Below are 56,798 nucleotides of genomic sequence, written 5' to 3'. Positions count from 1 at the left end.
AAAGGTTGCGCCAAACACACGTTCGAGTGAAAAATCGCGAATCGTCGTACGCCATCTCTCGTCAAGGTGTATCGGTCGCCGTGCTTCCCGCCGGGTGAACGGGCCAAGGGTTGTACTCTTCACCGCTGAGGCGATGACCTCGCGGTTGCGGGCCTCAGTCTGCCATCGGGTACTCCGTGGCGCGTGAAGCGGTCCCGCTCTCTTCGGGAGTCGCACACCCCCTCCCCGCCTCCGGCACGGCGTCCCCCCATCGTCCGGCGTGTCCTGCCCGCCCCGACGTGCGCGACACGCGTGCAGTCGTGGATGTATGAGTCAATCACCACATCTAGTGGTTGGATTACGGCAGCAGCCCAGAAGTTGTGGTCCCCCGGGTCTTCGGGCCTTTCGAGATCGCCTATGCTGGTGCTGCTTCGTGAGGCCCGAGAGGCCCCGCGAGGCCATCGAGTCTGCTGTGAGGAGGGTTGGGAGTTCATGCACTGCCCCTTCTGCAGGCACCCCGACAGCCGTGTCGTCGACAGCCGTACGACCGACGACGGCACGTCGATCCGCAGGCGCCGCCAGTGTCCGGACTGCTCCCGTCGTTTCACGACCGTGGAGACGTGTTCGCTCATGGTGGTCAAGCGGTCCGGAGTCACCGAGCCCTTCAGCCGCACCAAGGTCATCAACGGGGTGCGCAAGGCGTGCCAGGGGCGGCCCGTCACCGAGGACGCCCTCGCCCAGCTCGGGCAGCGCGTCGAGGAGGCGGTGCGGGCCACCGGAAGCGCCGAGCTGACCACCCACGACGTGGGGCTGGCCATCCTCGGCCCGCTGCAGGAACTCGACCTCGTCGCCTATCTGCGGTTCGCGTCCGTCTACCGGGCGTTCGACTCGCTGGAGGACTTCGAGGCCGCGATCGCGGAACTCAGGCGGGCGGAGCGGCCCGCCGCGGACGACAGGCACGACGGGGACGGCGAGGGAGCCGCCCCGGGGGGCCAGGAAGACGACAGCGGGTCCGGCGGGGCCGTCCAGGTCCCCGCGCCCGCTCCCGCCGCCGGCTGACCGGCGGGCCGGCCCGGCGCGCCAGACGCGGGGGCCGGCCGGGCGGCGGCGATGAGAAGACCTGTTGCGGGCGGATGAGTGGGTGCCCGCAGCACCAGACAGAACACCGTGCCACGGGAACAATCGGGGCACTTCAGGGCGTTTTCGCCCGTACAGGGAGGCGGCATGACAGAGACGGCGAGCGGTCCGGCACGGAGTTCCCGAGCCAAGAGCAACAAGGCCGGCAAGGGACTGCGTATCGAGCGCATCCACACCACTCCCGGAGTCCACCCGTACGACGAGGTGGCCTGGGAGCGCCGTGACGTCGTCATGACCAACTGGCGCGACGGCTCGGTCAACTTCGAGCAGCGCGGCGTCGAGTTCCCCGACTTCTGGTCGGTGAACGCGGTCAACATCGTCACCAGCAAGTACTTCCGGGGCGCCGTGGGCACCCCGCAGCGCGAGACCGGCCTCAAGCAGCTGATCGACCGCATCGTGAAGACGTACCGGAAGGCCGGTGAGGACCACGGGTACTTCGCCTCGCCCTCCGACGCCGAGATCTTCGAGCACGAGCTGGCGTACGCCCTCCTGCACCAGATCTTCAGCTTCAACAGCCCCGTGTGGTTCAACGTGGGCACGCCCCAGCCGCAGCAGGTCTCGGCCTGCTTCATCCTGTCCGTCGACGACTCCATGGAGTCGATCCTCGACTGGTACAAGGAAGAGGGCATGATCTTCAAGGGCGGTTCCGGCGCCGGCCTGAACCTCTCCCGGATCCGCTCCTCCAAGGAGCTGCTGTCCTCCGGCGGCAACGCCTCCGGCCCGGTCTCCTTCATGCGTGGAGCCGACGCCTCCGCCGGAACGATCAAGTCCGGCGGCGCCACCCGCCGCGCGGCCAAGATGGTCGTCCTCGACGTGGACCACCCGGACATCGAGGACTTCATCGAGACCAAGGTCAAGGAAGAGGAGAAGATCCGCGTCCTGCGCGACGCGGGCTTCGACATGGACCTGGGCGGCGACGACATCGCCTCCGTCCAGTACCAGAACGCCAACAACTCGGTTCGCGTCAACGACGAGTTCATGCGGGCGGTCGAGGAGGGCGGCAAGTTCGGCCTGCGCGCCCGGATGACCGGCGAGGTCATCGAGGAGGTCGACGCCAAGGCGCTCTTCCGCAAGCTCGCCGAGGCCGCCTGGGCCTGCGCCGACCCGGGCATCCAGTACGACGGTGTCATCAACAACTGGCACACCTGCCCCGAGTCCGGCCGGATCACCGCGTCGAACCCGTGCAGCGAGTACATGCACCTGGACAACACGTCCTGCAACCTGGCCTCGCTGAACCTGATGAAGTTCCTCAAGGACGACAGCCAGGGCAACCAGTCCTTCGAGACCGAGCGCTTCCAGAAGGTCGTCGAGCTGGTCATCACCGCGATGGACATCTCGATCTGCTTCGCGGACTTCCCGACCCAGAAGATCGGCGAGAACACCCGCGCCTTCCGCCAGCTCGGCATCGGCTACGCCAACCTCGGCGCCCTGCTGATGGCGACCGGCCACGCCTACGACTCCGACGGCGGCCGCGCCCTCGCCGGCGCCATCACCTCCCTGATGACGGGCACGGCGTACCGGCGCTCCGCCGAACTCGCCGCGATCGTCGGCCCGTACGACGGCTACGCCCGCAACGCCGACGCCCACAAGCGCGTCATGAAGCAGCACGCCGACGCCAACGGCACCGCCGTGCGCATGGACGACCTGGACACCCCGGTGTGGGCCGCCGCCACCGAGGCCTGGCAGGACGTGGTCCGCCTCGGCGAGAAGAACGGCTTCCGCAACGCCCAGGCGTCCGTGCTCGCCCCGACCGGCACCATCGGTCTGGCGATGTCCTGCGACACCACCGGTGTCGAGCCCGACCTGGCGCTGGTGAAGTTCAAGAAGCTGGTCGGCGGCGGCTCGATGCAGATCGTCAACGGCACCGTCCCGCAGGCCCTGCGCCGCCTGGGCTACCAGGAGGAGCAGATCGAGGCGATCGTCGCCCACATCGCCGACCACGGCAATGTGATCGACGCCCCCGGCCTCAAGCACGAGCACTACGAGGTGTTCGACTGCGCCATGGGCGAGCGCGCCATCTCCCCGATGGGCCACGTCCGCATGATGGCCGCGATCCAGCCCTGGATCTCCGGCGCCATCTCCAAGACGGTCAACATGCCGGAGACGGCGACCGTCGAGGAGGTCGAGGAGATCTACTTCGAGGCCTGGAAGCTGGGCGTCAAGGCGCTCGCCATCTACCGCGACAACTGCAAGGTCGGTCAGCCGCTCTCCGCGAAGACCAAGGAGAAGGAGAAGGCCGAGGTCACCGAGAAGGCCGAGGAGACGATCCGGGCCGCGGTCGAGAAGGTGGTCGAGTACCGCCCGGTCCGCAAGCGCCTCCCGAAGGGCCGCCCGGGCATCACCACCTCCTTCACGGTCGGCGGCGCCGAGGGCTACATGACCGCCAACTCCTACCCGGACGACGGTCTCGGCGAGGTCTTCCTGAAGATGTCGAAGCAGGGTTCGACGCTCGCGGGCATGATGGACGCCTTCTCCATCGCCGTCTCGGTGGGCCTCCAGTACGGCGTGCCGCTGGAGACGTACGTCTCGAAGTTCACCAACATGCGCTTCGAGCCGGCCGGTATGACGGACGACCCGGACGTGCGGATGGCGCAGTCGATCGTCGACTACATCTTCCGCCGCCTGGCGCTGGACTTCCTGCCCTTCGAGACGCGCTCCGCGCTCGGCATCCACTCCGCCGAGGAGCGCCAGCGCCACCTGGAGACCGGTTCGTACGAGCCCTCCGACGACGAGGTCGACGTCGAGGGCCTGGCCCAGTCGGCACCGCGGGCCCAGGAGCTGAAGGCGGTGTCCACGCCGAAGGCCGAGGCCGAGGCGGTCAAGCCGGCCCCGAAGCAGGCCCACACCAGCGCCGAGCTGGTCGAGATGCAGCTGGGCATCCAGGCCGACGCCCCGCTGTGCTTCTCCTGCGGTACGAAGATGCAGCGCGCCGGTTCCTGCTACATCTGCGAGGGCTGCGGCTCGACCAGCGGCTGCAGCTGACGCGGCTGACGCATCCGGGCGCTGCCCGGGTGTGAGGGAACGGCTGAGGGCGGTGGTGCCGGTGTTCCGGCGCCACCGCCCTCGGTGTTCTTCGTGGGTCAGGCCCGGCGCGACGTCCCCATCGCACGGGTGAAGGTCGCCGGGTCGCCCTCGAAGCCCTGGACACCGGGGCGGAACTCCCAGGGCCCCGACCCGTCCCGGACGAACTCCGCGACCGTCGCCGCCGTGGCCCCGAGGACACCGCCGAAGTCGTCCTCGGCCAGCACGGTGTACCCCTCGCGGATGCGCAGACCGGGGTTGCCCACCCCGGAGAACGTCCGCCGCCCCTGGTGCTGCTGTATGACGACGCCGACCACCACGCGCGCGTACCGCTGGTCGAGCCGGTCCAGTTCCAGCGTCATGACCTCGTCGTAGCCGAAGCCCTGGCCGTCCTTGCTGTCCCGGTTGAGCGTGATGGTGCCGTCGGGAGAGCGACTGTCGAAGTGCACCACGTAGGCGGGATCGCCGTGCGGGGCGTCCGCCGGATAGGGCGCGGCGACGAGATCCAGGTCGGTGGAGGGCTGCCCCGACGGACTCGGGTCCCACCTCAGCGAGATCTCGACCTTGCGGATGCCCTTGTTGAGGCCGTTCACCAGTCTTCCCCTTCCCCGTGGCCGTCCTACCGCTCACCCCAACTGCCGGGCGTTCCCGACAGGTTGCCCATCCTGCCACGCGCGTGGTGGCGGATGCCGGTAAGCAGTCACCCCGAGGGTGACCGGCGCCACGCTCCCTGGCCTTACGATGGCGCGGTGCTGGTCAAGTGGATTCGCTGCACCGTGGTGGACCGCCGCGGGTTCGAGCGGGGGCAGCGGAAGTGGGCGGGGCTTCTGGGGGAGCCGGGGTTTCGCGGGCAGGGCGGAGGCTGGAGCCGGGGGCGGCCGGACGTGGCGCACATCTTCTCCTTCTGGGAGAGCCGCGCCTTCTACGACTCGTTCATGGCCCGCTCCCACGACCGGCTCGCCTCGGCCCAGTCGGGCACGTTCAAGGACGCCCAGGTCAGGCTCTTCGACCACCGCTTCGACGTGAAGACCGGCTTCGAACCGCGTTTCACGGACGCCGACCTGCTCAGGGTGGCGCTGTGCCGCGTGCACGAGGAGCGGTCGGAACACTTCGTGCTGATGCAGGAGAAGGTCTGGAACCCGGCCATGGCCGGATCGCCCGGCATGGTCCGGGGACTGTTCGGAGAGGCGCCCGGGCACGAGTTCCTGGTGCTGTCGATGTGGCGGTCGGCCGCCGAGCACGGCAAGTACCGCACCGAGCGGGTGGAGCGCCTCGCGCTGAGGGCGCAGACGGAGGCCGACGTCGCGGCCCTGGCGGGGGACATCGTGGAGATGGAATCGGCCTGGACGGTGTGATGTCCGGGCACGCAACGGTGCACGCCGGCGTGACGCGGGGTGCGGGATGTGTGTGACCTACGCCGTATGGGGCCCGCACGAGTGCTCGTCCGGCCGTCACTCGATCTAGGGTCTTGGCATGGCACGACCACGGCGCATCGTCCTTGTCCGACACGGCGAATCAACGGGCAATGTTGATGACTCCGTCTACGAGCGCGAACCCGATCACGCCCTGGCCCTGACCGGGCGGGGCAGACGGCAGGCGGAGGAGACGGGTGAGCGGTTGCGGGAACTCTTCGGCCATGAGCGCGTCAGCGTCTACGTCTCCCCCTACCGCCGCACGCACCAGACGCTGAGCGCCTTCCGGCTCGACCCGGGGCGGATACGCGTGCGCGAGGAACCGAGGCTGCGCGAGCAGGACTGGGGCAACTGGCAGGACCGTGAGGACGTGCGTCTGCAGAAGGCCTACCGGGACGCCTACGGGCACTTCTTCTACCGGTTCGCCCAGGGGGAGTCCGGAGCCGACGTCTACGACCGGGTCGGCGGCTTCCTGGAGAGCCTGTTCCGCAGCTTCGAGGCCCCCGACCACCCCCCGAACGTCCTGATCGTCACCCACGGTCTGGCCATGCGGCTGTTCTGCATGCGGTGGTTCCACTGGACCGTGGCGGAGTTCGAGTCGCTCTCGAACCCGGGGAACGCCGAGATGCGGATGCTCGTTCTGGGGGAGGACGGCAAGTACACCCTCGACCGGCCCTTCAAACGGTGGAAGTAGGGCACCCCTTGAGTTTTCGGTGCTTCTTCCCGCCTGACCTGCGCGAACGGGCCTACCCGAAGAACCAGGTCCTGGAGTCGCGGCTCCTCACCGGGCAGAACTGTCAGTAGGACCACGCGAAGAGCCCCGACTACCCGGGCGGGGCTCTTCCTTGCTTTCACGGGACCGCTGGAGCCGCCGGCCGCGCCGGTCACCCCCGCGCACCCGTCGCCTCCCGCACCGGAGAGCCCGAACGACGCCAGCATGGCCATGCTTGTCCGGACCGGAGACCTGCGCCTGCTGCTGCTCGGAGAACTGGAACCCCCGACCTTACGGGTCCTGGCGCGATCCCCGCCGCCCGGCGACTGTCTGGTGCGGGCGTCCTCAAGGTCGCCCACCACGGGTTCACTCGAACGTATCCACTTGAGGGTTCTCGGCATCGACTTCCGAGACCACCAGCGGCCTGCCGGTGCTGCGGATCAGACTGGTCATCCAACGACGATGGAGGGGCGCGTGGGCTTCAAGAAGATCCTCACGGTGAAGCTGGAGATCGAGGTCAACAATAAGGTGACCCGAGAAAGCCGCTTGAGGGACACGTACGAAGACGTGGTGACAGCGGCCATGGAGGCGGCTCGCGCCAACATGCCAGAGGACAGCATCAAGCAGATCACCACCCACGCGCGGTGGGAGTACCGCCAGTGGGACCCGACGCCGACCATCTATCCCGAAGGTAAGCGGGAGGAGATCGAATTTCTCGATGAGGATGAGATCGAGGACTTCACGGACGAGGACTTTGTCCTTGAGGAAGAGAGCTGACCACGCGAAGAGCCCCGACCGCACGGACGGCCGGGGCTCTTCTGCCCGCACAGGGAACGGGGGAGCCGCTAGGGCGTGACCCCGTGAGGGAGCGTGGGGGTGGGGGAGTGCTGGTCCACGAGGTCGTCCAGCGCGTGGAGGAAGGCGGTGTGGGTCCCGGCGTCCTGAGCCGCCTGAACCACCTGGTCCAGGAACTCGTACGCCTGCTCGTCCGTGAGGTCGCTCAGCCAGGGGAACGCACTGCTGTGCGGACGTCCGGGCTCCGTCAGTAGGTCGTCCCAGGCGAAGTTCGGAGATTTCCACAGCAGGGTCACGCCGCGCTCCGGGCAGTAGGCGCCCTCTTCGTCCTCGATCGGGAAGCCGTGCTCGCCGCTGACGCAGAGTGTCATCGCGCTCCCTCACGGCCCGGCGCGGAGCGGCTCCCCCGGCACAGTTCTCTGGGCAGTCCCGGCACTCCAGCGCGTGGCCGTAGAGGGCCTTGTACGCCTTCTCGTACTCCTCAGTCATCAGGCCGGCTCGCTCATCAGCTCAGCCCATACCTGCGTGCCCCAGCGGTAGAGGTCGGTGCCCCAGCGCTCGGCCAGGGCATCGACCAGGAGGAGGCCCCGGCCGCCGGTGAGGAGGTCGTCACCGGGCTTGGCCAGTTTCGGCAGCACGCGGGCCCTGTCGACGACCCCGATCCGTACGAACCGCTCACTGGGTTGATGACGACCCGGATCACGCGGCTGTTGGTGTGCTTGACCGCGTTGGTCACCAGCTCCGAGACGAGCAGTGTCGCGGTGTCCGTCAGGTCCTCCAGGTACCAGGCGGCTAGGCCGTTTCTGATGGCTCTTGGACGGTGTCGCGGAGCCAGATGACGATCGCTGTGACGGCCAGGACCGTTTCGGCAACAACGGGTCGACGGCCGCGCCGAGCCGTTCGAGCAGGGCCGGCGGTGCGTCGGCCACCCATTCACCCACCGCGATCAGGGATCACGCTCCGGCGAGGACCGCGCAGGCCGTCAGCGCCAGGAGCGTCACGAGAGGGTGCCGTACTCCCCGCGGATCACGCGGGTCCGGGGCCTGCGCGAGGCGTTCCAGCAGATCCGGAAGATCGCTCCCGGACACTTCCGGATGCGGTCTGAGCTGGTCAAAGGCAGGGGAGATCAGAGAGGATGCGCCGGCAGACACGGCCAGTCCAAGGTCACAGAGCGTAGAGAACTTCATGATCGCGGACGTCCGTGCCTGCTGTGTACCGAACCCCGCCCGACATGACGAGGCGTCAGCAACCGGGCGTCAGCCGACCATGCCGAAGTCCTGACCGAAGAGGGCGCGGCAGTACGCGACTTCCTGTTGGCTTCCGCTGCGCTCTTCGAGATGCACGACGAATGGATCGCCTTACCGCGCCGTCACCTCCCCGAAGGTGATATGGGTGATATCTGCCGTAAACTAACTCTTAGTTCCTCCGTGCTACCCAACGCACCGAAATGCAACCGCCAGTTGATCCCCAACGCCATGACGAGGGACACTACCTGGCGGATGCGTGTTCCCGACCGAGTAGCACTCGCTTCGGTATCCTCCCGTACGGGTCATCGGAGGCCATTTACCCAGAGATTATTGGGCAGTTGACCTCAGGGTTTCGTGATAGCGTCCTTGTTCGGAGGGACAGTGCAACCTGAAAGGGAAATCGTGAACACGGAGAAGATCGCCGCTCGCCGCCTCTCGCTGGAAGAGGTGACGAAGCTCGGCGTGAAGGACAGGATCTTCGTTTCCGCCGACACGGCAGAACTCAAGCTTCCCGACTGCTATGTCCCTGCTTTTCTGACCAAGTCCGGTGAGGATTTCGAGGGCGGCTCGATCACGGCGAGAACCGTATTCCAGGAAGAGGTCTCCTGCCTTCCCGACGACGAGAATGAAGCCGGAATCTACTTGGCCGACGAGAACGGCTCGGTGACCATCGAGGTCCTCCAGTCCGCCGGTGTCGTGCTGGACCTGGCACTTTTCGTCCCTGGTGGGGACAAGGGGGCCCTCACGGCTCTTTACGCTGCGGCCCGGCAGGCGTTCGGCGCCGACGTCGTGCAGATCTGGCGCCAGGGCCTCAAGGAGGTTCCCGACGTGAAGGTCGACATCTTCGAGGAGCAGATTCCCCGGGGGCGCAAGGGGAGCGACAGCCCCAAGCGTGACCGTCGCGCGATCGACACCTACCCCACCCGTGCGGACTTCATCGAGTTCTCCGCGGGGTGGAAGCCGGTCGTTGAGATTCACAGGCCGATTGTCGACGACACCCCGACCATCTGAGGCGGCGTCACCTCTCGTCTCGGCCTGAGAGAACGCCGAGAACACATGCGCCGGACCCGGTCGACCCCTGAGAACCGTTCGCGAATCCGGAGAGCGACAAGAGCGCTTGGACTGATGCGCGAGTTGTCGCCGGAGAGGTGAAGGCCGGGACAGAACGACGGGGCCCGGTTCTAGCGTGTGGACTGTCCAGCCTCGAAGTTTCGTGACGGTCCGCCGACGGAGTCGGTGGACCGTTTTCGTGCCGCGGGCTGAGGCTGTGCAGGCCGAGGGCCCGAGTGTCGTCTCGGGATGGCGCCGGATTCCGCTGCTCCGGGTGTTGGGGTGCTGTCGAAGGGACGGGGAATTCGCTGGTCAGCCAGGGTCGGGCAGTTGGGTGAGCCGGTCGAGGGCTGCGGTGCTGTGACCGGTCCAGGGCCAGGGCTTCGGCGTGGTCGCCGGGCGTCCGGTTCATAACGATCTGCCAGGTTGACCCGCCGTAGAGAGCGGAACAGGCACGGCCTCCAAGATCATGGAGTTCTCGACGCCCCGTGACCTGCCTGGAAGACCGTGCCTGCCGAAGCGTCATCGCTGATCCCGCCTCCCCTTGACCAACTCCGCGAGCATCCCGAGGCCGCGCCGGAAGAAGTGCCCGGGTTGCTGGACCGCCTCGCCCAGATGCCCGATCCGCGTGATCCGCGTGGAGTTCGCCACGCGCTGGTCGGCGTTCTTGCCCTGGCCGCCTGCGCGGTGCCGGCGGGGGCGACGTCGCTGCTCGCGGTCGGCTGATGGATCGCCGACGCCCCGCCCCACGTGCTGGAACACATCGGTGTGCGGCTCGACCCTCTGTTCCCCGGGCGGTCCCTGCCTGCGGAAACGACGGTCCGACGACTGCTGGCCCGGGTCGACGGCGACACGCTGGACCTGGCGATCGGCCGCTGGCTCGCCGACCGCCGCAACCGAGCCGAGGGCCGGCGGCGCGGCCCGGCGGTCGACGGCAAGAGCCTTCGCGGAGCGGCCAGGGCCAACGGCCGCAAGATCCACCCGCTCACAGCTCCGGACCACACCACCGGCCTGGTCCTGGCCCAGCTGGACGTGCAGGAAAAGACGAACGAGATCACGTGCTTCCAGCCGCTGCTGGAGTCCGTGGCCGATCTGGCCGGGGTGGCCGTCACCAGCGACGCCCTGCACACCCAGCGCGAGCACGTCGACTACCTTCTCGGTCGCGAAGCCCACTGCATCGTGATCGTCGTCAAGGGCAACCAGAAGAAGCTTCGCAAGCAGCTCAAGTCTCTACCGTGGACCAAGATCCCGTTGCAGGGCCGAGTGAGGGGCAATGGCCACCTGGCGCAACCTCGCCATCGGCGCTCTGCGGCTGGCCGGCGTGACCGACATCGCCGCCGCCCTGCGACACAACGCCCGCGACACGGACCGCCCGCTCGCCCTGCCTGGGCTCAAGTGATCACGAAACGGACGTCCGCCGATTACGCCGAAGCCCTGGGGGTCAAGGGGGACCTCCTTGCGTGGGTGAGCGCAGGGAGACCCGTGCGCGGGTATGGACATGCGAAAGTCCCGGCCAGGGAGCCGGGACTCAGACTTGATGGCTCAGATTCCGTGCGCCTCGGCCGCAGGTGTGATTCGGACGCGCTGGTTCCAGTACAGCTCGTACAGATCGGTGACGGTCAGTGTTCCCACGTGTGCCTTCGACGCCGTGATCTCCTCAATGCCGTTCAGATCAAGTCTGCAAAAGGGGCAGGAGAGGTTGTCTGGTATCAGGGTCGATTCTTTGATGTCGCTGAGAGGAAATCTCACCTGCGCTCGCCCGTTGCAGGCCGGGCAGATGGTTTGTATGAGCACGGTGATCAGTTCGTCCCCGCCATGCCATAGTGCCAAAATAAGGAGGGCGGTATCTGTGTCTGCGTTGAGTAGCGGGTTCTGGAGGATCTGCTCCTTTGTGCCTTCAGGTAGATCTTTGAAGCGGTCGTCGAAGAGGTGGCGCGCCTGCTTGATCCGGATCTCTACGTCCCGCTGAATGGCGTTACGCTGCTTGTCGACTGCCGCGCCTATGGTGCTCGTCCAGCGCCCCCAGAACTGCTCGGTCGACATACCGATGTCCGTCAGCAGGACCGCGATGGTCTCGGCGAGCGGGGGCAGGAGCGATTTGGCCTCGTCGCCCACGGTCGTGTGGGCGGTGCCGTTGCGGAGTTCGATCAGCTTGTCGAGCTGAGGACTCGGGGGAAGAACGTCCAGGCTGCGTAGCCGCCTGATGGCGTCCTTGGCGCCCACGGTTCGGATTTTGTCCGCATCCATGTCCAGGTGGCCGCCGAAGTACAGCAACAGGTCTGGGTTCCCCTTGTTCATGTCCAAGAGGTACACGGGGTTCCTCTTGACCAGAGCGGCCTTGGCGAGCCTCTCGACGGCGACTCCGCCGTGGAGGGCGAACTCGTCGTACTCGCCGTGCCCGTGGTCGTCCATAGCCCGGTGTGAGGCCTTCCTGGCGCCCTTGAGGAAGCTCTCGAACGAGAGGGAATCGTCCATGAAGGGACGGTAACCGCCTCTGTACTACAGGGCGATCGATTTCGGAGGCCGACCGGCGGCAGGTGCACTACTCGGGTACAGGTCGCTTCACCCGGCTGAGGGGGTCAGCAAAGATGTTGAACTCCTTGATCGTCTTCAGGGCGCGAGGAGGCCACGAGAACGTCTCCCGCACGGGCCGCAACGGCTCCACGTAAGGATGGTCACCACGGTGGCCCATAGGTCGTACTCTCGTCCGTCTGGCGTTCGGCGTCGAGTCTCGCTTGGTATGGACCGGTTTTCCAATGGGCTCGGGCCGTTGAAGTACTGCGGCGGCATCATGTAGCCGCAGAACACCTTCATCTCCTCGGCCGGCTGGCGGTCCCGGTACAGATCCGTGAAGAGTTCAGCCGGTAGGTTCGGTCGTTCCTGTGGAAGCATGACCTGGCACATCAGGGCAGTCTTGAGCGTCCAGACGGCCAAGCTCTCCTGTGCTTCGGGCGGAATCTCTACGATCTCGCCCTTGATCATCGGCAACAGGTAGGGCTTAACTCTTCCTTCGAGGGCGCTCATCCAACCGCTGTTGCAGGGCTCGCATACAGCCTTGACCCGTGCTGTGAACATGCGCCCGGAATGACGTCGATGGCTTCCTTGGTCAGAGTGGCGGTAGTAGGGAGTCAGGGCCTGCCGGAAGCAGTCCAGCCTGCGCCGGCGGGAGTTCAGCTCACACCTTCGGGAGTGGATGAGCCAGGAAACGTGCTCAACGGCCTCGTGAGGGATGTCGAGCATGGCTCGATACGGGACCAACAGGGCTCCTGTGTCGAGACGTTGGCGAGTGAGATCACCAGCCGAAACGACCAGGAGCCCTGCCGCGTCACGACCCCCGACCACCAGCCGTCATCACCCGCGAACCACAGGATGAGAAGCGTTCAGTGGCACTCCACGCGATGACGGGCTTCGTGAGGTTCCATCCAGCGTCGGCAGCCTGGCCTGTGGGCCAAGGAGCGCGACGCGGGCAGGTGAGGAGCATCCATTGCAGGACGGCAGCGCGATACGGGCTGAGGAAGCCGGCGAGTGGCTCCGAAGGGTGATGAAGGACGCGCCGGAGCGGCGCAGTGAGCTGATCATCCGCAGTGACGAGGCCATGGACGTCCGCTCGCGCGAGCGGCTGCGGGAGATCCTGTTCGGGCCGCTCTCGTAGAACTTCCGAGCGGTCAGGGGCCATGAGTACGACCGAGGACCGTGGGAGGCGCGAGGCACTCTTCCGCGCTCTGGACGCTGTGGCGCAGGTGGCCGAGCCCGGACAGCTTCGAGCCGCTGCGTACCTCCGGGTGAGCACCGAGGATCAGCGGAAGGGGTACGGCATCGCCTACACCGGCAGGCGGGTCGTCATGCACATCGCTGACAAGGGCTGGGCCTTCTGGCCCTGGGTCTGGGAGCTGCAAGACCTGGGAGTCTTCACGGCCGTCGTGGTCGGCGGCCACGACAACACCACCGAAGAGGGCGAATCCCGGATGCGCAAGACCGCAGACCGGGCGGAAGACGAGCTGATCGTCATTCGGAACCGCACCCAGGGCGGCATCCAGGAGAAGGCCGAATGCATGGGCCACGAGGGCGCCTGTCTGGGCGGCAGCGTGCCGTACGGCTACCGAGTGCGGGGCAAGGGCGTGAAGGGCGAAAGCCGCCTGGAGCCCGACGAGTGCGACTGCGGCGACGAATGTACCGGCCTTCACGAGACCGACGGCCTTCACCTGGCAGTGTCCCGGTTCGTGACCACGCGGTCATACGACACGACCGGCGGCGACCTGAACAGTGCCGGATACCGCCGCAAGAACGGTGCCCTGTGGGACTGAGGACCCGGTGGAGCTGGAGCGTCTGGCGACGGAGGCCCTGGCGAAGAAGGCCGAGACCGGCGCCGACTTCGACAGCAGGCTGAAGGACCTGGGCAAGCGCATCGCCGAGCTGGAGGAGTCCATCGATCTCATGCTCATGGCCGCTACGCAGCAGGCGGCCTCCCGACGCCTGTCCCGGGCGGAGGCCGAGAAGTACGTCGCCAGGATGACCGCTCAGCCGAATGCCGACCTGGCGGACCTCCACAAACAGCGCATGGAGATCGAGAGCTGGAAAGAGACCAGCGTCGATGCCGAGGACACCACGAAGCAGCTCAGCGCCCTGGCTGAGAAGGCGCGGGTCCGCCTTGCGGACAAGACGCTGGAGGAACAGGCGGAGCTGTTCGATCTCCTGCGCGCCGAGATCGTGATCCTGGGCGAGGTGCCGTCGCGCCCGTCGGGACGCCCCTGCCGGGCGATGGCGTTCTTCGTCGAGCGCGGTCTGGACGTTCCGCTTCTCACGGATGAAGCGTGGGCGAAGGTGGAGGACATCGTGCCCGGGTTCTCGCCGCGTCACTCGTCGCGGGATGGACTGGCGGCCTTCCTGGAGAAGGCCCGCACCGGCGTGTCCTGCGCGAGCTGGGGACCCCAGTGCCCTACACGACCCTGATGAACCACTGGGTCAAGTGGGGGGCGACTGGTGGCCTGGAGGCCGTGATGGAGCGATTGGCCGGCTTTCCCGGGACGGCGCTGTCGGACCCCGACAAGGTGGTGTTGCAGGTACGGTGCACGGTGATGCCGGAGCTGCTGCTGACGGAGCCCTCGGCACCGGATGGCAACGGTGCCCTTGCCTCCATCGACGGTTCGGGCGCCGGCGGGATCCGGAACCCTACGGGACCACCGGATAGACAGAGGCTCACCGGATAGAGTGGCAGGGCGATGACCGCTGATTCCTCTCCCGCCGGGCGCCTGGACCGCGCCCTGGCCAGCCTGCGCGGCGTGTCCGTGGGGGACGCGCTCGGCTCCCAGTTCTTCGTGCCGGTGAACTACCCGCTGCTCAAGCGCCGCGAACTGCCCCCGGCACCCTGGCAGTGGACGGACGACACGGAGATGGCGTGCTCCGTCGTCTCCGTCCTGGCCACGCACCACCGGATCGACCAGGACGCCCTCGCGCTGTCCTTCGCCACGCACCACGACTTCGACCGGGGCTACGGGCCCGCGGTCAACCGGCTGCTGCGGCTGGTCCGCGAGGGCGGCGACTGGCGGGAACTCGCCGCCGCGCTCTTCGACGGGCGGGGGTCGTGGGGCAACGGCGCCGCGATGCGGATCGCCCCGTTGGGCGCCTGGTACGCGGACGACCCGGAACAGGCCACCCACCAGGCCGAGATCTCCGCCTACCCCACGCATCAGCATCGTGAGGCCGTGGTCGGTGCCATGGCCGTCGCGGCGGCGGCTGCGCTGGCCGCCGCGCCCGGCGGGCCGCCCGGCTCGGAAGCCCTCCTCGACGGGGTCATCGCGCTGGTGCCCGCGAGGAGCGCGGTCGGTGCGGGGCTGCGCAGGGCCCGGGACATGCTCGACTACGGCGACGCGGCCACCGTCGCGGCCGTGCTCGGCTGCGGGCGGCGTACGACGGCGCACGACACCGTGCCCTTCGCGCTCTGGTCGGCGGCCCGGGCTCTGGGTGACTACGAGCGGGCGTTCTGGACGACCGCGCAGGTGGGCGGGGACGTCGACACGACCTGTGCGATCGTGGGCGGTGTGGTCGCCGCCGGGAAGGCGGGGGCACCGCCCACGGAGTGGGCCGACCGGGTCGAACCCCTGCCGGACTGGATGCGGACCGCGGTCTGAGGGCGGGGACTGGACACCGCCCCGGCCCGAGGACGGAGTTCAGAACTCTCTGTGCATGCCGGGAACTCTCCGTGACCGTCCACCCGTTGTCGAAGTGTCCACTGTGTGAGGCATGAGGCCTGACACGTGTAGATGCGTCTGTCGTGCGGGAGCGGTGTGGGGGGAGGAGCCGTGGTGGTGATCGTGAAAGCGTTGCTCGGGGTCCTGCTCGTCCTGATGGGTACGGGCCGGCCCGGCGTTCGCCGGCCGAGTCCGAAGACGTCGGCCGGTGAGCTGCCGGGCCGGCTCCGTGGTGTTCCCTCTTCAGCCCATGCCCGGTCCGGCCGAGCCGGACAGCGCTTCCAGGTCGCTCTTGCGGACCCGGATGACGAACCATGCGGTGGCCAGGGCGAGTACGGCCATCGCGGCAGCCGGGATGAAGGCAGTGGAGATGCCCTCGGTGAGCACTTCGTGACCCCAGGGAGCGGGCAGTTGGTGCGTCTGGGCGAACTCCGCCTTCTGCTCCGCCGTCCCTTCGGCGAGGAAGCCCGGCATCTGCTTCTCCGCCTCGTCCTTGCTGGCGGTGCCGAACACCGTCGTCAGGAGGGCCAGTCCCACCGACCCGCCCACCTGCTGGGTCGCGTTGAGCAGTCCGGACGCGGCGCCGGCCTCGTGCTGGGCGACGCCGGAGACCGCGGTGAGCGTCAGCGTCACGAAGTTCAGTCCCATACCGAAGCCGAAGATCAGCATGGGGCCGAGGATGCCGCTGACATACGAGCTGTCGGAGCTGATCAGCGTCTGCCAGGCCAGTCCGATCGCGGCGAGTGCCGACCCGACGAGCATGAACGGCTTGGGGCCGAACACGGGAAGGAACCGCTGCGACAGACCGGCCCCGAGCGCGATCACGACTGTCACCGGCAGGAAGGCGAGTCCGGCCTCGATCGGGCTGTATCCGAGCACGTTCTGCACGAAGAGGACGATGTAGAAGAACATGCCGAACATCGCCGCGGCCAGGCTGAGCATGATCACATACGTGCCCGCGCGGTTGCGGTCGGTGAACATCCGCAGCGGGGTGATCGGCTCCTTGGCCCGGGACTCGATCAGCGCGAAGGCCACCAGCAGGACCACGGCGGCCGCGAAGGAGCCGATGGTCAGCTCGTCCCGCCAGCCTTCCTCCGCCGCGCGGATGAAGCCGTAGACGAGAGAGGCCATACCGGCCGTCGAGGTCACCGCGCCCGCGATGTCGAAACGGCCGGTGTGCCGCTCGGACTCGTTGATGTACATCGGTGTGAGGACGACGATCAGCAGACCGATCGGCACATTGACGAAGAGCACCCACCGCCAGTCGAGCCACTCGGTGAGCATGCCGCCCGCGAGGAGGCCGATGGCGCCGCCGCCCGCGGAGACCGCGGCGAAGATGCCGAAGGCGCGATTGCGCTCGGGGCCTTCCGGGAACGTGGTGGTGATGAGCGCCAGCGAGGTGGGCGAGGCGATGGCGCCGCCCACGCCCTGCAGGACGCGCGCGGCCAGCAACTGCCACGGCTCCTGGGCGAATCCGCCGAGCAGGGAGGCGAGGGTGAACAGCAGGATGCCGGTCATGAAGACACGGCGGCGGCCGAGGATGTCGCCGGCCCGGCCGCCGAGGAGCAGCAGGCCGCCGAAGGTCAGGGTGTAGGCGCTGATCACCCAGGTGAGGTCGGTGGTGCTGAACTCGAGAGCGTTCTGGATGTGCGGCAGCGCGATGTTCACAATCGTCGAGTCGAGGACCACCATGAGTTGGCAGGCCGCGATGACGGTGAGCGCGATGCCAGGACGTCCGGCCCGGCGGGCCGCACCTGGTTTCTGGTCCTGGATCAAAGGAGAGGTTGTCACTATGGGTCCCCCACGAGTGCGTCAGTGAACGCTCGCGTTCACTGTTGCGTCAACGGTATGAGTCCCCGACAGTGAACGCAAGCGTTCACTTAATGCGTTGCCGCTCGGCGCGTCCCCCTCAGTCGCCGCGCGGCGCGTGCTTCATCCCCGAATGCCCGCTTCCTCTGCTCGTTGGAGAGTCAGATGGTTTCTTCGAGCTGGGTGGCCGCCCAGGACCGGACGGCCGCATCCCGCCGCCGCGGTGCCGTACTGGAACGCGCGATCCTCGATGCCGCCCTGGAGCAGCTCAGTACGGTCGGCTGGAACGGCCTGACGATGGAGGGCGTCGCCGCGGGCGCCCAGACCGGAAAGGCCGCCGTCTACCGGCGCTGGCCGTCCAAGGAGGATCTGGTCGCCGACGCGCTGCGGGCCGGGCTGCCGCAGTTCGACGAGGCGCCGGACCTGGGTGGCGTGCGTGAGGATCTGCTGGACCTGTGCCTGCGGGCGCGCGACGCGATGTTCTCCCAGCCGGGATGCGCTCTGCGTTCGGTCATTCACGAATGTGACACGCTTCAGGCCGAGCGCTTCCACGCCGTCATCTTCGACGGGGTCGTGGAACCCACCATCAAGATGCTGCGCGCCGTGATCGAGCGCGGAATCGAGCGGGGGGAGGTGCGTGCCGACGCGGCGAACGGATATGTCTTCGACGCCATTCCGGCGATGATGATGTATCGCTCGAAGATGTGCGGCAGCGAATGGTCGGACGCCGATCTGGAGGAGATGATCGACCAGTTGATGGTTCCGCTACTGCGGCCGGAGGGCTCCTGACCGCGGTTTCCGTGAGCGGCCGGCGCCGCTCGGGGACCGGGGTGTCGCGGGCCCGCGCGGGCGGCGTACGCTAAGGGCGCCATGCCGTACGAACCACCTACTCACACTGTCGAGCGCTCTCTGCGCGCCACGACCGGGGCGAAGATCGTTGCAGGTGTCGACGAGGTGGGGCGCGGCGCGTGGGCCGGCCCTGTCACCGTCTGCGCGGCGGTCACCGGACTGCGCAAACCCCCGGAGGGTCTCACCGACTCCAAGCTCCTCACCGTCAGGCGGCGCACCGAGCTCGCCGAGACACTGCGGAGCTGGGTGACCTCGTACGCCCTGGGGCACGCCTCCCCCGAGGAGATCGACGCCCTGGGGATGACGGCCGCGCTGCGGCTGGCGGCGGAGCGTGCGCTGGGGGAGTTGCCGGTCCGGCCGGACGCGGTGATCCTCGACGGCAAGCACGACTATCTCGGCACGCCCTGGAAGGTCCGTACGGTCATCAAGGGCGACCAGTCGTGCGTGGCCGTCGCGGCGGCCTCGGTGATCGCCAAGGTTCAGCGCGACAAAATGATGGCCGAACTGGGTGTCGACCATGCAGACTTCGGTTTTGCGGACAACGCCGGGTATCCGTCGCCCGTGCACAAGGCCGCACTGGAGGTCCGGGGGCCCACTCCGTACCACCGGTTGTCGTGGGCGTATCTTGATGCGCTGCCCCAGTGGCGGCACCTCAAGAAGGCCCGCAGCTGGACGGAAGGGCGCGTTCCGGAAATCGAGGGTCAACTCGGCTTCGATTTCTGACGGACCGCTCGCACTCATGTGCCACCCGGCGGCGCGAGCCGTACCAACGTTTGATAAAAATCAGCTCATGCCTCTCATTCCCGAGGAGCCTCAGATTCACGAGAGTGCCCAGGGTCCCCGCACCGCGCCGACCCCCCGCCCCGTACCCGGTCCCCGCCCCGCGGCTCCGTCGCGTCCCGGTCGCCCCGGCCCGCCGCGGCCCGCGCCGCCGGTGCAGCGCGCGTCGCGCGACGCGGCCAATCCCGTTCCTCCGGGCCCGCCCGCGTCCACGGCGGCCACCCCGCAGCTCCAGCTGATCCCGGCCTCGGCCCAGGGGGCGCTCGACGCCGCCGAAGAGGCCGTGGACCTGCTGCTGGACTCGGGCCGCGCCCCCGGCGACGTGCTGGTGATCACCACCGGCGACCCGCACCCGTGGGCCACCCACGAACTGTCCTTCGGTGAAGCCTCCTACTGGGCCCAGCACGACGCCGGTGACGACGTCTTCTACACGGACGCCAAGGTCGCCGAGCGCGCCGGTGCGCGGCCCGTCGTCGTGGTCGCCGTCAACGGAGGCCCGGAATCCGCGGCCGCCTCCGCCCTGTCGGTGGCGCATGCCCGGGCCGACGCCCTGCTGATCGTCTGCGGCGACCCGCAGCGCATCAACTCGGTGCTGGGCGCGGGCGTCTGAGCCGACACCTCGGCGTCCGGCCGGACGCGGACGCCGTGACCGCGGCGTCCGCACGATCGGGGATTCGGCGTGCCCGGGACCGGAGGGGGCGATGCTCCTGCGCCTCCGCCGCCTCGACGCCGGGCCGGGTCAGGCGTTGTGCGGACACGCCGCGCCGCGCCGTCGTGCGGCCCGCCCCGCACCACCATGTGTTGCCCGGATGTCCGGCGGCGTCTCCATGACGTCAGCGTGCCGCCGCGCGGCGCAGAATCTCCGACGCGGCGCCGCCCGTGCGCGGTATCCGGGGAGGTGCCGTGGTCGTGGCGAACGGTTCCGGCGCCGAGCCGGCGCTGGGGTGGCGGCCGCCGCGCCCCTCGCCGAGGACCTGCCACCCGTCACGGGTCAGCGTGATGTACGCCCCGCAGCGCAGCCCGTGCAGGGTGCAGGCGTCGCGCAGTCCCCACATCCACGCACCGTCCTCCTCCGTCCAGCGTGCGTCGCCGTCACGGCAGTAGAGCAGCACGGCGGTGCGCACCGGGGTGCGGCGGCGCAGGTCGTGCGGGATCACCCGGCGCAACTGGTCCAGCAGCACATTGCGGAGCAGCCAGCCGTCCGCGGAGGTGGTGCGCCGGGTGAACGACGCGCTCGCCCGCACACGTTCGTCCGGATCGAGCACGGCGACGACCGCGGTCGCCGGACCGGGACGGTGCCGGGCGTGCAGTCCGCTGACGACCTCCCGCGGGCTGCCCAGCAGCGGGATTCCCGCGGCGGCCCACTCCGCGGGTTCGAGCACACGGTTGGCGGAAGCGGCGGACGTCGACAGCGATGCCGCCGAGGACGGAGCGAATCCGAAGGTCACGGTCCTCCCTTCGGCTACGCCCGGACTGCGGGCAGGGTCGGATTCGGGGGAGCGCGCACGCAACGGAGCCCTACCTGAGCGGCGGGCGAGCCGTGCGGGTGCGTCCTTCAATTCTTCCTGTCGAACTTGGATGCGGCAACGAGCAATTGAGGCAGCGGCCCGGTATCGGGTGTTCCACGGCTTATATCCCCACCTGTTGGGCAGGCCGAACCATCAGCCCTGTACGGCCAGCACCAGCGGCAGCACGCCCTGCGCACCGGCCCGCCGGAGCAGGCGCGCCGCGACCGCGAGGGTCCAGCCCGTCTCCGTGTAGTCGTCCACGAGAAGGACCGGGCCCCTCGTCTCGGCCAGCGCGGCGGCGAGGTCGGCGGGCACGGTCAGCGCCCCGTCGAGGGCCTTGAGGCGCTGGGCGCTGTTGCTCCGGGAGGCGGAGTGCGCCTCGCCCGTGTAATCCACCGATCCCAGCAGCGGCAGCCGCCCGATCTCCGCGATGCGCGCCCCGAGCGAGTGGATCAGTCGGGGCCGGCTGCGGGAGGCGATGGTGACCACCCCCACCGGCCGCGGCTGGGGGTCCGCCGCTCCCGGAGCCCAACCGCCGGGCCCCTTGGCCCAGTCGGCCAGCACACCCACCACGGCCCGGGCGACATCGTCCGGCACCGGCCCGTCCGGTGCCTGCGGCGCGAACATCGGACGCAGCCGGTTGCCCCAGCCGATGTCCGACAGACGCCCCAGCGCCATGCCCCGAGCGGCCTGTTCCCCCGCCGGAATGCGCCCCTTGAGGTCCATGCCGATCGCCGGAAGCCCGGTGGGCCACATCCGCCGGGGCTCCACCTCGACGCCCGCCCGGCCGAGATCCACACGGGCCGCCTCGAGGGCGGTCGAGGAGGCCTCGGGGGTGTACCGCGCGCCCGCGCAGTTGTCGCAGCGTCCGCAGGGCTTGGCGCCCTCGTCGTCCAACTGGCGCTGCAGGAACTCCATCCGGCAGTCCGTGCTCGCCGCGTACGCGCGCATCGCCTGCTGTTCGGCCTTGCGCTGGCGCGCCACCCACGCGTACCGCTCGGCGTCGTACGTCCACGGCCGCCCGGTCGCGATCCAGCCGCCCTTGACCCGCTTCACCGCCCCGTCCACGTCGAGCACCTTGAGCATGGTCTCCAGCCGGGAGCGGCGCAGCTCCACCAGCGGCTCGAGGGCCGGCAGCGACACGGGCCGGTCGGAGCGCGCGAGGACGTCGAGCGTACGGCGCACCAGGTCCTCCGAGGGGAAGGCGAGCGACGCGAAGTACTCCCAGATCGCCTCGTCCTCCTTCCCCGGCAGCAGCAGTACCTCGGCGTGCCGGACACCGCGCCCGGCGCGGCCGACCTGCTGGTAGTAGGAGATGGGGGAGGACGGCGAGCCGAGGTGCACCACGAAGCCCAGATCGGGCTTGTCGAAGCCCATGCCGAGCGCGGAGGTGGCGACCAGGGCCTTCACCTTGTTGGCGAGCAGATCCTCCTCGGCCTGCTGCCGGTCGGCGTTCTCCGTCCTGCCGGTGTACGAGGCGACGGTGTGCCCGCGCTGCCGCAGGAAGGCGGTGACCTCCTCGGCGGCGGCCACGGTGAGCGTGTAGACGATCCCCGAGCCCGGGAGCTCGTCCAGGTGGTCGGCGAGCCAGGCCATCCGGTGGGCGGCGTCCGGCAGGCGCAGCACGCTCAGGCTCAGGCTCTCCCGGTCCAGCGGGCCCCGCAGCACCAGCGCGTCCGACGAGCCTCCCGTACCCAGCTGCTCCGCGACATCGGCGGTGACACGGGCGTTGGCGGTGGCGGTGGTGGCGAGGACGGGCACGCCGTCCGGGAGGTCGGCGAGCATGGTGCGCAGCCGGCGGTAGTCCGGGCGGAAGTCGTGCCCCCAGTCGGAGATGCAGTGCGCCTCGTCGACCACCAGGAGCCCGGTCGCGGCGGAGAGCCTGGGCAGCACCTGGTCGCGGAAGTCCGGGTTGTTCAGCCGCTCCGGACTCACCAGCAGCACGTCGACGTCGCCCGCGGCGATCTCCGCCTGGACGGATTCCCATTCCTCGCTGTTGGAGGAGTTGATGGTCCGGGCGTGGATTCCGGCTCTGGCCGCGGCCTCCACCTGGTTGCGCATGAGCGCCAGCAGCGGGGAGACGATCACGGTGGGGCCGCTGCCCTGTGCCCGCAGCAGCGAGGTGGCCACGAAGTAGACCGCGGACTTGCCCCAGCCCGTGCGCTGCACGACCAGGGCCCGGCGCTTGTCGGCGACCAGTGCCTCGATCGCCCGCCACTGGTCCTCGCGCAGCCGGGCCTCGCCCGAGGTGTCCCCGACGAGGCGGGCGAGAACCGCGTCGGCGGCCGTGCGGAGATCCGCGTTGCTCGTGTGCTCCATGGGTCCATCCAACAGGACGCCACTGACATGCGGGCGGGTGCGCGGGAGCGGTCCCCGCGACCCCGAAGCCGGTGACATGTCCCTGGTCGGACTTATCCACAGGGCAAACCGGAAGGCTGCAATCCGCGAGATCGTCTTCGCATGACGAACCACGGCGAAACCACTGGATCCCCCGAAAACGGTGACATCCGCGGGCGCGACACCGGTCCCCGGACATCCGGCGGCGACGAAGACCGCGCACCGCGTCCGCAGGACATCACCTGCACCGCGTACGACAGTCATGGCGACGGACAGCAGGTCACCCTGCGCTCCCCGGCCGAGCTCGCCGACGCCCTGCCCTACCTGCTCGGCTACCGTCCCGAGGACAGCATCGTGCTGGTCGCCCTGCACGACAAGGACGGACGGGGCCGGTTCGGCGGCCGCGCCCGGCTCGGCGTCCCCGCCAACCCCGACGACTGGCCCTCCGCCGCCCGGCAGCTGGTCCACGGCCTGGTGACGGGCAGCGAGCGCCGGGGCGCCCGGCCCGAGCAGATGGTCGTCTTCCTCTGCCACGAACCGGGCCGGGGCGAATCGGGCCGGCAGGTCAAGGAGCGGCTGGGGCCGCTCGCCCACACCCTGCGCCTGGAGTGCGGTGCCCTGGACATCCCGGTGGTGGAGGCCCTGTGCGTCTCGGACGGCCGCTTCTGGTCGTACTGCTGCGACGACGAGGGCTGCTGCCCGTCCGAGGGGACACCGATGGGCCTGCCCGGCACCTCGGTGCTGGCCGCCGCCGCCACCTACGCCGGGCTCCAGGTCCGCGGCACCCTGCGCGAACTGCGCGCCAGGCTCCAGCCGTGGGAGTGTTCCGCCGCCCGGGAGCAGGAGGCCGCCCTGGACGCCGCCGGCTCGGCGCTGGTCCCCAGGATCCTCGACGCGGAGGGCCGGCACGAGGTCGCCGAGGAGACGCTGGAGCTGGCCGGGCGGATCCTGGGCCGCCTCGCCGACGCCCCGCCCGTGCCCGGCGTGCTCCCGGCGGACCTGCGGGACGACGAACTGCTCGGGTGTGACGAGGCCGCGGCGCTGATCCTCGGCCTGCAGGACCGCACGACCCGCGACCGCGTGGCCGAGTGGATGGAGGACGACGAGGCGGGCCCGGCCCTCCGCCTGTGGCGTGCCCTGGCCCGCCGCTGCGTCGGAGCGTACGGCGAACACGCCGCGGCACCCCTCACCCTCGCCGGGTGGGTCGCCTGGTCCACCGGTGACGAACTGGAAGCCCGGGAAGCACTCGCCATGGCCCTGGGCGCCGACCCCGACTACCTCTTCGCCCGGCTTCTGCACCAGGCGTGCAACGAAGGGCTCGACCCGGAGTCGATCCGCCGCTGCCTGCGGTCCGAGCGCGAGGGTCGTGGGCGGGCGACGTCGGACGAGCAGTCGGCCGTGGCCACGGAGCCGCGGCAGCAGGGCGGCTGCGAGCCGCCGGCTGCCGGACCCGCGGTTCCGGGCCCCGAAGCGGCGCCCTCGCCCCGCCGACGTCGCACCCGAGCGCCCGGCACCGGCAGCGCTCTCCCTCGCCGGGCCCGCACGGAGGGCGGCCGCCCGGGACAGCGGGTTCCGTATCCGCGTGCGTCGGCGGCGGGCGGTGGGACGCGTCCGGGTGGCGCGGACGAGAGCGGGACCCGTCCCGGCACGGCGGGTCCCGGGGCGGGACGTCGCCGCGGTACCTCGCAGCCGGGCGCGCAGGCCGGTCGCCAGGGCGGCGAAGGGGAGAAGTGAGTGAGCGGCGGAGCCGCGCCCGTCGGGCCGGAACCGGCCTGCGCGGAGGTGTGGCGGGCAGGTGGCAGGGGTGCCGTCCGTGCCGCCCCCGCCCGCCCCGGACGGTCGTCACCGTCGGGGTCTCGCCGTGGGCGTGACCCGGAGCGGGGCGGTTCCGTTCACCTGAGTGGCGGAGCGCCTGGGCGGGGCGTGACGTCGTGTTCCACCGGCCTGACCGAAGCCTGTCGGCGACGGGCCCGCCCGAGGCACACCGAGCACAGAGAGAGCCTTCCCATGCACCAGCCGGCTCCGCCCGCCCCCTTCGCCGCCCGTGCCGGAGCCCCGGCCGGCACGCGGACGCCACTCCCACGGCAGCGGGACCACCACCCCGCCCGTCGGTGGCTCGCCGAACTGCCGCCCGCGCACACCGCCATGATCTGCGTCGCCCTGCCCGGCCTTGCCGTCTCGACGGAACAGGGGCAGCAGACCGGCAGCGGGCTGGAGGGGTTCTACCGTGCGGGACGCCGTCTCCTCTCCCGGTGCCAGGTCCGCGTGGCCGGGCGGGAGCCGCTCGCGGTCCAAGCGCGGATGGTGGCCGCCGACCGGGCCCGTTTCGTGGGGACGTTGCGCGTGTCCCCGCGAGACGGCGGCCCGGACCCGGATGTGGTCGTGGAGCGGACACGCTGCGCGGACGGCACGGAACGGATCACGCTGCGCAGCGCGGCCCCGCGTCCGTTGCGCCTGCCCGTCGAGGTGGCCCTCGGCACGGATCTCGCCGACCTCGGAGCGATCGCCGCCGGCCGCGCGGGGCCCGAACTGCCGGCCGATGTCCACGCCTGTGGCCTGCGCTGGTCCCGTGCCGGGGCGAGCGCGTCGGTCACGGCCGAACCGCCGCCCGCCGAGGCGCTGGCCTCCGCCGGACTGCTGCGCTGGGAGTTCGACCTGCCCCCGGGCGGCAGCGCGAGCATCGAGTTGCGCGTACGGCAGGACGGAGCGGCGCCTCTTCGTTCCGCGGGCCGCACGGCCACAAGCCCTCTCGCCCCGGCGCGCGCCACGGGAGACGACCCGCGGGTCCCCGCCCTGCTGCGGACGAGCGTCGACGACCTCCGGGCCCTCCTGCTGCGTGACCCGGCGCACCCCACCGACCTCCACCTCGCGGCCGGCGCCCCCTGGCGCTGCGGGCTCGCCCCGGCCGAGGCCCTCGCCGCCGCCCGGATGGCCCTGCCGCTGGGCACCGGGCTCGCCGCGGGCACCCTGCGCACCCTCGCCCGCACCCAACTCCCCGGACCGGGGCCGAAGGCCGGCATGATCCCCGGTCCGCGCCGCGACGCCGGGCCCCATCTGCCTCCCGGCTGCACGGGAACGGAGGCCACGCTGCTCTTCCCGGTGCTCCTGGCCGAGGCCCGCCGCTGGGGGCTCCCCGAACACGAGACCGAGGAACTGCTTCCGGCCGCCGAACGCTGTCTGACCTGGCTGCGGAACACGGTGGGTGACGGCGCCTACCTGCCCGACCCGCAACCCGGCGGACCCGTCCGCTGCGAGACACAGGCCCAGGCCCACCGGGCGGCCCTGCTCGGCGCCGACCTGCTCGACGCGTACGGCAGACCGGGTGGCACCGGACTGCGGCAGTGGGCGCGGACCTTGCGCGGGGCCTTCCACGACGACTTCTGGATCGACGGCCCGCGCGGCGACCGGCCGGCGGCGGCCCGTGCCCCGGACGGCCGTCTCGTCCCGCACCTGGGCGCACCGGTCGCGCACCTCCTCGACACCGGGCTGCTGGGCGGGGGCGAACTCGCGCCCGGCCTCCTCGACAAGGTGCGGACCGAGCGGCTGGCGCGGCTGCTGGGCGGCCCCGACCTGGACTCGGGCTGGGGCCTGCGCGGAATGGGCGTGAAGGAGGCGGGTCACAACCCGTTCGGACACCGCTCCGGCGCCGTGCGGGTCCGCGAGACGGCGCTCGCCGTCGCGGGACTCGCAGCCGCCGGCTACGAGAGGGAGGCGACGTCCCTGCTGCGAGGCGTGCTCGGGGCGGCGGAGGCGTTCGGCCACCGGCTGCCCGAGATGTACGCGGGGGAGCAGCGGACCGAGGGGAGCGTTCCGCTCCCGCACCCGGCGGCCTGCCGCCCGGCGGCCACGGCGGCGGCCGCCGGGATCCTGCTGCTGACCACGCTCGCGGGGATCCGCCCCGACGTCCCGGCCCGGACGGTCACGCTGCGACCGGTGCGCGGCGCCCCGCTGGGCGAGACGGTCCTGACGGGACTGCGCGTGGCGGGCGCCCCCTTCGCCGTACGGATCAGCCGGCTCGGTCTCGCCATGGTCGAGGAAGCGGCCGACGGCCTCCGGCTGGGAGTCTGACCCGGCGGGACACGTCTTCGCCGGGCGGCAGGGAGAGCAGGGGGACGGACCCGCCGGACCGAAGCGGATCAGCGGATCAGTTGGCGTCGGGGACGGCGAAGGGAGTGTTTATCGTCAGGCAGACGACTATGATCGCCGCATGCCCTACGACCCGTCAGCCTTTCCGCCCTTCGCCGTCACCGTGGACCTGGTCGTGCTGACCGTACGCCGACATGCCCTGTGTGCGCTGGCGGTACGCCGGGGCGAGGCGCCGTTCCAGGGGCGATGGGCGCTCCCCGGCGGCTTCGTGCGGGCCGACGAGGACCTGGCGCAGGCGGCGGCCCGGGAACTGGCCGAGGAGACGGGGCTGCGGGTGCACGACCCCGCCGTCCCCGCCCAGGACAACGGCGCTCACCTGGAACAGCTCGCCACGTACGGCGATCCCAAGCGCGACCCCCGGATGCGGGTCGTCAGCGTCGCCCACCTCGCCCTCGCCCCCGACCTGCCCGCGCCCCGGGCCGGCGGCGACGCCAGCAACGCGCGTTGGGCGCCCGTCGAGGAGTTGCTGCAACAGGGTGGTTACGGCCGGGACGGCGAGCCGGTGGCACCGCTCGCCTTCGACCACGCCCAGATCCTGTCGGACGGGGTGGAACGCGCCCGCTCCAAGATCGAGTACTCGTCGCTGGCGACGGCCTTCTGCCCGCCCGAGTTCACCGTCGGTGAGCTGCGCCGGGTCTACGAGGCGGTCTGGGGCGTGGCGCTCGACCCGCGCAACTTCCACCGCAAGGTGACGGGCACACCGGGCTTCCTGGTCCCCACCGGTGGCACGACCACCCGGCAGGGCGGTCGTCCCGCCCAGCTCTTCCGGGCCGGCGGCGCCACCCTGCTCAACCCCCCGATGCTGCGCCCCGAGGTCTGACGCGGGACGACCGGACCCGGCCAACGGGCCCGGCGGAGTTGGTGCCCTTCCCTCCCTCCGACGGGCCGCGAGATGCCCGAAAAACCCGATATGGCGCGCTATCTTGCATCGGGTGATCCAGGCCACCGGACTGACCAGCAGCCCTCGCAAAGAGCTTCCGCCCGCCGTCGACGACGTCTCCTTCGAGGCGCACGCGGGCCGCGTCACCGCGTTGCTCGGGGCGCCGGGCGCCGGCAAGACGACGGCGCTCCGGCTCATGCTCGAACTCCAACGCGGCCGTGGCATCACCTACTTCAGGGGCCGCCCGCTGCACCGCATCCCCCATCCCTCCCGCGAAGTCGGCGTGCTGCTCGGTGATGTGCCGGGCCATCCCGCCCGCACCGTCCGCGGGCATCTCCGCATGCTGTGCGCCGCCACGGGCGTTCCGGCCCGCCGGGCCGACGAAATCCTCGAGGCGGCAGGGCTCGTGAGCCTGCGCGACGAACGCCTGGGCACCCTGTCGCGCGGCATGGACCGCCGCCTGGGACTGGCCTGCGCGCTGCTGCCGGACCCGCACACACTCGTGCTCGACGAGCCCGCGCGAGGGCTGTCCGCCGCTGAGAACCGCTGGCTGTACAGCACACTCCGGGCGTACGCGGCCCGGGGCGGCACGGTGCTGTGCACGACGGCCGACCCGAAGGAGGCCGCACGGATCGCGGACCACGTGGTCACCCTGGAACGGGGAAGACTCGTCGCCGACCAGGCGGCGGCGGACTTCTCGCGGACCCGGCTGCGCCCCCGCGTCGCCGTCCGCAGCCCGCACGCCGCCCGCCTCTGCGCCCTGCTCGCACAGGAGGCCCGCGCCACCCGGCGGTCCGTGGAGGCCGTGCACGAGGGCGGCAACCGCCTCTGCGTCTACGGCAGTACCTGCGCGGACGTCGGTGAGACCGCGTTCCGGCACGGCATCGTCGTCCACCAACTGGCGGACGAGGTCGGCGACATGGGTCCCGGCGCCGGAGCGGGCGAACCGGCGGCGGACGAGAAGGTGCCCCCGGCCGGTGCCGCCGGGGAACCCACGCGGCCGGGACCCGGCGCACCCCCGCCCACGGACGACACGGCACGTGATCCGGACCACCACCCCGGCGCCCCGGCCGGCGAAGACTCCCCCGCATCCGTGTCCCCGTCGCAGAAGGCACCGGACGGATCCAAGGCGCCGGACGCGTCCGTGGCCGAGGACGCCCACCCGGCTCCCGGAGCCCGCTCGCGCCGGGCCGCCCGCACGCGCGACACCGGCGCCGGGCTTCCCCCTCCCATCTCCGTCCGTCCCGCCCCCCGGCCCCTTCGCCCCCTGCGCTACGAGATCCGCCGCGCCACGGGTGTCGGCACGGGGTTCCTCGTCGGGGCGGCCGTGCTCGTCGTGTCCGCGCTCACCGCCGTACTGCTGGCGAGGGTCGGGCACACCCCGCAGCCGCGCCTGCTGGCCGCGTGGCCGAGGGAACTGCCGCTGCCGCCCGCGGCGCTCGGCGCGGGCCTGCTCGGCGCGCTGGCCTTCGGCGACGAGTTCCGCCACCCCGCGCTGGCGGCGGACCGCGGCACCGTGCCCCGGCGGCTGGGGCTGCTGACCGCCAAACTCCTCGTGGCCTCGGCCTCCGCGGCGGTGCTGGCCGTCCTGACCGTCGGGTGCGATGCCGAGCTGCTCCACCTCGTCTACGGACGGGAGGTCGTCGAGGTTCCCGCCGACTGGCTGCCGCTGAGTGCGGGTTGGCTCGGCCTCGTGATCGGGTGCGCCTGCGCCGGCGTGCTGGCCGCCGGTGTGTTCCGGTCCACCACCGCCGGTCTCGCCGTCGTCGTCGCCGTACCCCTTCTCGTCGTGCCGCTCGTGCACAAGGTGACGGAAGGGCCGGCGGTGCGCACCCCGGTCCCGCTCGCGTCACGGCTGCGGGACGGTGTGCCGCTCCGGTGGCCCTTCGGGGGCGAACGTCATCTGGACGCGGTCCTGCGCCTGATCGCCCAACCCGTCGGTGGTGCGCTGACGTTGTCGCTGGCGGCGCTGCTGTGCGCGTACGTGTTCACCGGCCTGCGGAGCAGAGTCCGATAACGACCGTCCACGAGCACATCGGCCCGCTTCTGCCCGCAACTCACCGTAAAAAGCCCATTCCTTTCCGATAAGGCGTCAATTGCGATGGGGTGAGCGATCACCCTTTCGTGTGCTTTTCACCAAAGACCTCAAGGGAGTTGGAAGCGGAGCCGACAAAGGATGCGTGAGTACCCTTGCGCACACCATGATGACCACCGCCCGCTCCGCAGACTCCGGCCTCGGGAGCCCGGGCGAACTCGACCGCTACCCCTACGCCGAGGCGCCCGCCGTCGACCGCGTGGGGGGCCCCGCCTGGGACGGCGCGGATCCGGAGCTGGGTCGTGTGGGCCGACGGGCCGCGGGCAGCCGCGGCCGCGGGCTGCACGGCCAACTCGTCCAGCAGTTGGGTCAGATGATCGTTTCCGGGGACCTGGGCGCCGACCGCCCGCTGGTGCCGGAGGAGATCGGCCAGCGCTTCGAGGTCTCCCGCACCGTCGTCCGCGAGTCGCTCCGCGTCCTGGAGGCCAAGGGCCTGGTCAGTGCCCGACCGAACGTCGGCACACGCGTGCGTCCCGTCAGCGACTGGAACCTCCTCGACCCGGACATCATCGAGTGGCGGGCCTTCGGGCCGCAGCGCGACGACCAGCGCCGTGAGCTCAGTGAGCTCCGCTGGACGATCGAGCCGCTCGCCGCCTGCCTGGCGGCCGGCCACGGGCGGGAGGACGTCCAGCAGCGGCTGACCGACATGGTCGAGATCATGGGCCACGCCATGGGGCAGGGCGACGCCCTGACGTTCGCCCGCGCCGACGCGGAGTTCCACTCCCTGCTCATCCAGATCGCCGGCAACCGGATGCTGGAGCACCTCTCCGGGATCGTGTCCGCCGCGCTGCAGGTCTCGGGCGGCCCGGTCACGGGCTGTGAGCGGCCGAACGAGGCGTCCCTGGCGCAGCACGGCCGGATCGTCGACGCCCTCGCCGACGGCGACGGCGCGGCGGCCGAGGCGGCCATGCGCCAACTGCTCACGGTCCACCCAGAGGTGGAACGCGTGGTGCCCGCTCCGCGCGAGCACTGACCGCGTTCCGCGGACGGCGCGGTCCGGCATGCCATCCCCCTCCTGTGGCAGCGCCCCACCGATGAGCCGTCCCCCGTCGGACCCCGCGGGATCGTTGACGATCCCGCGGGGTCCGATGCCCAGAACGGCGTGGCACACTCGGAGAGGTGACCTCCTCGCCCCCGAGTGAACGCTTTCGTGATTATTTGACCGATTTCGTGCGCTTATGGGGTGTGACTCGGGCCACGCGGATTGGACGTAACGCTCCTGGGAAGAACGCGATGACCTAAGAGGTGACAGCCGCGGAGGGAATACGGACGCCGTTCATGGCGCTGTGCATCCTCCCCGGCCCTCGCCCGCACCGTCGGCCCATCCCCAAGCCGGCGGTCGGCTCCTGTCCACTGTGGACGGGGCCGGAAGCCGTTTTCCAACGTTCCGAGAGGTTGTTCGTGTCGGCCAGCACATCCCGTACGCTCCCGCCGGAGATCGCCGAGTCCGTCTCTGTCATGGCGCTCATTGAGCGGGGAAAGGCTGAGGGGCAGATCGCCGGCGATGACGTGCGTCGGGCCTTCGAAGCTGACCAGATTCCGGCCACTCAGTGGAAGAACGTACTGCGCAGCCTCAATCAGATCCTCGAGGAAGAGGGTGTGACGCTGATGGTCAGTGCCGCAGAGCCCAAGCGCACCCGCAAGAGCGTCGCAGCGAAGAGTCCCGCCAAGCGCACCGCCACCAAGACGGTCGCCGCCAAGACGGTGACCGCGCGGAAGGCCACCGCCACCGCGACTCCGGCGGCGCCCGCCGCCGACCCCGCCGCCGAGGAGGAGGCATCCGCCAAGAAGGCGGCTGCCAAGAAGACGACCGCGAAGAAGACGGCCGCCAAGAAGACCACGGCCAAGAAGGACGACGCCGAGCTGGGCGACGAGGAAGTCCTCGAGGACACCAAGGTCGCGGAGGAGCCCGAGGGCGCCGAGAACGCCGGTTTCGTGCTCTCCGACGAGGACGAGGACGACGCGCCCGCCCAGCAGGTCGCCGCCGCCGGTGCCACCGCCGACCCGGTCAAGGACTACCTCAAGCAGATCGGCAAGGTCCCCCTGCTCAACGCCGAGCAGGAGGTCGAGCTCGCCAAGCGCATCGAGGCGGGTCTGTTCGCCGAGGACAAGCTGGCCAACTCCGACAAGCTGGCGCCCAAGCTCAAGCGTGAGCTGGAGATCATCGCCGAGGACGGCCGCCGCGCCAAGAACCACCTGCTGGAGGCCAACCTCCGTCTGGTGGTCTCCCTGGCCAAGCGCTACACCGGCCGCGGCATGCTCTTCCTGGACCTCATCCAGGAGGGCAACCTCGGTCTGATCCGCGCGGTGGAGAAGTTCGACTACACCAAGGGCTACAAGTTCTCCACGTACGCCACCTGGTGGATCCGCCAGGCGATCACCCGCGCGATGGCCGACCAGGCGCGCACCATCCGTATTCCGGTGCACATGGTCGAGGTCATCAACAAGCTCGCGCGCGTGCAGCGCCAGATGCTCCAGGACCTGGGCCGCGAGCCCACTCCGGAGGAGCTGGCCAAGGAGCTCGACATGACCCCGGAGAAGGTCATCGAGGTCCAGAAGTACGGCCGTGAGCCCATCTCCCTGCACACCCCGCTGGGCGAGGACGGCGACAGCGAGTTCGGTGACCTCATCGAGGACTCCGAGGCGGTCGTCCCGGCCGACGCGGTCAGTTTCACGCTGCTGCAGGAGCAGCTGCACTCCGTCCTGGACACCCTGTCCGAGCGCGAGGCGGGCGTCGTCTCCATGCGCTTCGGTCTCACCGACGGTCAGCCGAAGACCCTCGACGAGATCGGCAAGGTGTACGGCGTCACGCGCGAGCGCATCCGTCAGATCGAGTCCAAGACCATGTCGAAGCTGCGCCACCCGTCGCGCTCCCAGGTGCTGCGCGACTACCTCGACTAGGTTCGCCCGCCGCGACGCACCGTCGTGCGCCGGCCCGTGTCAGGCCCGGTTCCCGTCCTCGGGAGCCGGGCCTTCGCGTCCCCGCGCGGGTGCGGGCTCGGGCGGGGTCCGTCACTGTGGGTGTTCCAGGATCACCCCAGTGTGAGGAGCGTGCATGCGACGTCGTCTTGCCCGGGCCCTGGCCCGGCCGCTGGCCCTCGCGGCCGCCGCGTCCGTCATACCGCTGGCCTCGGCCGTTCCGGCGGTCGCCGACAGCGTCGTCGTCGGTGGCTTCCCCGTCGACGTCTCGGAGGGGCCGTGGACAGTGGCGCTGTCCAGCCGCGACCGGTTCGGAGGTGCGCGAGCGGGACAGTTCTGCGGGGGCGTGGCGGTCGGCCGGACCACCGTGCTCACCGCGGCCCACTGCATGGACGAGGAGGTGCTGGGGACGTCCCCGGAGCGCGTGGGCGACCTCAAGGTGATCACGGGGCGTACGGAACTGCTCTCGGACCGCGGTCAGGAGATCGCCGTACGCGGCACCTGGGTGAACCCGGGCTATGACGGCGTCACCAACTCCGGCGACTACGCCGTCCTCAGGCTGGCCGAGCCGCTGCCCTCGAGCTCGGTGATAGCCATGGCCGGGGCCGGTGATCCCGCGTACCGGGCGGGCACCGCGGCCGCCGTCTACGGGTGGGGGGACACCACGGGGACCGGGGCCTATGCCGGCAGCCTGCGCGCGGCACGCGTGCGGGTGCAGCCCGACGTGCTGTGCGAGAAGGCGTATCCGGGCGGTTCCGAGGGCACCTACCGCGCCGAGACGATGCTGTGCGCGGGAGAGGCGCGCGGGGGCCGGGACGCCTGTCAGGGGGACAGCGGAGGGCCGCTGGTGGCCCAGGGACGGCTGATAGGTCTCGTGTCCTGGGGAACGGGGTGCGGCCGGGCGGGCAGTCCCGGGGTGTACACACGCGTCTCCGAGATCCTGCGGACCCTCGGGTGGCCGCAGGGCTGAGAACGGGCGAAAGGGTACCGGCGGGCCGCTGGGCGGTCCCCGGCGGGTGCGGGCATGAGTCGGGCGGCTGCCTCCCGGGAGGAGGCAGCCGCCCGCTCACCGGCCTGTGCCGGGTTGCTCGTCGTCGGATGCGAGGTGTCAGCGCTCTTCGTCGGGAGCGGCCGCCGGAGGGGCGGTCAGCCGCTCCGTCTCGTCCTGTATCTCAGCGGCGATCTTCTTGAGTTCCGGCTCGAACTTGCGGCCATGGTGGGCGCAGAAGAGCAGTTCTCCGCCGCTCAGCAGGACGACGCGCAGGTATGCCTGGGCGCCGCAGCGGTCGCAGCGATCGGCGGCCGTCAGCGGGCTCGCGGGGGTCAGAACAGTAGTCACGTCGCCTCTTCTCTAGCTCGACGAGCTGTCGTACCAGGGTCAACATCCAACCAGCCCCAAAACGTTCCCGCTCGTGGCTTCTCCTCGGAAAAATTTTCCGAGGTGGGTGGCTGTTGCCGGTTGGCGGCGAATGTGCCGTAGTGCGTGTCTGATGTGTCGTACGGATTCGCGTTCGTATCGGTGGTCGGCCCTCCCGGCTGGCTTGCCGGTTGTTCATGAGGACGTGCCCGGAGCCTAAATGGTTCATGCCTCGAAGGGAACGTGATGTGTGCTTCACTCCATCGAGGGATCGAACAAGCATGCGACTCTCGACTAGGGTGGGCTGAAGCGAGGGTGGCGTTACAACGGCTCTACCAGGCCTCGGTACCCTCTCAGCGGTGACTGAAGCCGCGCCCTTACCCATGAGGGCCGCATCTGAAATTCAGCGAGGAGCGAACCGCGTGACCGCCGAGACGTCCGTGCCGTCCACAGCGCTGCTGGCAGGAGCAGACCGGGACGGTTCCAACTACACCGCGCGGCACCTGCTCGTCCTCGAGGGGCTCGAGGCCGTGCGGAAGCGCCCCGGTATGTACATCGGATCCACCGACAGCCGTGGTCTGATGCACTGCCTCTGGGAGATCATCGACAACTCCGTCGACGAGGCCCTCGGAGGTTACTGCGACCACATCGACGTGATCCTCCACGACGACGGCTCGGTGGAGGTCCGGGACAACGGCCGGGGCATCCCGGTCGACGTCGAGCCCAAGACCGGCCTCTCCGGCGTCGAGGTCGTCATGACCAAGCTGCACGCCGGTGGCAAGTTCGGCGGCGGCTCGTACGCCGCCTCCGGCGGTCTGCACGGCGTCGGCGCCTCCGTCGTCAACGCGCTCTCCGCGCGGCTGGACGTCGAGGTGGACCGGGGCGGGCACACCCATGCGATCAGCTTCCGGCGCGGTGTCCCCGGTGCCTTCGCCGCCCTGGGTCCGGACGCGAAGTTCGAGGCCGGGAGCGGGCTGCGCAGGGCCAAGAAGATCCCGAAGACCCGCAGCGGCACGCGCGTGCGCTACTGGGCCGACCGCCAGATCTTCCTCAAGGACGCCAAGCTCGCCCTGGAGACGCTGCACCAGCGCGCCCGCCAGACCGCGTTCCTGGTGCCCGGCCTGACCATCGTCGTCCGCGACGAGTACGGGCTCGGCGAGGGCGGCAGCAAGGGCGAGGAGTCGTTCCGCTTCGACGGCGGCATCAGCGAGTTCTGCGAGTTCCTGGCCTCCGACCGGCCCATCTGCGACACCCTCCGCTTCACCGGACAGGGCACCTTCAAGGAGACCGTCCCGGTCCTCGACGAGCACGGCCAGATGACGCCCACCGAGGTCACCCGCGAGCTCGGCGTCGACGTCGCGATGCGCTGGGGCACCGGCTACGACACCACGCTCAGGTCGTTCGTCAACATCATCGCCACCCCCAAGGGCGGCACCCATGTCGCCGGCTTCGAGCAGGCCGTCGCCAAGACGATGAACGAGGTGCTGCGCGCCAAGAAGATGCTGCGCGTGGCCGAGGACGACATCGTCAAGGACGACGCCCTCGAGGGTCTCACCGCGGTGGTCACGGTCCGCCTGGCCGAGCCGCAGTTCGAGGGCCAGACCAAGGAGGTCCTCGGCACCTCGGCGGCCCGCCGCATCGTGAACAACGTGATCTCCAGGGAACTCAAGGCGTTCCTGACCTCCACCAAGCGCGACGACGCCCAGCAGGCCCGCGTCGTCATGGAGAAGGCCGTCGCCGCGGCCCGGACCCGCATCGCGGCCCGTCAGCACAAGGACGCGCAGCGCCGCAAGACGGCCCTGGAGTCCTCCTCGCTGCCCGCCAAGCTCGCCGACTGCCGCAGCGACGACGTCGACCGCAGCGAGCTGTTCATCGTCGAGGGTGACTCCGCGCTCGGCACGGCCAAGCTCGCCCGGAACTCCGAGTTCCAGGCGCTGCTGCCGATCCGCGGCAAGATCCTCAACGTCCAGAAGTCGTCCGTGACGGACATGCTCAAGAACGCCGAGTGCGGCGCGATCATCCAGGTCATAGGGGCGGGCTCGGGGCGGACCTTCGACATCGACACGGCCCGCTACGGCAAGATCATCATGATGACCGACGCCGATGTCGACGGCTCCCACATCCGCACCCTGCTGCTGACCCTGTTCCACCGCTACATGCGGCCCATGGTCGAGGCCGGCCGGGTGTTCGCCGCGGTGCCGCCGCTGCACCGCATCGAGCTGATCCAGCCCAAGAAGGGCCAGGACAAGTACGTCTACACGTACTCGGACCGGGAGCTGCGCGACAAGCTCATGGAGTTCCAGAGCAAGAACATCCGCTACAAGGACTCGATCCAGCGCTACAAGGGCCTCGGTGAGATGGACGCCGACCAGCTGGCCGAGACCACCATGGACCCGCGTCACCGCACCCTGCGCCGGATCAACCTCACCGACCTGGAGGCCGCCGAGCAGGTCTTCGACCTCCTCATGGGCAACGACGTCGCCCCGCGCAAGGAGTTCATCTCCAGCTCCGCGGCGACCCTGGACCGCTCGCGCATCGACGCCTAACGGGCGCGCCGGGCGCGCTCGGCCCGGTCACCTGATGGGGTGAAGCAGAACGGGAAGAAGAGTCGGGGATCTTCCCGTTCTGTCCATCCTTGGGCATGCAGCGAAGCAACTCGGGGGACGTGAGGTACGACGATCCCTGGTACGACGCCCTCGCCTCGGGCTGGGGCGAGTCGGCCGGCCCGGCGGAGGCGGCGGTGCCGGCTCGCCGCGCGGACGGGGCCGACGTCTACCTCGAAGTACAGCGCAGCGCGGCCTTCCAGGAGGTGCGCAGCCGGTACCGGCGGTTCGTGGTGCCGGCGGTCGCCGCCTTCCTCATCTGGTACGTGGCGTACGTCGTGACCGCCACGACCGCGCCGGGGCTGATGGCCCGGCCCGTCGCGGGCGCGGTGAACCTGGGCATGCTCGCCGGGCTCGGCCAGTTCCTGACCACCTTCCTGCTCACCTGGGCCTACGTCCGTCATGCGCGGCTGCGCCGGGACCGGGCGGCGCTGGAACTGCGCTGGTACGCCCAGGAGTTGGCGCGCGGAAGAGGCGGCGCGGCATGACGGGTGATCACCTGATGCCGGCACTGCTGCTGTTCGGCGCGTTCGTCGCGGTGACCCTGGCCATCACGACCTGGGCGAGCCGCCACCGGCAGGGATCGGCGGAGGAGTTCTACGCGGGCGGCCGGCTCTTCTCCCCGATGGAGAATGGTTTTGCCATCGCGGGCGACTACATGTCGGCCGCGTCCTTCCTCGGCGTCTCCGGACTCATCGCGCTCGTCGGCTACGACGGGATGCTCTACTCGGTGGGCTTCCTGGTGGCCTGGCTGGTGGTCCTGTTCCTGGTCGCGGAACTGGTGCGCAACTGCGGCCGGTTCACGCTCGCCGACGTGGTCGCCGCGCGCATGCGGGAGCGGCCGGTGCGGATCGCGGCGGGAACCTCGTCGGTCACCGTGTCCGTTCTGTACCTGGTGGCGCAGATGGTGGGCGCGGGCAGCCTGGTCGCGCTGCTGCTCGGCGGCTCGGGCGAGGCGGCCCGGGCCTGGACCGTCGTCGGCGTCGGCGTGCTCATGGTGATCTATGTGTCGTTGGGAGGGATGCGGGCCACCACGTGGATCCAGATCGTGAAAGCGGTCCTGCTGCTCGGCGGCACCGTCGCGCTGACCGTCCTCGTCCTGCTGCGGTTCCACGGCGACGTCAACCGGCTGCTCCTCACCGCGGCCGAACGCAGCGGTCACGGTGAGGCGTTCCTGGCGCCCGGGCTCGCCTACGGCGGTGACTGGACCGCGCGGTTCGACTTCATCAGCCTGGGCCTCGCGCTGGTGCTCGGCACGGCGGGGCTGCCGCACCTCCTGTCCCGCTTCCACACCGTCCCCACCGCGCGGGCGGCCCGGCGGTCGGTCGTCTGGGCGATCGGGCTCATCGGCGGCTTCTACCTGATGACGATCGTGCTCGGCTTCGGCGCCGCCGCCCTCGTCGGACCGGACGCCGTGCGCGCCTCGAGCGCGTCCGGGAACACGGCGGTGCCGCTGCTGGCGCTCGACCTGGGCGGCGGCGCCGGCTCCACCGGCGGAACGATCCTGTTCGCGATCGTCGCCGCGGTCGCCTTCGCCACGATCCTCGCCGTGGTCGCCGGGATCACGCTCGCCTCCTCGGCGTCCGTCGCGCACGACCTCTACGCCTCCCTGCGACGCCGGCGAGGGAAGCCGCGCGGCGAGGTGGCGGTGGCCCGCCTCGCGGCGGCCGGCATCGGTCTGCTCGCGATCGCCCTCGGTCTGCTGGCCCGCGACCTCAACGTCGCGTTCCTGGTGGGCCTCGCCTTCGCCGTGGCCGCGTCCGCGAACCTGCCCGTGTTGCTCTACTCCCTGTTCTGGCACGGCTTCACCACCCGCGGCGCCGTGTGGGCCGTGTACGGAGGTCTGATCCCGGCCGTGGTGCTGGTGCTGCTGTCCCCCGTGGTGTCGGGCGGCCCCGCGTCCCTCTTCCCGGGCGCCGACTTCCAGCTCTTCCCGCTGCGGAATCCCGGTCTGGTCTCCGTCCCGCTGGGCTTCCTCGCGGGCTGGCTCGGCACGCTCACCTCGCGCGAGGTCCCCGACGAGGCCAAGCACGCGGAGACCGAGGTGCGCTCACTGACCGGTGCGGGGGCGGTGTAGGGCGCTCGGCGGAGACGGACGGCGCCGCCATCCGTGGAGGAGGGAGGACACGGTTCCTTCCCTCGCCCCCATGGGCCGTGTCCTCAGGCGCGGGTCGCCCACACGTAACGGTGTTCCGGGCGGCCCGCGTCGCCGTACTTCAGGGTCAGCGTGGCCCGTCCCGTGCGCTCCAGGAGCTTCAGGTAGCGCTGGGCGGTCTGGCGGCTCACCCCCGTGCGCTCGGCGATCTCCTGGGCCGACAGCGGGCCGTCGGCGTTCATCAGGGACTGCCGTACGAGTTCGGCGGTGGTGGGGGAGTGTCCCTTGGGCAGCTGTGGCTCGGACGACGCCGACAGCGCGCCGAAGATGCGGTCCACCTCCGCCTGCTCCGCCTCACCACCGCCGTCGAGGGTGCGGCGCAGTTCCGCGTACGCCTCCAGCTTGGCGCGCAGCCCGGCGAAGGCGAACGGCTTGACCAGGTACTGCAGGGCGCCCTGGCGCATTGCCGCCTGCACCGTGGACACGTCCCGGGCCGCCGTCACCATGATCACGTCGGTCTGGTGCCCGCGCCGGCGCATCTCCTGCACCACCTCGAGCCCCGTCTCGTCGGGCAGGTAGTGGTCCAGGAGGACGAGATCCGGCCGGGGCAGCGCCTCCAGCCGGCCGAGCGCCTCGGCCGCGCTGTGCGCCTGACCGGCGACATGGAAACCGGGCACCTTCTCGACGTACGCGGCGTTGACCCGTGCGACCCGGACGTCGTCGTCCACGACCAGGACCTCGATCATCGTGACTCCTCCTCGGCGGCCCCCGGGGCGGACGCCCCGGTGAGGGCGGGTTCCGCGCCCGGCTCGGTCAGGGCCTCGGGCAGGACGACGGTGAACTCCGCGCCTCCGCCGCTCGCCCCGCCCACCTCCGCGCTGCCCCCCTGGCGCTCGGCGAGCCGGCGCACCAGCGGCAGCCCGATGCCCCGCTCGCGGTGGGCCGGCGCCTCCTTGGTGGACCAGCCCTCGGTGAAGATCAACTCGCGGTGCTCCGGCGGAATTCCGGGCCCGGTGTCGCGCACCACGAGCACCGCCGTACGCCCTTCGGCGCGCAGTTCGACCTCCACGCGCGCCTGCGGCGTACCGGCGACGGCGTCCAGGGCGTTGTCCACCAGATTGCCGACGACGGTGACGAGCCCCCGGGGGTCGATCAGCCGGTCCGGCAGCCGGGTCCCGTCCGACACCCACAGCGCCACCCCGCGCTCGGCCGCGACCGTCGCCTTGCCCACCAGCAGCGCCGCGAGCAGCGGGTCCCGGATCTTCTCGGTGACCTGCTCCGACGTGGCCCGGTGATCGCCGACGACCTCGCCGACGAACTCCACCGCGTCGTCGTACATCTCCAGCTCCAGCAGCCCCAGCAGGGTGTGCATGCGGTTGGCGTGCTCGTGGTCCTGGGCGCGCAGCGCGTCGATGAGTCCCCGTGTGGAGTCCAGCTCCCGGCCGAGCCGGTCCAGCTCCGTGCGGTCGCGCAGGGTGGCCACGGCACCGCCGTCGTCCGTCGGCATCCGGTTGGCGACCAGGACCCGTCGGCCGCGGACGGTGAGCAGATCCGTGCCGGTCACCCGTCCGGCCAGCACATCGGCGGTGCGTCCTTCGCCGAGCGCCAGGTCGGGGGAGTGGCCGACGGCCTCCTCGCCGATCCCCAGCAGGCGCTGCGCCTCGTCGTTCAGCAGGCGGATACGACCGGTGCGGTCCAGGGCGACGACGCCCTCCCGGATGCCGTGCAGCATCGCCTCACGCTCCGCGAGCAGCGCCGCGATGTCCGAGAAGGCCAGGTCGCGGGTCTGCCGCTGCACCCGCCGGGAGATCAGCCAGGCCGCGAGCGCGCCCACGGCCAGGGCGCCGCCGGCGTACGCGAACAGTCCCGGGATGGCGTGGATCAGCCGGGCCCGGACGCTGTCGTAGGCGATGCCGACCGAGACCGCCCCGACGATCTCGCCGTCGTCGTCACGCAGCGGCACCTTGCCCCGCGCGGAGCGTCCCAGGGTGCCCTCGTCGATCTCCATGACGTCGTGTCCGGCCAGCGCCTCACCGGGGTCGGTCGACACCAGGCCGCCGATCCGCTCCGGATCGGTGTGCGACCAGCGCACGCCCCGCACATCCAGCACCACGACGTACTCGGCCCCGGTGGCCTTCCGGATCCGTTCGGTCTCCCGCTGCACCGGCCCGTCCGGGGACGGTTCCGTCCCGCGCAGGTCCCGCGCCATCTGCGGCTGCTGGGCGGTGGTCTGTGCGATCGCGAGCGCGCGGCGCATCGCCTGGTCGTCCAGCTGGTCGCCGAGCGGCGCGAGGAACAGCCCGGTGGCCAGCACCGCGACTCCCGCGGCGATCGCCAGCTGCATCAGCAGGACCTGCGAGAACACCCGCCGCGGCAGGCCGAGGCGCAGGCGGCGTGCGGGGGGAGTGGAGCTCATACCCATGACGGTACGTGGGTGGGCGCGGGGTGCCGCAGGGGTGTGGCGGGGATCTCCTGAGCCCGTGTTCCCGTGAGCGGGGGCGGTCAGCTCGCCAGCGCTGCCAGGGCCACCTCGCGGACGCCCACGACGTCCATCCGCGCGGGCGAGCCGAGCACCGACCCGCAGCTCTCCGGACGGGGCGGCAGGGACGCGCCCTGGGCGACCTCCACCAGCCACCGGCGCCCGTCCGCATGGGCGACGGTCACCTCCCAGCGGGGCGCGGCGCCGTCCGTCCGTACGACGCTCAGGGCCTGCGCGGCGTACTCGCCCACCGCGCGCCGGACGGCCAGCTCGGCCGCCTGACCGGGCCGCTCCCAGGCGGAACACCCCCGGCACCCCTCGACGACGATCCGGCCCTCTTCCATGCCGTGCAGCACCTCCTTGACGGTGTGCGCCTCGGCCCGCCCGTACGCGTAGCCGTACGGCAGACAGAGGATCGTGGGGGAGAAACGGTGACCGCCCAAGTGGGTGACCTCCCAGACGCCCTCGACCCCGGAGGCGGCGAGTTCGGCCGCCAGGGGCCGTCCGAGGAGGGCGCAGCAGCGGTCGCGTTTGCCGTTGGTGCAGACGAGGGAGAGGGGGCCGCCCTCGTGGGGCCGTCCGCCGAGCGCGGTCGCGAAGGACTCCGGCTCGCCCCTGCCGAGTGCGGCGAAGTCGAGGTCGAGCAGACGTTCGAGGTTCGTGGTCGTGGCGGCGTGCAGCCACACGTTTCCGGGAACGGTGTGGGCCGCGTACACCCGGCGCGTGGCGGGCGTCCGGCGGTCCGCGTGCCGCCCGGGCCGCCGGATGAGCGCGATCCGCACTCCGCTGCCCTTCGCGGCGGCCTCCAGGGCACGGCCCAGCGCGGGGTCGAGGTGGCTGGAGGTGAGCGCCTTGGCACCCCAGGGGCCGGGCTGCTCCAGCAGCAGCCAGGTCCGTGCGGTGGCGGCGGTTCCCGCGACGGGCTCATCGAGCTCGCGGGAGACGTTCGAGCACGTGCTACTCACAAAGGTGAGCCTAACCTGACTTGCTCGGTGGTGCCGAGTCGACCCGTCGGCGCCGTGGGGTGCGCACTGACTGGTGACAATTGCCCTGAACGGGGCTGATCATCGATTCTTCGGTTACTTGTCACTCTTGCGGAGGATTCATCGGAGCGGGAGTGCTCTCACACCCCCGGGTGATAGGAATGCCGCACGCGTTGCGCGTCCATTGCGGTGCGAGCCGGTCCGGTCGCCTGCGAGCCTCCTTCGGGAGGGGGTCGGGCCTGCGAGGATGCCGTCGCGTGGCAGTGGGCGTAGGCGCTCGTGCCTTGAGAGCAGAGGAAATTCAACAGTGAGTCAGATCATCCGCCGCCTCGGTGTCGCTCCGCGCTATCGAGGCAGCGCCAGCGGTGCGACCTGCCCCGACCTCTTCGAGCTGGCCGACGGGAACTTCGCCGTCATCGGTACGGATGTCACTGATTCGCTCGACTCCCAACTGCCCGAGGACGCCGCGCGTGCCGACTACGAACGCATCGTCGTGATCACCAGGGAGACCCTGATCAGGGCGAAGCCTGACATCCCGGACGCATAGGTCACGCGTCGAGGGGTGGTTCCCCGACCACCCACCACTCGTCGGTGTCGGCTTCGTCGAGCTGCAGCAGCAGGTCGTCGATCAGCCGGCCGAGTTCTGCTTCCTCGGTGCCCGTCAGGCTCGCGCGCTGTTGCCGGGTCGCGTGCCAGTAGTCCCTGACGATCGCGTTCTGGAAGATGCCCCGGGCGTGCTTGAAGAATTCGTCCCTGCTGTAGTTGCCGATGCGGTAATAGCAGAGCAGGTTCGTGTACAGGGCGTTGGCGAACAGATACTGCCGACGCTTCTGTGCGGTGACGGGGACCTCGAAGAGGTCCAGGACTTCGGCCAGTTCGGGGTCGTCGATCGCCTTGCTCAGCAGCTCCCAGTGCTGGCGCTGCTGCATGGCCAGGTTGGTCCGCTGTTGCGTGTGTGCCTGTTCCTCCAAGCGCTCCAGACGCTCGTTGATCGCGTCCAGGCTGTGTCGCTGTGCTGCCATGGCGGCAAGGGCACCTGCGGCCAGGCCCAGGCCGGCCGCGGCTGCGGAGCGGAGCCGCAGCCCCAGGTTCCGTGTGGCCATGTCAAATACCCCCGATCGGGCCGCCGTCCGCCGGTCGTCGGGTTGCGGGTCGACGGTAGGGAACCGGCGAGCGGTGGGCGGCGCTTGCCGCCTTCCAGGGTGCCGAGCGGCTCTGATCGGCGGGAAGGCGGCCAGGCGGCGCACGGAGGGAAGCGAGGGTCGCACAAACCGGCGCCTTGCCCAACGTCTGCCCCGCGGACGCTGCTAACAATCGTTCACTTCGCCGTCGTTCTCGCCACTCGTATCCTGGGGCGTCAGTCGGTTTTCGGGGCGCACGCCGTGAGCGAGCCGGTGTGCGCACAGGTGGGAGAGGGGTCGCGTGTCGGAGCGGAGCAGCGGGCGGCAGATTCCGGTGGTCGTACTGGCCGGATTTCTCGGCTCGGGGAAGACCACCCTGCTCAACCACCTCCTCCACCGCAGCGGCGGCAGCCGCATCGGTGCCGTGGTCAACGACTTCGGGGCCGTCGAGATCGACGCGATGGCCGTCGCCGGGGCGCTCGGGGACTCGACCGTGTCGCTGGGCAACGGGTGTCTGTGCTGTGCCGTCGACGGCAGCGAGCTGGATGAGTACCTCGAGCGGCTCGCCCGGCCCTCCGCCGGGATCGACGTCATCGTCATCGAGGCCAGCGGCCTCGCCGAACCGCAGGAACTCGTGCGGATGGTGCTCGCCAGCGAGCATCCGGACATCGTGTACGGCGGACTCGTCGAGGTCGTGGACGCCGCCGAGTTCGACGACACCCGGGCCAGGCACCCGGAGATCGACCGGCACCTCGCCCTCGCGGATCTGGTGGTCGTCAACAAGGTGGACCGGGTCACGGACGCCGCGCGCGTGCCGGCCATGGTCCGGTCCCTCGTCGACCGTGCGGCCGTGGTGCCCGCCACACACGGCCGGGTCGACCCCGAGTTCCTCTTCGACTGCAGGCCGAGCGAGGAGCGCGTCGGACAGCTGTCGTTCGACGATCTGCATCACGACGACCACGCTGAGCATCTGCACGCCGCGTACGACAGCGTCTCCTTCGTCTCCGGGCGCCCGCTGGACCCGCGCCGGCTGATCCGGTTCCTGGACAGCCGGCCCGAAGGGCTGTACCGGATCAAGGGCTACGTCGACTTCGGGCCGTACGACACCCGCAACCGGTACGCCGTACATGCCGTGGGGCGGTTCCTGCGGTTCTACCCCGAGCCCTGGCCCGTCGGCGAGGAGCGGCTCACGCAGCTCGTTCTCATCGGGTCGGACATCGACGCCACCGCCCTCCGCGAGGAGCTGGAGGCGTGCCGGAGCGACGGCGCCCCACACACCGACGAGCACGGCATGTGGGGCGTTCTGCGCTATGTGCAGGGAGCGGCGGAGGACCCGGCGGCCTAGACCGGGCCCGCCACCACCGACACCGTCTTCGGCAGGGAGACGCCCGAGCCGTCACGGCGCGGGTCGGGCTCCGGGAGGTTCACCGCGGCGCCGTTCTTCTGCGCGGCACGGGCCGGTACCGGGCCCGCCCAGGCCAGGGCCAGGCAGTCCTCGCCCTTCAGGAACCGCTGGCAGCGCACGCCGCCGGTGGCCCGGCCCTTGCGCGGGTACTGGTCGAACGGAGTCAGCTTGGCCGTCGTCTGGACCGAGTCGTCCAGCGTGCCCCGCGAACCCGCGACCGTGAACACCACCGCGTCCGCGGCAGGGTCGATCGCCGTGAAGGAGATGACCTTCGCCCCCTCGGTGAGCTTGATGCCCGCCATGCCGCCCGCGGGACGGCCCTGTGGCCGGACCTGCGCGGCCGGGTAGCGCAGCAGCTGGGCGTCGTCGCTGATGAAGACCAGGTCCTCCTCGCCCGTGCGCAGCTCGACCGCGCCGACGATCCGGTCGCCCTCCTTGAGCGTGATGACCTCCAGCTCCTCCTTGTTCGAGGGGTAGTCGGGCACCACGCGCTTGACGACTCCCTGTTCCGTGCCGAGCGCCAGGCCCGGCGACGACTCGTCGAGCGTGGTCAGGCACACCACCTGCTCGTCGTCCTCCAGGGACACGAACTCGGCCAGGGGCGCCCCGCCCGAGAGGTTCGGCGTCGGCATCGCCTGCGGGAGCTGCGGCAGGTCGACGACGTTCAGCCGGAGCAGCCGGCCGGACGAGGTGACGACGCCGATCTCACCGCGGGCCGTCGCCGGCACCGCCGAGACGATCACGTCGTGCTTGACCCGCTTGCCGTCGTCGGCGAGCGGCTCGTTGTCCGCCGTACGGGCGAGCAGGCCCGTGGAGGACAGCAGCACGCGGCACGGGTCGTCCGCCACCTGCAGCGGTACGGCGGCGGCCGGGGTGCCGGCCGACTCCAGCAGCAGCGTACGGCGGTCGTTGCCGAACTTCTTCGCCACCGCGGCCAGTTCGGTGGAGACCAGCTTGCGCAGCTCCGCGTCCGAGTCCAGGATCCGGGTCAGCTCCTCGATCTCCGCGTTCAGCCGGTCCTTCTCGGCCTCCAGCTCGATCCGGTCGTACTTGGTGAGGCGGCGCAGCGGCGTGTCCAGGATGTACTGGGTCTGGATGTCGCTGAGGGAGAACCGCTCCATCAGGCGCTGCTTGGCCTGCGCCGAGTTCTCGCTGGAGCGGATGAGGCGGATGACCTCGTCGATGTCCACCAGGGCCGTGAGCAGGCCCTCGACCAGGTGGAGGCGGTCGCGCCGCTTGCCCCGGCGGAACTCCGAACGCCGGCGCACGACGTTGAAGCGGTGGTCGAGGTAGACCTCGAGGAGTTCCTTGAGGCCCAGGGTGAGCGGCTGGCCGTCCACCAGCGCCACGTTGTTGATGCCGAAGGACTCCTCCATCGGCGTCAGCTTGTACAGCTGCTCCAGGACCGCTTCCGGCACGAAGCCGTTCTTGATCTCGATGACCAGCCGCAGACCGTGCTCGCGGTCGGTGAGGTCCTTGACGTCGGCGATGCCCTGGAGCTTCTTCGACCCGACCAGGTCCTTGATCTTGCCGATCACCTTCTCCGGACCGACCGTGAAGGGCAGCTCGGTGACGACGAGGCCCTTGCGGCGGGCCGTCACGTCCTCCACGGTGACCGTCGCGCGGATCTTGAACGTGCCGCGGCCCGTCTCGTACGCGTCACGGACGCCGGACAGGCCGACGATCCGGCCGCCGGTGGGCAGGTCGGGGCCCGGGACGTGCTTCATCAGGGCGTCGAGATCGGCGTTCGGATACCTGATCAGGTGCCGCGCGGCCGCGACGACCTCGCGCAGGTTGTGCGGCGGCATGTTGGTGGCCATGCCGACGGCGATGCCCGACGCGCCGTTCACCAGGAGGTTCGGGAACGCGGCGGGCAGCGCCACCGGCTCCTGCTCCTGGCCGTCGTAGTTGGGCGCGAAGTCCACCGTGTCCTCGTCGATGGACTCGGTCATCAGGCTGGTGGCCTCGGCCATCCGGCACTCGGTGTACCGCATGGCGGCGGGCGGGTCGTCGTTGCCCAGCGAGCCGAAGTTGCCGTGGCCGTCGACCAGGGGGACGCGCATCGAGAACGGCTGGGCCATGCGGACCAGGGCGTCGTAGATCGACGCGTCGCCATGGGGGTGCAGCTTGCCCATGACCTCGCCGACGACGCGGGCGCACTTCACGTAGCCGCGCTCGGGCCGCAGGCCCATCTCGTTCATCTGGTAGACGATGCGGCGGTGCACCGGCTTGAGACCGTCGCGCGCGTCCGGCAGGGCGCGGGAGTAGATGACCGAGTACGCGTACTCGAGGAAGGAGCCCTGCATCTCGTCGACGACGTCGATGTCGAGGATCTTCTCCTCGTACGACTCGTCGGGCGGCGGGGTCTTCGTGCTGCGGCGGGCCATCGCTGCCGGCTCCTTGCTGAAGCGTTGTGGACGGGATCTGACGCGGACCATTGTGGACCGTCGCACTGACAGACGGGACCAGGACCCGGTTGCGGGAGCCCTGGGGAGGGCAGGGTACGGCGCGTGTGCGGTGCGTTTCCGGGCGGGGTCGCCCGGTGGCCGGGGTGAGGTGGGACGGGGGTTCGTCGCGCGGCCCGGCGCCTTCGGGGTGCCTCCCCCAGGGGGTACCCCCCAGCCCACCCGTGCCGCCCTGGGGTACCTCCCAGGCCTTTGAGGAACCGGGGGAGGCACGACTGCCCGCGGCCGTGGCCCCGCATTCTCGCTCTCGGCGTAGCCCGCCCCGGGCGGGAACTTCGTCGGGGGTCCGCGCGCTTGCATACAGTGGCAGGACCGGCAGAAACGGCGGTTTCGACGACCGCCTCCGCGATCGAAGGGACGTACATGCCCATGGGTCACACGGCCACAGCCCAGGCAGGCTCCGGCGGCCTGACAGCGACCGAGCACCGCCTGGCCAACGGCCTGCGCGTGGTGCTCTCCGAGGACCACCTGACCCCGGTCGCCGCGGTGTGCCTCTGGTACGACGTGGGCTCGCGCCACGAGGTCAAGGGCCGTACGGGGCTGGCTCACCTCTTCGAGCACCTCATGTTCCAGGGCTCCGCCCAGGTGAAGGGCAACGGTCACTTCGAGCTGGTCCAGGGCGCCGGCGGCTCCCTCAACGGCACCACCAGCTTCGAGCGCACCAACTACTTCGAGACCATGCCCGCCCACCAGCTGGAGCTCGCCCTCTGGCTGGAGGCCGACCGCATGGGCTCCCTGCTGACCGCCCTGGACGACGAGTCCATGGAGAACCAGCGGGACGTCGTCAAGAACGAGCGCCGCCAGCGCTACGACAACGTCCCCTACGGCACCGCCTTCGAGAAGCTGACCGCCCTCGCCTACCCGGAGGGCCACCCGTACCACCACACGCCCATCGGCTCGATGGCGGACCTGGACGCGGCCACCCTGGAGGACGCCCGCCAGTTCTTCCGCACGTACTACGCGCCGAACAACGCCGTGCTCTCCGTCGTCGGCGACATCGACCCCGAGCGGACGCTCGCCTGGATCGAGAAGTACTTCGGCTCCATCCCGAGCCACGACGGCAAGCCCGCGCCCCGCGACGGCTCGCTGCCCGACGTCATCGGCGGGCAGCTGCGCGAGGTCGTGGAGGAGGAGGTCCCCGCGCGTGCGCTGATGGCCGCCTACCGGCTGCCCGAGGACGGCACGCGCGCGTGCGACGCCGTCGACCTGGCGCTCACCGTCCTCGGCGGTGGCGAGTCCTCGCGGCTCTACAACCGGCTGGTACGGCGCGACCGCACGGCCGTGGCCGCCGGCTTCGGTCTGCTGCGGCTGGCCGGGGCCCCCTCCCTGGGATGGCTGGACGTGAAGACGTCCGGCGACGTGGAGGTGCCGGTCATCGAGGCCGCCATCGACGAGGAGCTCGCCCGGTTCGCCGAGCAGGGCCCCACGGCCGAGGAGATGGAACGCGCGCAGGCCCAGTTGGAGCGCGAGTGGCTCGACCGGCTCGGTACGGTCGCGGGCCGCGCCGACGAACTGTGCCGGTACGCCGTCCTGTTCGGCGACCCGCAGCTCGCCCTGACCGCCGTACAGCGCGTCCTGGAGGTGACGGCGGAGGAGGTGCAGGAGGTCGCCAAGGCCCGCCTGCGCCCCGACAACCGCGCGGTGCTCGTCTACGAGCCGGTCGCCGCCGAGGGCACCGAGGACACCGAGGGCACCGAGGAAGCCGCCGCAGCCGCCGGCACCGACGAGAACGAGGAGGCGGCGAAGTGACCGAGCTCGCCACGATGGACTTCCACCCGCAGCCGCAGGCCGGCGACGCCAAGCCCTGGGCCTTCCCGGCCCCCGAGCGCGACACGCTCGACAACGGCCTGACCGTGCTGCGCTGCCACCGCCCCGGCCAGCAGGTCGTCGCCGTCGAGGTGCTCCTCGACGCGCCCCTGGAGGCCGAGCCGGCCGGTCTCGACGGTGTCGCCACGATCATGGCGCGGGCCTTCTCCGAGGGCACCGACAAGCACTCCGCCGAGGAGTTCGCCGCCGAGCTGGAGCGCTGCGGCGCCACCCTGGACGCGCACGCCGACCACCCCGGCGTCCGCCTCAGCCTGGAGGTCCCGGCCTCGCGGCTCACCAAGGGGCTCGGGCTGCTCGCCGACGCGCTCCGGGCGCCCGCGTTCGCCGACAGCGAGGTCGAGCGGCTGGTCCGCAACCGCCTCGACGAGATCCCGCACGAGCTGGCCAACCCCTCCCGCCGCGCCGCCAAGGAGCTCTCCAAGGAGCTGTTCCCGGCGAGTTCGCGCATGTCGCGTCCGCGCCAGGGCACCGAGGAGACGGTCGAGGGCATCGACTCCGCGGCCGTACGCGCCTTCTACGAGAAGCACGTCCGCCCCGCCACGGCCACCGCCGTGGTCGTCGGCGACCTCACCGGCATCGACCTGGAGGCGCTGCTCGGCGACACGCTCGGCTCCTGGACCGGCTCCGCGGCGCAGCCGCGGCCCGTTCCGGCGGTGGTCGCCGACGACACCGGCCGGGTCGTGATCGTGGACCGTCCCGGCGCCGTGCAGACGCAGCTGCTGATCGGCCGCATCGGCCCCGACCGGCACGACCGCGTGTGGCCCGCGCAGGTGCTCGGCACGTACTGCCTCGGCGGCACCCTCACCTCCCGCCTGGACCGCGTGCTGCGCGAGGAGAAGGGCTACACCTACGGCGTGCGGGCGTTCGGACAGGTCCTGCGATCCACCCCGGACGGCACGGGTGCGGCGATGCTGGCCATCAGCGGCTCCGTGGACACGCCGAACACCGGCCCCGCCCTCGACGACCTGTGGACCGTGCTGCGCACGCTCGCCGCGGAGGGGCTCACCGACGACGAGCGCGACGTCGCCGTGCAGAACCTGGTGGGTGTGGCGCCGCTCAAGTACGAGACCGCCGCGGCCGTCGCGAGCACCCTGGCCGACCAGGTCGAGCAGCACCTGCCCGACCACTACCAGGCCGACCTGTACCGGCAGTTGGCGGCCACCGGCACCGTGGAGGCCACCGCGGCCGTCGTGAACGCGTTCCCGGTGGACCGTCTGGTGACCGTCCTCGTCGGCGACGCGGCACAGATCAAGGCGCCCGTCGAGGCCCTCGGGATCGGTGAAGTCACCGTCGTGACGGCCGAGTAGCGAGCCGCGGAGGCGCACGCGCGCGTGGGGCCCTGGTGACAGGAAAGTCATCAGGGCCCTCTTATGCCCGAATTGGGGCGGAGGTTGCCTGTCTGCCCTGTGGGATGCGCTACAAAAACCGGGATTCGTTTGAGGATCGGAAGGCGCCCCGCTTAGCTTCGTCCGGGCTGTTCGTCGGGCAGTGCGCCGCATCCGCGGCACCGGACAGCCATCGCCGAGTCCCCGTACGGCGCGAGCCAGGGGAGCCGGGGACCCACATGAGTCCCTGGGGTGAATCGGACGCCCGCGCGTGTCGCGAGGGGGTCCGTAGGAGACCTTCCTGCTCCGAACCCGTCAGCTAACCCGGTAGGCGAGAGGGAAGGAAAGGACCAGCCTCTCCATGGCGTTCACCCGCGCCCCGGGCAAGCACCGTCGTCCCAGCCGGACGCAGCGCGGCACCGCCCGCGCGGCGGGCGTCGCGGCGCTCACCACCACCGGCGTCGTCGGCTCCCTCGCGGCCCCCGCGCTCGCCGCCGAACCCGCCGCCGCACAGACCGGCCTCACGCCCGTCGTCACCCTGGGCGACGCGGTCGCCGACCGGATCGACGCCCAGGCGGCCGCCCAGCACGAGGCCGCCCGGGAGGCGGCCGAGGCCGCCGCGCGCAAGGCCGCCGAGGAGGCCGCGCGCGAGAAGGCCGCCAAGGAGGCCGCGGAGGCCCGCGCGGAGAAGGAGCGCGCCGCGCGGGAGGCCGAGCGCGAGCGCCTCAACACCTTCGTCTCCCCGATCCCCGGCTCGTACGTCTCGACCAGTTACCGGGCCGGCAGCTCGCTGTGGTCCTCCGGCAGCCACACCGGTGTCGACTTCCACGCCGCGAGCGGCACCCCCGTCCAGTCGGTCGGCGTCGGCACCGTCGTCGAGGCCGGCTGGGGCGGCTCGTACGGCAACCAGGTCGTCATCAAGATGCACGACGGCACGTACACCCAGTACGGTCACCTGTCGTCCATCGGCGTCTCGGTGGGCCAGCAGGTCGCCGCCGGGCAGCAGATCGGCCTCTCCGGCGCCACCGGCAACGTCACGGGCGCGCACCTGCACTTCGAGGCCCGTACGACCGCCGAGTACGGCTCCGACCTCGATCCCGTCGCCTACCTCCGCGCGCACGGCGTGAACCTCTAGACCCGACCGCTTCCCGGTGCCCCGGCTCCCCGAGCCGGGGCACCGGTGTTTCCGGGCGGCGCCTGTCCAAAAAATAAGCATGGATTCCGGTCCGACGTCGTGAATTCCCGCTGATTGCAATAGAGTCACGGAACACACGTCAATCGTCGACGTTTCACGGGGATTAAGCCGGAGGTCGGTCATGCGTATTCCCGCGCACTCGGTGTGCACGGCGATCCGGGACGACATCGTCGCGGGTGTCCACGAGCGCGGCGGCCGGCTCACCGAGGAAGTCCTCGCCCGCCGTTACGGCGTCTCCCGCGTCCCCGTCCGGGAGGCGCTGCGCACGCTGGAGGCCGAGGGCTTCGTGGTGACCCGGCGGCACGCGGGCGCGTGCGTCGCGGAACCCACCGAGCAGGAGGCCGCCGACCTGCTGGAGATGCGTGTGCTCCTCGAGCCGCTCGGCGCCTCCCGCGCGGCCCAGCGCCGCACCGAGGCCCATCTGAAGGTGCTGCGCGGCCTGGTCCGGCTGGGGCAGGAACGCGCCCGCCAGGGCAACAGCGACGACCTGCGCTCCCTGAGCGGCTGGTTCCACGAGACGCTCGCCCAGGCCACCGGCAGCCCGGCGCTGACGTCGACGCTGACCCAGCTGCGGCACAAGATCGCCTGGATGTACGCCACCGAGGGGCCGTCCGACCCGGTCGAGTACTGGGCGGAGCACGGCGCGATCGTGGACGCCGTGGCGCGCGGCGACGGCGACCGCGCGCGGTCCGTCACGGCGCTGCACACCGAGCGCGCGAGTGCCGGGCACCGCCTGCGCTTCGCCTCCGGCGCCGGCCGCGCGGACCGTGTGAGGAACTCGCAACATCCCGTAAACATTCCGAGTCTCCGGCATTAACACGGGTGCCGTATACAAAGAGGATGCATTCCTCGGGGGTTATTTCTGCTGCCCGGGAAAAGGGGAAAGGTAAAAGGAAAAGGCCCGCACGGTGGTCCGTGCGGGCCTTTCGGGTGCGGTGCGTTTCGGCGAGGAGACGTTCCCGCACCCCCTGCGTGCTCAGACGGTCTCGGGGAGCTCCTCGAGACCCTCGGAGACCAGCTTCGCCAGCCGGTCCAGGGCGGCGTCCGCGCCCTCGGCGTCGGACGCGAGGACGATCTCCTCGCCGCCCTGGGCGCCCAGGCTCAGGACAGCCAGCATGGAGGCCGCGTTGACGGGGTCGCCCCCGGCCTTGGCGATCGTCACCGGGACGCCTGTGGCCGTGGCGGCTCGGACGAAGATGGAGGCGGGGCGGGCGTGGAGGCCCTCGGCCCAGCCGACGTTGACGCGGCGCTCAGCCATGTGTTGCTGCCCTTCGGTGTTCAGGGTTGTCTAGACCAGTTTCCCACATCGTGAAGCGTGCCCGGAGCGTGCCCAAAGTGGCCTCCGCTCCCGCTCCCGGTGACAGCCGGACCGCGGCCTCGGCCCGGCTGTCGTCCACCACAGACTGCCCCGCGCCGTTGTCGTACGCGAGCCGTACTCTGGGGCCCATGCAGATCCCGTCGGACCGGCACGAGTATCCCGCCCACTGGGAGGCCGACGTGGTGCTGCGCGACGGCGGCACCGCGCGCGTCCGCCCCATCACCGTTGATGACGCCGAGCGCCTGGTCAGCTTCTACGAGCAGGTGTCGGACGAGTCGAAGTACTACCGTTTCTTCGCGCCCTACCCTCGCCTGTCCGCCAAGGACGTCCACCGCTTCACGCACCACGACTTCGTGGACCGGGTGGGACTCGCGGCCACCATCGGCGGCGAGTTCATCGCCACCGTACGCTACGACCGGATCGGTGCCGACGGCACGCCCGCCTCGGCTCCGGCCGACGAGGCCGAGGTCGCCTTCCTCGTCCAGGACGCCCACCAGGGCCGGGGCGTCGCCTCCGCCCTCCTCGAACACATCGGCGCCGTCGCGCGGGAGCGCGGCATCCGCCGGTTCGCGGCCGAGGTGCTGCCCGCCAACACCAAGATGATCAAGGTGTTCACCGACGCCGGCTACACCCAGAAGCGCAGCTTCGAGGACGGTGTCGTCCGCCTGGAGTTCGACCTCGAACCCACCGACCGCTCCATGGCCGTGCAGTACGCGCGCGAACAGCGCGCCGAGGCGCGTTCGGTGCAGCGGCTGCTCGCCCCCGGCTCGGTGGCCGTCGTCGGCGCCGGCCGCACCCCCGGCGGGGTGGGCCGCAGCGTCCTCGACAACCTCCGGGACACCGGGTTCACCGGCCGGCTGTACGCCGTGAACAAGGCCCTGGGGGACGGGGAGAAGGAAATCGGCGGGGTGGCCGCGTTCCGCTCGGTGCGGGACATCGACGGGCCCGTCGACCTCGCGGTCGTCGCGGTGCCCGCCGAGCGGGTCCCGGAGATCGTCACCGAGTGCGGCGAGCACGGCGTGCAGGGGCTCGTCGTCGTCTCCGCCGGCTACGCCGAGTCCGGCCCCGACGGCCGCGAACGCCAGCGTGCCCTCGTACGGCACGCGCGCGCGTACGGCATGCGGATCATCGGCCCGAACGCCTTCGGCGTCATCAACACCTCCCCGGACGTCCGGCTGAACGCCTCGCTCGCCCCGGAGACGCCCCGCCCGGGCCGGATCGGACTGTTCGCCCAGTCCGGCGCCATCGGCGTCGCCCTGCTGTCCCGCCTGCACCGGCGCGGCGGCGGCGTCACCGGCGTCACCGGCGTGTCCACCTTCGTCTCGTCCGGCAACCGGGCCGACGTCTCCGGCAACGACGTCCTGCAGTACTGGTACGAGGACCCCGACACCGACGTCGTCCTGATGTACCTGGAGTCCATCGGCAACCCCCGCAAGTTCACCCGGCTCGCCCGCCGGACCGCGGCGGCGAAGCCGCTGGTCGTGGTCCAGGGCGCACGCCACGGAGCGGGCCCCCGGGGACACGCCGTACGGGCGACCCGGCTGCCCCACGCGACGGTGTCCGCGCTGCTGCGGCAGGCCGGGGTGATCCGCGTGGACACCATCACCGAGCTGGTCGACGCGGGCCTGCTGCTCGCCCGCCAGCCCCTGCCGGCCGGGCCCCGGGTGGCGATCCTCGGCAACTCCGAGTCCCTGGGCCTGCTCACCTACGACGCCTGCCTCGCCGAGGGCCTGCGCCCGCATCCCCCGCTGGACCTCACCACCGCGGCCTCGGCGGCGGACTTCCACGCGGCGCTCTCCCGCGCGCTGGCCGACGACACGAGCGACGCGGTCGTCGTGACGGCGATCCCGGCGGTGGGGGAGGGCTCGGTCGGCGACGCGGCCCTGGCCCAGGCCCTGCGCTCGGCCGCCGCCGCGACCCCGTCCAAGCCGGTCCTGGTGGTCCACGTGGAACTCGGCGGCCTCGCGGCGGCCCTGTCGGCCGCCACCAGCACGGCCCCGCAGGCCCCGGCGCCGACGGCCCCGGCGCCACGGCCCCGGACGGACACCGCTCCCGCGACGGCCCCGCCGCTCCCCGAGGGCGCCCACCTCATCCCCGCCTACCCCGCTTCCGAGCGTGCCGTCCGGGCGCTCGCCCAGGCCGTCGCGTACGCGCAGTGGCGGCGGGACGCCGCCGAGCCCGGCAAGGTGCCCGAGTACGACGACATCGACGAGCGGGGCGCCGCCGCGCTCATCGACGGGCTGCTCGCGCGCGGCCAGGGCCTCGCCCTCGGCACCGCCGAGACCTGCGACCTGCTCGGCACCTACGGCATCCACGTCCACCGCGCCCTCCCCGCCCCGGACCCCGACACCGCCGCCGAGGCCGCGCGCACCCTCGGCCACCCCGTGGCCCTCAAGGCGACCGCCCCCCATCTGAGGCACCGCGCCGACCTGGGCGGCGTCCGCCTGGACCTGGCCGACGAGGAACAACTACGCCGGGCGTACACCGAGTTGACGGAGCTGTTCGGCGCCCCGGAGGAGCTGCGTCCCGTGGTGCAGCGGATGGCCCCGCGCGGTGTCGACACCGTCGTACGCGCGGTCATCGACCCCGCCGCCGGAGCCGTCCTCTCCTTCGGGCTGGCCGGGCCCCCCTCGCAACTGCTCGGGGACATGGCGCACCGGCTGATCCCGGTCACCGACCGGGACGCGACCTCACTGGTGCGATCGATCCGGACCGCCCCGCTCCTGTTCGGCTGGCGCGGCTCGGCACCGGTCGACACCCCGGCGCTGGAGGAGCTGATGCTGAGGGTGTCGCGGCTGGTCCACGACCATCCGGAGGTCGTCGCGGTCACCCTGGAGCCGGTCGTCGTCGCCCCGCACGGCGTGAGCGTCCTCGGCGCCTCCGTACGCCTCGCCCCGCCGCCCGCCCGCGACGACCTCGGCCCGCGGACCCTCCCCGCGTACTGACCGGCGCCGGGGAGCGGAGTGCGGTGAGCGGTGAGCGGTGCCTCGCAGTCAGTGGTCCCCCGTAGGATGGGGCCCATGGCCAAGACCAGTACGACGACCCAGGGGCTGCGGGCGGCGATCGAGCGCAGCGGCTACTACCCGGCCCTCGTGGCCGAGGCGGTGGAGGCCGCCGTGGGCGGCGAGCCCATCCGGTCGTACCTGGTCCACCAGGAGACGACGTTCGACTCGAACGAGGTGCGGCGGCACGTCACCGTGCTCGTCCTCACCGGCAACCGCTTCATCGTCAGCCACACCGACGAGCAGGCCGCGGACAACACCTCCCCGACGCCGTACGCCACCACGTCCACGGAGTCGGTCAAGCTCGGCCGGATCTCGTCGATCGTGGTCAGCCGGGTGGTCGCCAACCCGGAGTCGTACAAGCCGGGCACGCTGCCGCGCGAGATCGTGCTCACCATCGGCTGGGGCGCCGTCTCCCGCATCGACCTGGAGCCGGCCGCCTGCGGCGACCCCAACTGCGAGGCCGACCACGGCTACACGGGCAGCTCCACGGCCGACGACCTGAGCCTGCGCGTCAGCGAGGCCGGTGACGGACCGGAGACGGTGCGCCAGGCGCTCACCTTCGCGCAGGCCCTGTCCGAGGCGACCGCGGACCAGACGCGCTGATGGCCCAGCCCACACCCGGCGCACGACGCGCGCCGGGCGCCCAGCCCGCGCCCGACGCGCAGCCCGCCCCCGACGCGCAGCCCGCCCCCGGTGCGCGGCCCGTATCCGGCGCCCAGCCCGCCCCCGGCGCCCAGCCCGCGCCCCGCCCGAGGG

The 56,798-nt window shown here is 71.0% G+C and carries 49 protein-coding genes, 2 pseudogenes and 1 riboswitch; of the genes and pseudogenes, 34 read left to right on the top strand and 17 right to left on the bottom strand.

The features are described from left to right. Window positions 1-471: 471 nt before the first annotated feature. Complete coding sequence (gene nrdR, locus KUM38_RS06685) at window positions 472-1,038, top strand: transcriptional regulator NrdR (RefSeq protein WP_217128338.1); 567 nt, start codon at window positions 472-474, stop codon at window positions 1,036-1,038. A gap of 165 nt (window positions 1,039-1,203) precedes the next feature. Then, window positions 1,204-4,098 (top strand): vitamin B12-dependent ribonucleotide reductase, encoded by a 2,895-nt coding sequence (locus tag KUM38_RS06680; protein WP_217128337.1) that lies wholly within the window; start codon window positions 1,204-1,206, stop codon window positions 4,096-4,098. A 98-nt stretch (window positions 4,099-4,196) separates the two neighbouring features. Here the strand turns inward: KUM38_RS06680 and KUM38_RS06675 are convergent, their stop codons facing one another. Next, complete coding sequence (locus KUM38_RS06675; RefSeq protein WP_217128336.1) at window positions 4,197-4,730, bottom strand: TerD family protein; 534 nt, start codon at window positions 4,728-4,730, stop codon at window positions 4,197-4,199. A 156-nt stretch (window positions 4,731-4,886) separates the two neighbouring features. Between KUM38_RS06675 and KUM38_RS06670 the strand changes: the two genes are divergently transcribed. The 3 genes from KUM38_RS06670 to KUM38_RS06660 all read left to right on the top strand — a co-directional run bounded on the left by KUM38_RS06670 (window position 4,887) and on the right by KUM38_RS06660 (window position 7,038). Then, entirely contained in the window at window positions 4,887-5,492 is a 606-nt protein-coding gene (locus KUM38_RS06670; RefSeq protein ID WP_073930647.1) for a YdbC family protein, read from the top strand. A gap of 118 nt (window positions 5,493-5,610) precedes the next feature. Beyond that, window positions 5,611-6,243: a histidine phosphatase family protein gene (locus KUM38_RS06665; RefSeq protein ID WP_217128335.1), complete on the top strand. Its 633-nt coding sequence runs from the start codon at window positions 5,611-5,613 to the stop codon at window positions 6,241-6,243. A 243-nt stretch (window positions 6,244-6,486) separates the two neighbouring features. Continuing rightward, window positions 6,487-7,038 (top strand): hypothetical protein, encoded by a 552-nt coding sequence (locus tag KUM38_RS06660; protein WP_217128387.1) that lies wholly within the window; start codon window positions 6,487-6,489, stop codon window positions 7,036-7,038. A 68-nt stretch (window positions 7,039-7,106) separates the two neighbouring features. Here the strand turns inward: KUM38_RS06660 and KUM38_RS06655 are convergent, their stop codons facing one another. The 3 genes from KUM38_RS06655 to KUM38_RS06645 all read right to left on the bottom strand — a co-directional run bounded on the left by KUM38_RS06655 (window position 7,107) and on the right by KUM38_RS06645 (window position 8,243). Further along, entirely contained in the window at window positions 7,107-7,427 is a 321-nt protein-coding gene (locus tag KUM38_RS06655) for a hypothetical protein (RefSeq protein WP_217128334.1), read from the bottom strand. A gap of 117 nt (window positions 7,428-7,544) precedes the next feature. After that, window positions 7,545-7,694, bottom strand: coding sequence for a hypothetical protein (locus KUM38_RS41615; RefSeq protein WP_254396782.1), 150 nt, complete (start codon window positions 7,692-7,694; stop codon window positions 7,545-7,547). Window positions 7,695-8,009: 315 nt separating this feature from the next. After that, window positions 8,010-8,243 (bottom strand): transposase family protein, encoded by a 234-nt coding sequence (locus tag KUM38_RS06645; protein ID WP_254396781.1) that lies wholly within the window; start codon window positions 8,241-8,243, stop codon window positions 8,010-8,012. Between the two features lie 462 nt (window positions 8,244-8,705). Between KUM38_RS06645 and KUM38_RS06640 the strand changes: the two genes are divergently transcribed. From KUM38_RS06640 to KUM38_RS42835, 4 genes and pseudogenes are all read left to right on the top strand, one after another. After that, window positions 8,706-9,314, top strand: coding sequence for a hypothetical protein (locus tag KUM38_RS06640; protein WP_217128333.1), 609 nt, complete (start codon window positions 8,706-8,708; stop codon window positions 9,312-9,314). A gap of 654 nt (window positions 9,315-9,968) precedes the next feature. Beyond that, the gene (locus KUM38_RS41610; RefSeq protein ID WP_254396794.1) at window positions 9,969-10,079 is read left to right on the top strand and encodes a transposase family protein; all 111 of its coding nucleotides are present in this window, start codon (window positions 9,969-9,971) and stop codon (window positions 10,077-10,079) included. 24 nt (window positions 10,080-10,103) lie between these two features. Further along, window positions 10,104-10,613 (top strand): annotated as a pseudogene (locus tag KUM38_RS41605) (ISAs1 family transposase); the annotation flags it as partial. Window positions 10,614-10,626: 13 nt separating this feature from the next. After that, the gene (locus KUM38_RS42835; RefSeq protein WP_302181178.1) at window positions 10,627-10,752 is read left to right on the top strand and encodes a hypothetical protein; all 126 of its coding nucleotides are present in this window, start codon (window positions 10,627-10,629) and stop codon (window positions 10,750-10,752) included. Window positions 10,753-10,895: 143 nt separating this feature from the next. On the opposite strand, the gene KUM38_RS06630 is transcribed toward KUM38_RS42835, so the two are convergent. The 3 genes and pseudogenes from KUM38_RS06630 to KUM38_RS41600 all read right to left on the bottom strand — a co-directional run. Then, window positions 10,896-11,828, bottom strand: a complete 933-nt coding sequence (locus tag KUM38_RS06630; RefSeq protein ID WP_217128332.1) for a hypothetical protein — start codon at window positions 11,826-11,828, stop codon at window positions 10,896-10,898. Window positions 11,829-11,963: 135 nt separating this feature from the next. Then, a complete protein-coding gene (locus KUM38_RS06625) occupies window positions 11,964-12,377 on the bottom strand; it encodes a hypothetical protein (RefSeq protein WP_217128331.1) in 414 nt (137 codons plus the stop codon). Window positions 12,378-12,482: 105 nt separating this feature from the next. Next, window positions 12,483-12,593, bottom strand: a pseudogene (locus KUM38_RS41600) (IS5/IS1182 family transposase); the annotation flags it as partial. 244 nt (window positions 12,594-12,837) lie between these two features. On the opposite strand from KUM38_RS41600, the gene KUM38_RS06620 reads away from it, so the two are divergent. The 4 genes from KUM38_RS06620 (at window position 12,838) to KUM38_RS06605 (ending at window position 15,481) form a co-directional block, all read left to right on the top strand. After that, window positions 12,838-13,005, top strand: a complete 168-nt coding sequence (locus tag KUM38_RS06620; RefSeq protein ID WP_217128330.1) for a hypothetical protein — start codon at window positions 12,838-12,840, stop codon at window positions 13,003-13,005. A 79-nt stretch (window positions 13,006-13,084) separates the two neighbouring features. Further along, window positions 13,085-13,657, top strand: coding sequence for a hypothetical protein (locus KUM38_RS06615; RefSeq protein WP_217128329.1), 573 nt, complete (start codon window positions 13,085-13,087; stop codon window positions 13,655-13,657). A gap of 7 nt (window positions 13,658-13,664) precedes the next feature. Continuing rightward, window positions 13,665-14,303 carry a hypothetical protein gene (locus tag KUM38_RS06610; RefSeq protein ID WP_217128328.1) on the top strand — a complete coding sequence of 213 codons (639 nt, stop codon included), beginning with the start codon at window positions 13,665-13,667 and terminating at the stop codon, window positions 14,301-14,303. 269 nt (window positions 14,304-14,572) lie between these two features. After that, the gene (locus KUM38_RS06605) at window positions 14,573-15,481 is read left to right on the top strand and encodes an ADP-ribosylglycohydrolase family protein (RefSeq protein ID WP_217128327.1); all 909 of its coding nucleotides are present in this window, start codon (window positions 14,573-14,575) and stop codon (window positions 15,479-15,481) included. Between the two features lie 303 nt (window positions 15,482-15,784). Here KUM38_RS06605 and KUM38_RS06600 read toward each other — a convergent pair whose 3' ends face one another. Then, window positions 15,785-17,332, bottom strand: coding sequence for an MFS transporter (locus KUM38_RS06600; RefSeq protein ID WP_217128326.1), 1,548 nt, complete (start codon window positions 17,330-17,332; stop codon window positions 15,785-15,787). Window positions 17,333-17,515: 183 nt separating this feature from the next. On the opposite strand from KUM38_RS06600, the gene KUM38_RS06595 reads away from it, so the two are divergent. The 3 genes from KUM38_RS06595 (at window position 17,516) to KUM38_RS06585 (ending at window position 19,589) form a co-directional block, all read left to right on the top strand. Continuing rightward, complete coding sequence (locus KUM38_RS06595; protein WP_217128380.1) at window positions 17,516-18,139, top strand: TetR/AcrR family transcriptional regulator; 624 nt, start codon at window positions 17,516-17,518, stop codon at window positions 18,137-18,139. 81 nt (window positions 18,140-18,220) lie between these two features. Then, entirely contained in the window at window positions 18,221-18,922 is a 702-nt protein-coding gene (locus KUM38_RS06590; RefSeq protein ID WP_217128325.1) for a ribonuclease HII, read from the top strand. Window positions 18,923-18,989: 67 nt separating this feature from the next. Then, window positions 18,990-19,589: a hypothetical protein gene (locus KUM38_RS06585; protein ID WP_217128324.1), complete on the top strand. Its 600-nt coding sequence runs from the start codon at window positions 18,990-18,992 to the stop codon at window positions 19,587-19,589. Between the two features lie 223 nt (window positions 19,590-19,812). Here the strand turns inward: KUM38_RS06585 and KUM38_RS06580 are convergent, their stop codons facing one another. Together KUM38_RS06580 and KUM38_RS06575 are read right to left on the bottom strand one after the other, a co-directional pair. Continuing rightward, window positions 19,813-20,427, bottom strand: coding sequence for a hypothetical protein (locus KUM38_RS06580; protein WP_217128323.1), 615 nt, complete (start codon window positions 20,425-20,427; stop codon window positions 19,813-19,815). 213 nt (window positions 20,428-20,640) lie between these two features. Then, the gene (locus KUM38_RS06575; protein ID WP_217128322.1) at window positions 20,641-22,806 is read right to left on the bottom strand and encodes a RecQ family ATP-dependent DNA helicase; all 2,166 of its coding nucleotides are present in this window, start codon (window positions 22,804-22,806) and stop codon (window positions 20,641-20,643) included. Between the two features lie 141 nt (window positions 22,807-22,947). Between KUM38_RS06575 and KUM38_RS06570 the strand changes: the two genes are divergently transcribed. The 7 genes from KUM38_RS06570 to KUM38_RS06540 all read left to right on the top strand — a co-directional run bounded on the left by KUM38_RS06570 (window position 22,948) and on the right by KUM38_RS06540 (window position 33,834). Further along, entirely contained in the window at window positions 22,948-24,558 is a 1,611-nt protein-coding gene (locus tag KUM38_RS06570; protein ID WP_217128321.1) for a DUF4192 domain-containing protein, read from the top strand. Between the two features lie 411 nt (window positions 24,559-24,969). Then, the gene (locus KUM38_RS06565; RefSeq protein WP_217128379.1) at window positions 24,970-26,892 is read left to right on the top strand and encodes a glycogen debranching N-terminal domain-containing protein; all 1,923 of its coding nucleotides are present in this window, start codon (window positions 24,970-24,972) and stop codon (window positions 26,890-26,892) included. A gap of 139 nt (window positions 26,893-27,031) precedes the next feature. Continuing rightward, on the top strand, window positions 27,032-27,790 hold the full coding sequence (locus KUM38_RS06560; RefSeq protein ID WP_217128320.1) for an NUDIX domain-containing protein: 759 nt from the start codon (window positions 27,032-27,034) through the stop codon (window positions 27,788-27,790). Between the two features lie 112 nt (window positions 27,791-27,902). Then, on the top strand, window positions 27,903-29,867 hold the full coding sequence (locus KUM38_RS06555) for an ATP-binding cassette domain-containing protein (RefSeq protein ID WP_217128319.1): 1,965 nt from the start codon (window positions 27,903-27,905) through the stop codon (window positions 29,865-29,867). A gap of 163 nt (window positions 29,868-30,030) precedes the next feature. Further along, window positions 30,031-30,918 carry a FadR/GntR family transcriptional regulator gene (locus KUM38_RS06550; RefSeq protein WP_217128318.1) on the top strand — a complete coding sequence of 296 codons (888 nt, stop codon included), beginning with the start codon at window positions 30,031-30,033 and terminating at the stop codon, window positions 30,916-30,918. Window positions 30,919-31,346: 428 nt separating this feature from the next. Continuing rightward, a complete protein-coding gene (locus tag KUM38_RS06545; RefSeq protein WP_217128317.1) occupies window positions 31,347-32,846 on the top strand; it encodes an RNA polymerase sigma factor in 1,500 nt (499 codons plus the stop codon). Window positions 32,847-33,000: 154 nt separating this feature from the next. Further along, window positions 33,001-33,834 (top strand): trypsin-like serine protease, encoded by an 834-nt coding sequence (locus tag KUM38_RS06540; protein WP_217128316.1) that lies wholly within the window; start codon window positions 33,001-33,003, stop codon window positions 33,832-33,834. 138 nt (window positions 33,835-33,972) lie between these two features. Here KUM38_RS06540 and KUM38_RS06535 read toward each other — a convergent pair whose 3' ends face one another. Then, window positions 33,973-34,203 carry a hypothetical protein gene (locus KUM38_RS06535; RefSeq protein ID WP_217128315.1) on the bottom strand — a complete coding sequence of 77 codons (231 nt, stop codon included), beginning with the start codon at window positions 34,201-34,203 and terminating at the stop codon, window positions 33,973-33,975. A gap of 440 nt (window positions 34,204-34,643) precedes the next feature. Here KUM38_RS06535 and KUM38_RS06530 point away from each other — a divergent pair, with 440 nt between their 5' ends. From KUM38_RS06530 to KUM38_RS06520, 3 genes are all read left to right on the top strand, one after another. Next, window positions 34,644-36,767: a type IIA DNA topoisomerase subunit B gene (locus KUM38_RS06530; RefSeq protein WP_217128314.1), complete on the top strand. Its 2,124-nt coding sequence runs from the start codon at window positions 34,644-34,646 to the stop codon at window positions 36,765-36,767. Window positions 36,768-36,862: 95 nt separating this feature from the next. Continuing rightward, complete coding sequence (locus tag KUM38_RS06525; RefSeq protein ID WP_217128313.1) at window positions 36,863-37,312, top strand: DUF485 domain-containing protein; 450 nt, start codon at window positions 36,863-36,865, stop codon at window positions 37,310-37,312. Continuing rightward, a complete protein-coding gene (locus KUM38_RS06520) occupies window positions 37,309-38,901 on the top strand; it encodes a cation acetate symporter (RefSeq protein WP_217128312.1) in 1,593 nt (530 codons plus the stop codon). Before KUM38_RS06525 ends, KUM38_RS06520 begins: the two co-directional genes overlap by 4 nt. Before the next feature lie 83 nt (window positions 38,902-38,984). On the opposite strand, the gene KUM38_RS06515 is transcribed toward KUM38_RS06520, so the two are convergent. The 3 genes from KUM38_RS06515 to KUM38_RS06505 form a co-directional block, all read right to left on the bottom strand. After that, a complete protein-coding gene (locus KUM38_RS06515) occupies window positions 38,985-39,665 on the bottom strand; it encodes a response regulator (protein ID WP_217128311.1) in 681 nt (226 codons plus the stop codon). Further along, window positions 39,662-41,335 carry a sensor histidine kinase gene (locus KUM38_RS06510; RefSeq protein WP_217128310.1) on the bottom strand — a complete coding sequence of 558 codons (1,674 nt, stop codon included), beginning with the start codon at window positions 41,333-41,335 and terminating at the stop codon, window positions 39,662-39,664. The genes KUM38_RS06515 and KUM38_RS06510 overlap by 4 nt, the downstream gene beginning before the upstream one ends. Window positions 41,336-41,421: 86 nt before the next feature. Then, entirely contained in the window at window positions 41,422-42,363 is a 942-nt protein-coding gene (locus KUM38_RS06505; protein ID WP_217128309.1) for a sucrase ferredoxin, read from the bottom strand. A 325-nt stretch (window positions 42,364-42,688) separates the two neighbouring features. On the opposite strand from KUM38_RS06505, the gene KUM38_RS06500 reads away from it, so the two are divergent. Next, entirely contained in the window at window positions 42,689-42,928 is a 240-nt protein-coding gene (locus tag KUM38_RS06500; RefSeq protein WP_217128308.1) for a hypothetical protein, read from the top strand. A gap of 1 nt (window position 42,929) precedes the next feature. On the opposite strand, the gene KUM38_RS06495 is transcribed toward KUM38_RS06500, so the two are convergent. Then, window positions 42,930-43,484, bottom strand: a complete 555-nt coding sequence (locus tag KUM38_RS06495) for a DUF6082 family protein (protein ID WP_217128307.1) — start codon at window positions 43,482-43,484, stop codon at window positions 42,930-42,932. 319 nt (window positions 43,485-43,803) lie between these two features. Here KUM38_RS06495 and KUM38_RS06490 point away from each other — a divergent pair, with 319 nt between their 5' ends. Next, on the top strand, window positions 43,804-44,847 hold the full coding sequence (locus KUM38_RS06490) for a GTP-binding protein (RefSeq protein WP_217128306.1): 1,044 nt from the start codon (window positions 43,804-43,806) through the stop codon (window positions 44,845-44,847). Here KUM38_RS06490 and KUM38_RS06485 read toward each other — a convergent pair. Continuing rightward, entirely contained in the window at window positions 44,844-47,294 is a 2,451-nt protein-coding gene (locus tag KUM38_RS06485; RefSeq protein WP_217128305.1) for a DNA topoisomerase (ATP-hydrolyzing) subunit A, read from the bottom strand. The genes KUM38_RS06490 and KUM38_RS06485 overlap by 4 nt on opposite strands. Before the next feature lie 441 nt (window positions 47,295-47,735). On the opposite strand from KUM38_RS06485, the gene KUM38_RS06480 reads away from it, so the two are divergent. From KUM38_RS06480 to KUM38_RS06465, 4 genes are all read left to right on the top strand, one after another. After that, window positions 47,736-49,121: a pitrilysin family protein gene (locus KUM38_RS06480; protein ID WP_217128304.1), complete on the top strand. Its 1,386-nt coding sequence runs from the start codon at window positions 47,736-47,738 to the stop codon at window positions 49,119-49,121. Next, the gene (locus KUM38_RS06475) at window positions 49,118-50,506 is read left to right on the top strand and encodes a pitrilysin family protein (RefSeq protein WP_217128303.1); all 1,389 of its coding nucleotides are present in this window, start codon (window positions 49,118-49,120) and stop codon (window positions 50,504-50,506) included. The genes KUM38_RS06480 and KUM38_RS06475 overlap by 4 nt, the downstream gene beginning before the upstream one ends. Before the next feature lie 202 nt (window positions 50,507-50,708). Then, window positions 50,709-50,873: riboswitch (cyclic di-AMP (ydaO/yuaA leader) on the top strand. Between the two features lie 12 nt (window positions 50,874-50,885). Then, window positions 50,886-51,659, top strand: a complete 774-nt coding sequence (locus KUM38_RS06470; protein ID WP_217128302.1) for a M23 family metallopeptidase — start codon at window positions 50,886-50,888, stop codon at window positions 51,657-51,659. 181 nt (window positions 51,660-51,840) lie between these two features. After that, window positions 51,841-52,536, top strand: a complete 696-nt coding sequence (locus KUM38_RS06465) for a GntR family transcriptional regulator (protein WP_217128301.1) — start codon at window positions 51,841-51,843, stop codon at window positions 52,534-52,536. 159 nt (window positions 52,537-52,695) lie between these two features. On the opposite strand, the gene KUM38_RS06460 is transcribed toward KUM38_RS06465, so the two are convergent. Next, window positions 52,696-52,977 carry an HPr family phosphocarrier protein gene (locus KUM38_RS06460; RefSeq protein WP_217128300.1) on the bottom strand — a complete coding sequence of 94 codons (282 nt, stop codon included), beginning with the start codon at window positions 52,975-52,977 and terminating at the stop codon, window positions 52,696-52,698. 188 nt (window positions 52,978-53,165) lie between these two features. Here KUM38_RS06460 and KUM38_RS06455 point away from each other — a divergent pair, with 188 nt between their 5' ends. Together KUM38_RS06455 and KUM38_RS06450 are read left to right on the top strand one after the other, a co-directional pair. Beyond that, window positions 53,166-55,982, top strand: coding sequence for a bifunctional GNAT family N-acetyltransferase/acetate--CoA ligase family protein (locus KUM38_RS06455; RefSeq protein ID WP_217128299.1), 2,817 nt, complete (start codon window positions 53,166-53,168; stop codon window positions 55,980-55,982). A gap of 66 nt (window positions 55,983-56,048) precedes the next feature. Then, entirely contained in the window at window positions 56,049-56,645 is a 597-nt protein-coding gene (locus KUM38_RS06450) for a DUF5998 family protein (protein ID WP_217128298.1), read from the top strand. The last annotated feature ends 153 nt before the right edge of the window (window positions 56,646-56,798 follow it).

Origin of the sequence: Streptomyces sp. AC558_RSS880, assembly GCF_019049255.1 — a bacterium.
Classification (GTDB): Bacteria; Actinomycetota; Actinomycetes; order Streptomycetales; family Streptomycetaceae; genus Streptomyces.
Note: the sequence above shows the minus strand (reverse complement) of the source record. Positions and strands in the feature narration are given on the sequence as shown.

What these genes read in the sequence shown, in the direction of transcription:
- nrdR (WP_217128338.1), top strand. Translation starts at nt 472, where the DNA reads ATGCACTGCCCCTTCTGCAGGCACCCCGACAGCCGTGTCGTCGACAGC.
- KUM38_RS06465 (WP_217128301.1), top strand. Translation starts at nt 51,841, where the DNA reads ATGCGTATTCCCGCGCACTCGGTGTGCACGGCGATCCGGGACGACATC.
- KUM38_RS06515 (WP_217128311.1), bottom strand. Translation starts at nt 39,665, where the DNA reads ATGATCGAGGTCCTGGTCGTGGACGACGACGTCCGGGTCGCACGGGTC.
- KUM38_RS06540 (WP_217128316.1), top strand. Translation starts at nt 33,001, where the DNA reads ATGCGACGTCGTCTTGCCCGGGCCCTGGCCCGGCCGCTGGCCCTCGCG.
- KUM38_RS06510 (WP_217128310.1), bottom strand. Translation starts at nt 41,335, where the DNA reads ATGAGCTCCACTCCCCCCGCACGCCGCCTGCGCCTCGGCCTGCCGCGG.
- KUM38_RS06525 (WP_217128313.1), top strand. Translation starts at nt 36,863, where the DNA reads ATGCAGCGAAGCAACTCGGGGGACGTGAGGTACGACGATCCCTGGTAC.
- KUM38_RS06495 (WP_217128307.1), bottom strand. Translation starts at nt 43,484, where the DNA reads ATGGCCACACGGAACCTGGGGCTGCGGCTCCGCTCCGCAGCCGCGGCC.
- KUM38_RS06590 (WP_217128325.1), top strand. Translation starts at nt 18,221, where the DNA reads ATGCCGTACGAACCACCTACTCACACTGTCGAGCGCTCTCTGCGCGCC.
- KUM38_RS06565 (WP_217128379.1), top strand. Translation starts at nt 24,970, where the DNA reads ATGATCTGCGTCGCCCTGCCCGGCCTTGCCGTCTCGACGGAACAGGGG.
- KUM38_RS06630 (WP_217128332.1), bottom strand. Translation starts at nt 11,828, where the DNA reads ATGGACGATTCCCTCTCGTTCGAGAGCTTCCTCAAGGGCGCCAGGAAG.
- KUM38_RS06655 (WP_217128334.1), bottom strand. Translation starts at nt 7,427, where the DNA reads ATGACACTCTGCGTCAGCGGCGAGCACGGCTTCCCGATCGAGGACGAA.
- KUM38_RS06480 (WP_217128304.1), top strand. Translation starts at nt 47,736, where the DNA reads ATGCCCATGGGTCACACGGCCACAGCCCAGGCAGGCTCCGGCGGCCTG.
- KUM38_RS41610 (WP_254396794.1), top strand. Translation starts at nt 9,969, where the DNA reads ATGCCCGATCCGCGTGATCCGCGTGGAGTTCGCCACGCGCTGGTCGGC.
- KUM38_RS06680 (WP_217128337.1), top strand. Translation starts at nt 1,204, where the DNA reads ATGACAGAGACGGCGAGCGGTCCGGCACGGAGTTCCCGAGCCAAGAGC.
- KUM38_RS06660 (WP_217128387.1), top strand. Translation starts at nt 6,487, where the DNA reads ATGGCCATGCTTGTCCGGACCGGAGACCTGCGCCTGCTGCTGCTCGGA.
- KUM38_RS06450 (WP_217128298.1), top strand. Translation starts at nt 56,049, where the DNA reads ATGGGGCCCATGGCCAAGACCAGTACGACGACCCAGGGGCTGCGGGCG.
- KUM38_RS06585 (WP_217128324.1), top strand. Translation starts at nt 18,990, where the DNA reads ATGCCTCTCATTCCCGAGGAGCCTCAGATTCACGAGAGTGCCCAGGGT.
- KUM38_RS06625 (WP_217128331.1), bottom strand. Translation starts at nt 12,377, where the DNA reads ATGAGCGCCCTCGAAGGAAGAGTTAAGCCCTACCTGTTGCCGATGATC.
- KUM38_RS06595 (WP_217128380.1), top strand. Translation starts at nt 17,516, where the DNA reads ATGGTTTCTTCGAGCTGGGTGGCCGCCCAGGACCGGACGGCCGCATCC.
- KUM38_RS42835 (WP_302181178.1), top strand. Translation starts at nt 10,627, where the DNA reads ATGGCCACCTGGCGCAACCTCGCCATCGGCGCTCTGCGGCTGGCCGGC.
- KUM38_RS06605 (WP_217128327.1), top strand. Translation starts at nt 14,573, where the DNA reads ATGACCGCTGATTCCTCTCCCGCCGGGCGCCTGGACCGCGCCCTGGCC.
- KUM38_RS06520 (WP_217128312.1), top strand. Translation starts at nt 37,309, where the DNA reads ATGACGGGTGATCACCTGATGCCGGCACTGCTGCTGTTCGGCGCGTTC.
- KUM38_RS06665 (WP_217128335.1), top strand. Translation starts at nt 5,611, where the DNA reads ATGGCACGACCACGGCGCATCGTCCTTGTCCGACACGGCGAATCAACG.
- KUM38_RS06460 (WP_217128300.1), bottom strand. Translation starts at nt 52,977, where the DNA reads ATGGCTGAGCGCCGCGTCAACGTCGGCTGGGCCGAGGGCCTCCACGCC.
- KUM38_RS06470 (WP_217128302.1), top strand. Translation starts at nt 50,886, where the DNA reads ATGGCGTTCACCCGCGCCCCGGGCAAGCACCGTCGTCCCAGCCGGACG.
- KUM38_RS06485 (WP_217128305.1), bottom strand. Translation starts at nt 47,294, where the DNA reads ATGGCCCGCCGCAGCACGAAGACCCCGCCGCCCGACGAGTCGTACGAG.
- KUM38_RS06455 (WP_217128299.1), top strand. Translation starts at nt 53,166, where the DNA reads ATGCAGATCCCGTCGGACCGGCACGAGTATCCCGCCCACTGGGAGGCC.
- KUM38_RS06575 (WP_217128322.1), bottom strand. Translation starts at nt 22,806, where the DNA reads ATGGAGCACACGAGCAACGCGGATCTCCGCACGGCCGCCGACGCGGTT.
- KUM38_RS06645 (WP_254396781.1), bottom strand. Translation starts at nt 8,243, where the DNA reads ATGAAGTTCTCTACGCTCTGTGACCTTGGACTGGCCGTGTCTGCCGGC.
- KUM38_RS06570 (WP_217128321.1), top strand. Translation starts at nt 22,948, where the DNA reads ATGACGAACCACGGCGAAACCACTGGATCCCCCGAAAACGGTGACATC.
- KUM38_RS06560 (WP_217128320.1), top strand. Translation starts at nt 27,032, where the DNA reads ATGCCCTACGACCCGTCAGCCTTTCCGCCCTTCGCCGTCACCGTGGAC.